Below are 54,881 nucleotides of genomic sequence, written 5' to 3'. Positions count from 1 at the left end.
GCCGGTGCTGGTGCACGGGGACGGGACGGCCCTCTGGACCCTGACGCACAGCAGGGACTTTGCCCTGGCCTTCGTGGGACTGCTCGGACGGTCGGCCGCACTGGGGGAAAGCTACACGGTCACCTCGGACGAATTCCTCCCCTGGGACGCCGTATACCGGACGCTCGGGGCGGCAGCGGGGGTTCCCGAACCGGTCCTGGTGCACGTGGCCTCCGAGACCATTGCCGCCCATGATCCGGTCCGCGGACCCGGACTGCTGGGAGACAAGAGCCACTCGGCCGTCTTCGACAACAGCAAGATCAAGTCCCTGGTGCCCGGCTACCGGGCGGAGATTCCCTTCTCCAAGGGGGCCCGCGAAATTGTCCGCTGGTACGACGCCCGCCCCCGGGAACAGGAACCGGACCCCGGCTGGATGGAACTCAGCGACCGCTTGGCTGCCTGGGCGCTCGAGTAACAGCGGGGTTCGGCGCGTGTGGCGCCCCGTTTCCGCCGCAGCGGGCTGTTAGAGTGCGACCATCGTCACAGCACCGGACCCGGTGCCGTGACGGAAGATTCCAGTCATCCTTCGGACAGGTCTGGGGGGAACTTTTTGAAAGGGCAGCATGTCGGAAAATAAGCAGTATCCCGGTAACGATCAGGGAGCCGAGACGGGGGCACCGGCAGCGGACGGGCAGTACAGCTACCCGCAGAGTGCCCCGGAGCCGGCTCAGCAGCCCCAGGCATCCGGACAGCAGTCCACTCCCGCCCCGGCCGGAGAGCCCAGCGCCCAGCAGTACCCGCCGTACGCCCAGCAGGGCAACGGGCAGGACCAGTTCGGGCAGGCTTCAAGCTACCCGCAGGGCCAGTACCCGCAGGCACAGTACGGGCAGGCACAGTACCCGCAGGGCCAGTACCCGCAGGCCCAACAGTATCCCCAGGGACAGTACCCGCAGGGGCAGCAGTATCCCCAGGGACAGTACCCGCAGGCACAGCAGTACCCGCAGGGCCAGTACCCCCAGGGCTACGACGAGCGGAAGTCACGCCTGGTGGCCGGCCTGCTGGGCATTTTCCTGGGCAGCCTGGGCATCCACCGTTTCTACCTGGGCCACACCGGGCTTGGCGTAGCGCAGATCGCCGTAACCCTCGTCACCTTCGGATTCGGCAGCCTGTGGGGCTTCATCGAGGGCATCATGATCCTCTGCAATGCCGCGTCGTTCCGCACGGATGCCAAGGGCGTACCGCTTAAGGAGTAGGCGGGAGCTGCTGCTGGGGCACCTCGGGCTGCATATTGCGGCGGTACCGGTGTTCCAGCAGCAGGCGCGCTCCGTTGACCACGAGCGTTTCCACCGGAACCCCCTGTTCCTCGGCCAGTTCCTCCAGTTCCCGTCCCAGCTTTTTCGGGATCTGCAGCTCAATGATCATGGCTTAAATCGTATAGCGGCTCCGGCGCCTCTTCTGACGCGCGGCCCGTCGGATGCGTCACCTGCCCTTCGGCCGTAGGTATTGCGGCTTCCTGCGGTGCTAGGCTGGGATTCGAAAGTTTGTTCTAGTTGATCACCTCAGAGGGGCGCAGGCATGGCGGTGTTTTCAGCAGACCGTTCCCGCAGGACAGCCCCGCCGCCGGAGGCCGACGCTGCCGCTGCCTCCGGCTTTCCGAGCCCGGCCCGTGACTACTTCGACGGCCGCATTGACCTCAACCGGCACCTGATCCGCGATCCCACCTCCACCTATGTGGTGCGGGTCGAGGGCGACTCCATGGCCGGCACCGGCATCTGCAACGGCGACGAATTGATCGTGGACCGCTCGCTCACTCCGCGGGACGGCGCCGTCGTGGTGGCCGTGGTCAACGGAGAACTGGCCGTGCGGCGCCTCCTGCTGGACGGGAACAAAATCCTCCTGCGGGCCGAAACGCCGGGTTACCCCGATATTGAAGTGTCGGAGCCGTCGGAGCTTTCGGTGTGGGGCGTTGTGACCCGGTGCCTGCACCATGTCTGATCTACCAGCCGCGGAGGGCCGGCCAACTCCTGCCAGCTCCGGCACCCGGATTGCCCTGGTGGACGTCAACAGCTTCTATGTTTCCTGCGAGCGCGCCTTCGATCCGAAGCTGGCCGGAGTGCCCGTGGTGGTGCTGTCCAACAACGACGGCTGCGTAGTGGCCCGCTCGGATGAGGCGAAGGCACTGGGCATCAAGACCGGCACCCCGTGGTTCAAGCTAGCCGAGTCCGCCCAGCAGGTGGGCCTGATCCAGCGCTCCAGCAACTACGAGCTGTACGGAGACCTCAGCTCACGGGTGATGGAACTGCTGGGCCGCTATGCGCTGTGGCAGGAGGTCTACTCCATTGACGAGTCCTTCCTGGGCCTGGCCGGCACCCCGGCCGAACTCAACGCCCAGGGCGCGACCATCCGCACCGCCGTCGCCCGGCACACCGGCCTGCCCGTCTGCGTAGGCATCGGCAGCACCAAGACCCTGGCGAAGTTCGCCAACCGGATCGCCAAGCAGAACCGGCACCTGCAGGGGGTCTGCAACCTGGACACCATGGACCCTGCGGTGGTGGACACCATCATGTCCCGGGTGCCGGTGACCGGGCTGTGGGGTGTGGGATCGCGGCTGGGGACCCGGCTGGCGGCGCTGGGCATCGAGTCCGTGGCGGATCTGCGGGCGGCGGACCCGGCGATGATCCGGCGGAAGTTCTCGGTCATCCTGCAGCGCACGGTGCTGGAGCTCAACGGCACCTCCTGCATTCCGCTCGACGACGAGCGCGCCGACCGCAAACAGCTGATCTATTCCCGCAGCTTCTCCACTCCCGTCACCACACATACCGAGATGCGGCAGGTTATGAGCATCTACGCCCAGCAGGCCGCAGCCCGGCTGGCACGGGAAGGCCAGCAGGCCAGCGTGCTCACCGCGTATGCGGGCACGTCCCACTTCAGCGAGCGCGCGTCGTCGTTCCCCTCGGCCACCGTGCGGCTGCCGGCGCCGACGGCGGACCCGGTGATCCTGAGTCGGGCGGCGGTAGGTGCCCTGGAGACCCAGGTCATTGAAGGCGTCTCCTACACCAAGGCCGGCGTGATGCTCAGCGGGCTCGAGGCCGCCGGGGCACAGCCGCTGTTCGATGAGTTCGTCTCCGACCAGGAGCGCCGCAATCTGGGTGACCTGCTGGGCCGGGTTACGGACAAATACGGGGCTGCGAGCATCGGCCTGGGCCTGGCCGGGATGGCGACGGCGAAACCCGAGTGGACCATGTCCCGCAAGTACTCCTCCCCGCGGTACACCACCGAGTGGAGCGAACTGCCGGTGGTTCGGGCACTATGAGCGGATACCCGGAATCGCAGGCAGCAACAGGTAGTTTTCCGCCGCTGACGCACGCTCCCCCGCCGGTTTACGCTCTATCCTGCAATTGTCTGTCCCGCAATCACCTGTCTCGTAGTCTCTTGTCGCATAGCCATCCCGGGGGGTTCGCATGGATGTTTTCTGGCCCGGCGCCGTCATCGGCCCGGTTCTCGTTGTACTGTGCCTGGTCGGTATACGGAAGCGGGAGGCGCTCGCCGAGGCCATGTTTTCCGGCCAGGAAGCGCTTTACGGGACAAAGTGGGCCAACCGGTCCATGGGCGATCCCAAGACACGGCCAGCCCTGCTGCTAGCGCCCCTCATCGGCGGCACCGTCATGGGGGCTGCGTTCTTTGTCCTCTCGCTCACGGGGGTCCTTGAGATAGACAGCACGGAGAACCCCCCTCCGCCGCCGGGCTTTGTGCTCATGGCACTCACCGGAGCCGGGTTCGGCTTAGCGGCGGCCGTCTACCTGTTCACCCGCAAGGGCCGGAAGCCCTCCCGGAAGCTGCTCTGGGCGCTGACCCTCACCGGAATGGCGTTTATGGCCGGTGCAGCCGTCTTCCTCCGCTGACTGTTCCACTGACTCCGGTGAGCCCGGCGTCGTCCTTTCGTGGGACGCTGGATATATGGACCTGGTCGTATCGCCCGCGCTGACGATTCCCGCAGCGGAGCTTAACTGGCGGTTTTCCCGTTCCTCCGGGCCCGGGGGCCAGCACGTTAATACCTCGGACAGCCGCGTTGAGCTGTGGTGGAATGTTGCCGAGTCGGCGGTGCTGACAGAAGAGCAGCGCGGGATGCTGCTCCGGCGCCTGAAGAACCGGCTGGTTGCCGGCGTACTGACCGTGACGGCGTCGGAACAGCGCTCGCAGCTGCGCAACCGCGAGACCGCCCTGGCCAAACTCGCCGCCCTCGTCGCAGACGGTCTGGCACCGCCGCCGCCCACGCGCCGCAAGACCAAGCCCACCCGGGGCTCGAATTACCGGCGCCTGGATGCCAAGAAACAGCGGTCAGCCACCAAGCAGCAGCGGCAGCGCCCGCCGCGGGACTAACGCAACGGCTGGTCCCAGGACAGGTCCGCGCTGCCGTAGGGCGGCGGGACCCAGGGATACTCGAGCTGGACACCGCGGATCAGCAGCGGCGGCGGAACATAGGTCAACTCACCGTATGAGCTGGCTCCGCGGCGCAGGGCCGGTTCGGGCAGCGCCGACGCTTTGGTCCCGGGCGGCGGGCCGGGCAGGCGCAGCAGTTCCTGGGCGGTCCGGGCCAGAGACAGGTGCGCCGCACCGGCAATGCCGCGCGGCCGTCCCGCGACCAGGGCGACGGCGGCGGCGGACATTCCCAGCCCGGTGGCGTAGTCCAGCGCCTGGACCGGCAGCGCGCCGGGCCGCCACGCGCCGTCGTTCCCCGTGCTGCCGTATAGGTGCGCAATGCCGGTGGCCGCCTGCACAATGCTGTCGAAGCCACGCCGCTCCGTCCACGGGCCCCGGCCGCCCCAGGCATCCAGGGAAACTACGGCCAGGTGCGGATAGTCCGTCAGCAGCGAGACCGGGTCCAGGCCCAGCCGGGCCAAAGAGCCGCCGCGGTAGGCGGTGAGCACGACGTCGGCCTCCGCGAGCAGGGCGCGCAGCCGCGGCTGGACGTCCGGGTCGGCGAGGTCGGCCACCGCGCTGCGCTTGGCGAACCCGGTGTCCACGTACTGGTCCTCCAACTCCGGGAGCGCCGGAGGATCCACGCGCAGCACGTCGGCACCGAGGGCGCCCAGGATGCGGCTGCCGGAAGGGCCGGCGATGACCCGGGTCAGATCCAGCACCCGGAGGCCCGACAACAACCCTCCGCCGGCAGGCTTCGGGGCGGATCCGGGACGGGCATCTCGCAACTCCAACCGCAGCCATGGTTCAGCTGCCACGGCCTGGCCGGCCGCGGACGCACCCCATTGCTCCGGCGTCCGCACCGCCGTCGCCAGCCCGCCGCGGGCCGTCACGGCTTCCTCCACCTCCGCCGAGGAACGCTGCCGCACGGCGTCGTCCACCTGTTCCGGCCGCTGCACGTCGAGGGCGGCACGCAGTGCGGCCTCATGGTGGGGATAATTCGCGTGCAGGCGGACCCAGCCGTCGGCGGTCCGCCGGAACCCGGACAGCGGCGCGAACCCCTGTATCGGCTTGTTATTGATCCGTAGATGCGCAAACGAGGCAAACGCCGCCGCGACGCTGTCAGAAGTGAAACCGATGCCGTCCCGGCGCCCGGTGGATTCCGAGTAGGAGGCGACTGCTGTGGCCAGCATCTGCATGGAGCCCAGTGCCAGCCCTTCAACATCCAGTGGCCCTGCCCACCACCAGCGCGGGCCGGTCCAGGGAGCGGTCCCCACGTTTTCGGCCAGCAACGGAGAAAGGCTTTGGACCAAGGGCGGGACGGGAATTTCCACAGAGGCGGCCATACCGGAATTATGCGCGTGGGAGCTGATTGCCGCCAGCAGTAGATATCCCGCGGGTATGGATCTCCATGGCTCGAATAATGCGGCCTCTTGCCATCAGGGCGGTATATCCCTATTCTCACTGAGTGTGCCGGAGGTAATCATTGCGGCCCGCTTTTAACGTTTAGTTCTGTGGGGGACAGAATGAGTGACGCAATTGAATATGACATAGATGTTGCGGGCGTCCGCGGCACGCTCCGCGTGGTGCAGGGCCAGTTGGCGGATATCTCCGTTGCGGATATTCGTGCACCTGCTAACGCGGTGGAAAATAGTCTTGGTGCCAGCAAGACCCTGTCAGCCTTCACCCGGTATGCCGATGAAGTATTGGTTGGAGACTCCGAGGCAACTATGACGCGAATTCGCAACGCCGTCGGTGGTGTGGACGCTGCGATGGCCGAATACGTCTCAGCCGACAACACCATGACTGATCAGGCCCGGCGGGCAGTCGTGGGCCTGCCGATGCGGGGCGCGGTTCAGCATGCCAAGCCGGGACGGTTGGTTGCACAATGATTCTTGACGTGGATTTGAGCGGCACCGAGGGCCTTCCCGATCCGGAGGCTGTGATGGCCGCAGCATCTGGATTGGCCGGCGCCGGGGACACCTTTGCCGCCGGAGTGGAGGATATCCATGGCGGCTGGTCCGGAGGCATGGCCCAGTATTACAAAGCGCCTGAACAGGAACAGGTCTGCACCCTGTTGGGGCACCCGAAAGACACGGCCAAAGCGCTGCGGGACAGCACGGCGTCGGCGGCCCAGGCACTCAAGTCCTTCGCCGAAGGTGCCCTGGATATCGTTGCCCGGAGGGCCGCGCTGGTTGCTGAGTTGGAGAGCTACGGACAAATCGGCGGGCCGGCGTTCGACCCGACCACCGACCGGCCGGTATTCCAGCACCGGGCCAATGTCCTGGCAGACGATTACAGGGCACTCGATGACCGCTGCGTCAACGCGCTCAACGCCCTTCACCGAAACACCACAAGCACCTTCGCCTCCTACGGCCCACCGGATCCTGCTGCCGCGGTTAACGCAGCGACCGCTGTTTACAACACGCTGACCCAAGGCAGAAGCACTGACCCCCAGCGGGATCTGACCCGGCTCTTGCGCAGCATGGACCTCATGACGCCCGAAGAGATTGCCGCTTTCAAAGCAGACAACCCACGCTGGGCACTGGTCGCCGCCCCGGTGGGCCTGGACCCGGCCGCGAATAAGGACCTGTGGGCGTCCCTCAGGCACCCGGAAATTGTGATCGCCGCTTTACCCCTGTTGGCGGGCAATCTGGAGGGCATCCCCTATTCGGACAGGGCTAAAGGCAACCAGTTGGCATTGCAGGCAGCTGCCGCGCAAGACGGCCTGACGCCGGAGCAGGAAAACACGTTTAAGAACATCGCTGAGTCACTCGGCGTATCGCAGCCTAAAACCAACGGCCAGCGCTACCTTCTCGCGTTTGACCCATCGGCCATACCGCCGCTGGCAATGGTTGCCATCGGCAACGTGGATGAGGCCGATTATGTGACCGTGAATGTTCCCGGCATGGACGCCACCACAGAGCGGATGACGGACTGGACCAACGCTGCCCAGAGCATTTATGACGCGCAGAACGATTTGGATCCTGGGTCAAGCCACGCAGTTATTGCGTGGATGAACTACACCACCCCGGACCTCTTTCCTTCTTCCGCGGAGGTCCTGCAGTCAGACCTGGCGAGGTCCGGCGGGGAACGCCTTGCTGCCAACCTAACCGGTATCCATACCGTTCTGGGTGACAATGCCTTCCTAACCGTCGCCGCACACTCCTATGGCACGCCAACAACCGGTGACGGACTTGCAAAAATCGACTTCCAAGTGGACGCGGTGGTTCTCTACGGTTCTGCGGGCATGGACACTGACGTCACCCGTGATGCCACCAGAATGCAGGTGGCGCACGATCAGAACGGAAACCCGCAAGTCTTTGCCACGCAGGCGCGCGGAGACTACGTCGCTGGCGGGGGCATCTTGGGCAGCCAGTTGACGGGCGACGGCCGGCTCGGTGCGACCAATCCGCTCTTTGGCGCGAAGGTCTTCAGTGCCGACGGCAACGAGCTGCTGGCGCCCACCGACGAGCACAGTGCTTACACCGGGCGGGATAACCGGCAAGACAGCCAAGGATATCTCGACAAGGGTACGCAGGCCCTCGATAGCCTTGCCAGGATTTCCCTGGGGCTAGGCGAGCAGGTAGACGTGATAGACCCAATGCCCCTCGAACCGCTTGAACATCACAAGTTAACGCATCCGCAGCTGTACGGGCCCCGTCTGTGAGAATTGCTGAAAGGTCCAACTTGAGCCGCCATTTCCGCACTGCCGCGGCATCCGCCTTAGTGGCCATCCTTATGGCGCTGTCAGCCTGTGCCGCTACTCCCAAGGAGCAACCAATGATTTCTACCCCGACCGGTGGTCCGGCACCCCAGACCGCTCCCTTGGATCTCCTCCGCCAGATGCTCGGGCTCACGGACGAGCTTGCCCGGTTCCACGGCGGCCAGTGGACCCACGAGAACGGCGTGGTTTTTGACCCCGCCAGCACCGCCGGGTACCGGGGCGTACTGTCCTGCGGCGACGACAGCAGCAGGCATTTTACTGTCCACATCTTCGGCCCGGGAGTATCCGACCCGGAGGCGGCCACCAGGGCAGCAGCCGAGCACTTTGCTGATCAAGGCTTCAGCGAGGCGAATAATTTCGAGAGCACTGCCAAAGACAACCGTTACTTCGTCCAGACCCTTACCCGCCCGGACGGCACGTCGGTGATCTATCATCCGGGCACCAAACACAGCTCCATAGACGTCGAGAGTGCCTGCTCCAGCCATCCCGGTATGGCAGAACGCACACCCTGATCCGATGCTGCGAAGGGTCCCTCATGCGCACTTAACCGCTCGGTGCGGGCTGTTAGTTCTGTGCCTTTCGCTGCCGGCTCTTTCAGCATGTGCCGTGACCACACCCCAGGAAAAACCAATGATTTCCACTCCGTCCGGCGGTCCGGCACCCCAGGCCGCTCCCATGGATCTGCTCAACCAGATGCTTGGCCTCACTGATGAGCTTGCCCGACTCCACGGCGGCCAGTGGACCTACGGGAACGATACGCTCTTCGACCCTACCGACACGTCCGGGTTCCGGGGCATGATGTCCTGCGGCGACAACAGCCGCCGGTTCAGCGTCCTGATCTTCGGCCCCGGCGTATCCAGCCCGGAGGACGCAACGACGGCGGCGGCGGAGCACTTTGCAGAGCAAGGCTTTACCGAGACCAACAAGTTCGAGAGCTCAGCCAAGGGCAACCGGTACCTGATGCAGACCCTCACCGATAGCGAGGGCAACTCCGTGGTGTACCAGGCAGGCACCAAACGTAGTTCCATAGACGTGCACAGTGCCTGCTCCAGCCATCCCGGCATGGCAGAAACCATCCCCTGATCCGATGCTGCGAAGGGTCCCCCATGCTCGCCTCACCGCTCGGTGCGGACTTTTAGTCCTGTGCCTATCGGTGCCGACTCTGTCGGCCTGTGCCGCTACTCCTCAGGAGAAACCGATGATTTCCACTCCGGCCGACGGTCCGGCACCCCAGACCGCTCCCCTGGATCTCCTCAACCAGATGCTTGGTTTCACAGACGAGCTGGCTAGGCTCCAAGGCGGCCAATGGACCTACGAGAACGGCGTGGTTTTTGACCCTGCCCGCACCACCGGCTATCGGGGCACGCTCTCCTGCGGTGAGGACAGCAGCCGCCGGTTCAGCGTTCACATCTTCGGTCCCGGCGTCCCCAGCCCGGAGGACGCCACGACGGACGCGGCGGAAAACTTTGCAGAGCAAGGGTTCGTCGAGACAAACAAATTCGATGATCAGATCGACGAAGACCATTACGTGATCCAGACGCTTACCCACCAGGACGGTACATCAGTGGTCTATAACGCCGGCACGGACAAGAGTTCCATCAATGTGCGCAGTGCCTGTTCAAGCCATCCCGGCATGGCAGAACGAACGCCCTGACATGCTGATGCTGAGGGCCCGCAGGACCGGCAGGTTCTTGGGGGCATGCGCCGCTGTTCTGTCCGGACTGCTGCTGGCCGGGTGCATCACAGCCACGGAAGGAAGCAACGTCGATACTCCCCAGGAGAAACCGATGATTTCCACTCCGTCCGGTGGTCCTGCACCCCGGACCGCTCCCCTGGATCTCCTCAACCAGATGCTCGGCCTCACGGACGAGCTTGCCCGGCTCCAAGGCGGCGATTGGACCTACGAGAACGGCGTGGTTTTTGACCCTGCCCGCACCACCGGCTACCGGGGCACGCTCTCCTGCGGCGAGGACAGCAGCCGCCGATTCAGCGTCCTCATCTTCGGCCCAGGCGTCACCACCCCCGAGGACGCCACGACGGCTGCTGCGGAGCACTTCGCAGCGCAAGGTTTCACCGAGACCAACAAGTTCGAGAGCTCAGCCAAGGGCAACCGGTATCTGATGCAGACCCTCTCCGATGGCGAGGGCAACTCCGTGGTGTATCAGGCGGGCACCAAACACAGCTCTATAGACGTCGAGAGTGCGTGCTCCAGCCATCCCGGCATGGCAGAACGCACGCCCTAGGGGTGCGGACGGACAGGGTCTACGCTAGGCAACGGGGGATCCCGCCCTCATCAGCAGCGGTTGCAGGCAGAGGAGCATCATGGCAGCGGACGTACTGGTAGTCATCGGCATGGGCGGCATGGGACAGGCCATCCTGCGGCGGATCGGCGCCGGAAAGAAGGTGCTGCTGGCCGACTTCAACGAGGACCTGCTCGAAAGCGTGATGATCAGCGCCGTCGGCGACGGGTACGACGTCGTGTCCGCCCAGGTGGATGTCTCGTCCCGCGAGTCGGTCCAGGCATTGGCCGCCACCGCCCGGGAGCTGGGCAGCGTCACCGGTGTGGTGCACACCGCCGGCCTTTCCCCGGTCCAGGCGCCGGTCGAGGCCATCTGGAAGGTGGACCTGTTCGGGGTGGCCGTGGTGCTGGAGGAATTCGAAAAAGTCATAGCCCCGGGCGGGGCCGGCGTCGTTATCGCCAGCATGGCCGCCTTCCTGGGCGGCGGCGGCATTCCCGCCGATGTGCTGGCCAGCCTGGCCGCCGTACCGGCCGATGACCTCCTGCTGATTCCCTACGTGGCCGGGATCGACCATCCCGGAGCCGCCTACAGTGTGGCCAAGCGCGCCAACCAGGTCCGGGTGCAGTCAGCCAGCCTGCGCTGGGGTGCCCGCGGCGCCCGGGTCAACAGCATCAGCCCCGGGGTGATTTCCACGCCCATGGGCCAGCAGGAACTGGCCGGGGAATCCGGCACGCAGATGCGGGCGATGATTGAGGGTTCGGGCACCAAGCGGGTGGGCACACCGGCGGACATCGCCAACGCCGCCGCGTTCCTGCTGGGCAGCGACTCCAGTTTCATCACCGGCACGGACCTGCTGGTCGACGGCGGCGTGGTGGCCGCCGTCGACACCCGTACCCGCAGCCGCGTGGCGGGCTGACGGGCCGTGGAGCCGTACTTGGTCCTGCTGCGCGGCATCAACGTGGGCGGCCGCAACAAGGTGCCCATGAAGGCACTGCGTGAGCATCTGACGGACCGGGGATACCAGGACGTCTCCACGTACATTGCCAGCGGGAACGTCCTGCTGCGCTCCGACGCTCCCCCGGAGACCATCGGCCCGGAGATGGAAGCCGTCCTCGTGGAGAATTTCGACCTCGACGATGAGCTGGTCCGGGTCCTGGTCCTGAGCCGCGCCCAGCTGCAGGACGTCATCGAGCAGAGACCGGAAAGCTTCGGGGAGCAGCCGGACACGTACCACTCCGACGCGATCTTCCTCATGGGCATCGACGCGGAAACGGCCCTGCCGGTGTTCCGCCCCCGGGAGGGCGTGGACACGGTGTGGCCGGGCCAGGGTGTCATCTACTCGCAGCGGCTCAGTGCCGAGCGCACCAAGAGCCGGCTAAGCGCCATCATGGCCTCCCCGTTGTACAAGTCCATGACCATCCGCAGCTGGAGCACCACCATGAACCTCTGGGACCGCTTCCCGGGCCGGGAGGAGCCCTAGCCCGCGTGTCCCGCGCCTATCCCGCCTGCCGCAGACGCACCACCAGCTTGTCCAGGAAGTCGTCCACCTCGTTCTGTGAATAGCCCTCGCGGAACTGCGTTGGGGCGAACTTCTGATTCACCACCTGCTCCGGAGTCAGCAGCGGTCCGGCAATCCCGGCAGGTCCGGCCTGCGAAAGCTGAAGGGGGTCGCCTTCAAGCCGCCTGAGTTCCTGGACGGCCCGGTCCAGGAACGCATCCACCTGGGTCTGGTCATACCCGGCCCGGAATTTTGTGGGCTGGAACCGTTTGAGCACAACGTCTTCGGCGGTGAGGACGGAATTCTCCGTTGAGACCGTTTTGAGCATTACCGGGGCACCGTTTGGTCCAGGTGCGGGAATCGTTCCGGACACACCAATTCCGCCGGGTGTCCCGGTTTTCCCGGGTGCGCCGGGTCGCGTGCCTTTCGACTTGAATACCCTTGTCAGCACAAAAATCAGCAGTGCGGCAATCAGTGCTCCGCCGATAACCAGCAATCCGCCGTTGTCATTGTTGTTTTCGGCCAACGCGGACATATTTTCAAAAGGCATGCGGCTCCGGCTTTCACTAGGGTATTTATCCGCCGCCATCGTAATGCCTGCAGGAATCCTTTCACGGATGGGACACAGGCCCCGGCGACGGATTCGGTTGTAGGCTTCCTGCCATGACCGGCCCCTTGCCTCCCGAGAACACCTTTGACCACCGCCGCTCGCACGACGGCGAGCACGTTGGATACATCCATCTGGCCGACGACGGCGGCTTCGTCCCGTTCGACCTGCTGCACCGCCAGTGCGGGGAAGCCATGGAACTGGACGAGGCAGAGAATTTGCTGGATGAACTGGGCCTGCGGATGTTCACGGAGGACTGGTGGCTCGACGTCGACGGCGGCCGGATGCCCGTCCTCATCCAGGAAGTGCGGCGCGGCTCGGTGCAGGTGGCCCCAACCACGGAAGGAGCCATTGCGAAGTCAGCGGACCTGCTGAGGTCCGTTGACCTCCCGCTGCCCACGGACCGGCTGCACACAACGGAGTTTCCCGGCCAGTAGCCCGGCGGGCGCTACATCAGGCTGAACCCGTGCCGCAGCTCCTCCACGTAAAGGGCAGGCACTTCGAGCATGGGGAAATGCCCGCCGTGTCCGGCCACCCGGTAAGACCGCAGGTCGGTGAAACGGTGTGCCACCCAGGGGCGCGGTATTTTTTCGATGTCGGCAGGGAAAACCGTCACGGCAGAGGGGACGTTGACCGGCCCTGAATCGTCCGGAGGAAAATTCTCCCAATAGAACCTGGCCGAGGACCCCGCCGTTGCCGATAACCAATAAAAGCTGACGGTATCCAGCATCCGGTTCCGGCTGATGGCGGTTGCCGGGTCGCCGCCGTGATCCGTCCAGGCCCAGAATTTGTCGAGCAGCCAGGCCAGCTGTCCCACCGGGGAGTCGGTCAGTGCGTAAGCCAAGGCCTGCGGGCGGGTGGATTGCTGGAGGGAGTAGCCGCTGCCGGTACGGCGGAACTCCCGCAGTTCGGCCACCCACTGCCGTTCCAGCGGACTGAGCCGTCCGTAGCCATCCGGTTCCGGCGGGTCCACCACATAGGGGGTAAAAGTGTGCAGCCCGGCAACCAGGTCCGGATAACGCCGGCCCAGCGAGGCGGTTACCCGGCCGCCCCAGTCTCCCCCGGCAGCCAGGAACCGGACATAACCCAGGCGGCTCATCAGTTCCACCCAGGCATCTGCTGTCCGGTCAACGTTCCACCCCGAAGACGCTGGCTTGCCGCCGAAACCATAGCCGGGCAGCGACGGCGCCACGACGTGGAACGCCGGCATGGCCGGGTCCGGCGGGTTTGCCAGTACATCCATCACCTCCAGCGGCTCAACCAGTGATCCGGGCCATCCGTGCGTGAGCACCAGCGGACGGGCGTCGGGACGGGACGAGCGTATGTGCAGAAAGTGGATGTCCAATCCGCCGACGGCGGCCAGTGACTGCCCGTGAGCGTTGAGCCGGTCCTCCAGTTGCCGCCAGTCGTGGTCCGGCCACGCCGACGCCAGCGCACGGACGTAGTCCAGCGGCGGTCCTTGCGGCCAGCCGGTGTGCCCGACGGACTTACCCGCTGCCTCCGGCTCCGGCCACCGTGTACGCCCCAACCTGTCCCGAAGGTCCGCCAGGGCTTCATCGGGCACCTGGAGTTTAAAGGCGCGCACCGCATCGGACATTGCTTTCTCCCTCGGCTGACCGGTCTCCGGAGGCACAGCTTAGTACCAAGGCTGTGTCCGCGGCGGGTTAGCGTGGAGGCATGACCTACGAGTACGACGTCGAGATCCTGCACCTGCTGGTCTCCGGCAGCCACGCCTACTTCGGCCGCGCCAAGGACGGGCCCGCCGACGTCGCCACCGCCGACGCCGGGCAAGTGGAAGTGGTGGCCGGGAAGGGAATCGTGGGAGACCGGTTTTTCGGCAAGGCCGCCCACATGGATGCCGCTGTGACGCTCTTCGCCGCCGAGTCGCTGGAGGCCATCGCTGCGGACCTCGGGGCCGGGCCCTTCGATCCGCTGCTGACACGGCGCAACGTGGTGCTGCGCGGTGCGGAGCTGGTGCCCCTCATCGGCCAGGATTTCACTCTTCAGACCGCCGGCGGCAGCGTGGAGTTCCACGGAGGCCGGCACGCCCACCCCTGCGCCTGGATGGACACCGTCCTGGCGCCCGGGGCGCACAAGGCCATGCGCGGCCGCGGCGGCCTGCGCTGCCGGCCCCTGACCAGCGGCGTACTGCAGCGCGGACCGGCGGTGCTGATCAGTCCGGTCCCGCTGGATCCAGCCCGGGCCGGGCAGCCCACGCTGCTGCGCCCCGGCCGCCTCCCCTGATCCCCCCTGCATGGGCAGTTCTCCCCAGGGATTCGGAACGAGGCATCCACTGTCGTCCATACGCAATCGGTGCGGTGCAGGAGCGGGAAACGGCCGTTAAACCAAAGCCGCCGCAACGGACCGTGTAGGTCCGCCGCGGCGGCAGTGCTGGTTCAGCTAAGGAACTAGAAGTCCCAGTCGTCGTCTTCCGTGTTCACGGCCTTGCCGATCACGTAGGAGGAACCGGACCCGGAGAAGAAGTCGTGGTTCTCGTCCGCATTCGGGGACAGGGCCGAGAGGATGGCCGGGTTCACGTCCGTCAGGGTGGACGGGAACATGGCTTCGTAGCCCAGGTTCATCAGCGCCTTGTTGGCGTTGTAGTGCAGGAACTTCTTGACGTCCTCGGCCAGGCCGACGCCGTCGTACAGGTCGTGCGTGTACTGGACTTCGTTTTCGTACAGCTCAAAGAGCAGCTCGTACGTGTAGTCCTTCAGCTCCTGGCGGCGTTCCTCCGGCAGGGTCTCCAGTCCGCGCTGGAACTTGTAGCCGATGTAGTAGCCGTGCACTGCCTCATCGCGGATGATCAGGCGGATGAGGTCGGCCGTGTTTGTCAGCTTGGCCCGGGAGGACCAGTACATCGGCAGGTAGAAGCCGGAGTAGAACAGGAAGGACTCCAGCAGGGTGGAGGCGATCTTGCGCTTCAGGGGATCATCGCCGCGGTAGTACTGGGTGACAATCTGCGCCTTCCGCTGCAGGTTCTCGTTCTCCGTGGACCAGCGGAACGCCTCGTCAATCTCCTTGGTGGAAGCCAGGGTGGAGAAAATCGAGGAGTAGCTCTTGGCGTGCACGGACTCCATGAACGCAATGTTCGTGTAGACCGCTTCCTCGTGCGGGGTTAGCGCATCGGGGATCAGCGAGACGGCACCAACGGTGGCCTGCATGGTGTCCAGCAGGGTCAGGCCCGTGAAAACGCGCATGGTCAGCTGCTGCTCTTCGGGTGTGAGCGTGGCCCAGGACTGGACGTCGTTGGACAGCGGCACCTTCTCCGGCAGCCAGAAGTTGTTGACCAGGCGGTTCCAGACTTCTACGTCCTTTTCGTCCTGGATGCGGTTCCAGTTGATCGCCTGCACGTGGTCGATCAGCTTCAGCTTCTCGGTCATGAATTAATCCTTGTCTTCAAAGTTCCGGGGAGGGTGTGCAGCGGGCAGAGCCTTACAGCATGCAGGAAACGCAGCCCTCAACCTCGGTGCCTTCCAGCGCGAGCTGGCGCAGGCGGATGTAGTAGATGGTCTTGATGCCCTTGCGCCAGGCGTAGATCTGCGCCTTGTTGATGTCACGGGTGGTGGCAGTGTCCTTGAAGAACAGCGTCAGGGACAGGCCCTGGTCCACGTGCTGCGTGGCAGCGGCGTAGGTGTCGATGATCTTCTCGTAGCCGATTTCGTACGCATCCTGGTAGTACTCCAGGTTGTCGTTGGTCAGGTACGGAGCCGGGTAGTAGACGCGCCCGAGCTTGCCTTCCTTGCGGATCTCAATCTTCGCGGCCACCGGGTGGATCGAGGAGGTGGAGTTGTTGATGTAGGAGATCGAGCCGGTGGGCGGGACAGCCTGCAGGTTCTGGTTGTAGATGCCGTGCTCCATCACCGACGCCTTCAGCGCCGCCCAGTCGGCCTGGGTGGGGATGTGCACGTTCGCAAACAGTTCACGTACACGCTCGGTCTGCGGCAGCCATTCCTGGTTGACGTATTTGTCGAAGTACTCCCCCGAGGCGTACTTGGAACGCTCGAAGCCGGCGAACTTGCGGCCGGTTTCAATGGCCAGCAGGTTCGACGCCCGCACGGCGTGGTAAACCACCGTGTAGAAGTAGATGTTCGTGAAGTCGATGCCCTCTTCAGAGCCGTAGTGGACCCGTTCGCGCGCCAGGTAGCCGTGCAGGTTCATCTGGCCCAGGCCGATGGCGTGCGACTGGTCATTGCCCTTGGCGATGGACGGCACGGAACCGATGTGGCTCATGTCCGATACAGCGGTCAGGGCGCGGATGGACGTTTCGATGGTCCGGCCGAAGTCGGGGGAATCCATGGTCTTGGCAATGTTCAGCGAGCCGAGGTTGCAGGAAATGTCCTTGCCGGTCTCGTCATAGGAGAGGTCATCGTTATACGTGGTGGGCTGGGAGACCTGGAGGATCTCGGAGCACAGGTTGGACATGATGATCTTGCCGTCGATCGGGTTGGCCCGGTTCACCGTGTCTTCGAACATGATGTACGGGTAGCCGGACTCGAACTGGATCTCGGCGAGGGTCTGGAAGAACTCGCGGGCACGGATCTTGGTCTTCTTGATCCGGGCGTCGTCCACCATCTCGTAGTACTTCTCGGTGACCGAGATGTCGGAGAAGGGCATGCCGTAAACCTTCTCGACGTCGTACGGGGAGAACAGGTACATGTCCTCGTCGCGCTTGGCCAGGTCGAAGGTGATGTCCGGAACCACGACGCCGAGCGAGAGGGTCTTGATGCGGATCTTCTCGTCCGCGTTTTCACGCTTGGTGTCCAGGAACTTGTTGATGTCCGGGTGGTGGGCGTGCAGGTACACGGCGCCGGCGCCCTGGCGGGCACCGAGCTGGTTCGCGTAGGAGAAGCTGTCTTCGAGGAGCTTCATTACGGGGATGACGCCGGAGGACTGGTTCTCGATCTGCTTGATCGGCGCGCCGACCTCGCGGATGTTGGTCAGTGCGAAGGCTACGCCGCCGCCGCGCTTGGAGAGCTGGAGTGCGGAGTTGATGGACCGGCCGATCGACTCCATGTTGTCTTCGATGCGCAGCAGGAAGCAGGAGACCAGCTCGCCGCGCTGGGCCTTGCCGGCGTTGAGGAAGGTGGGGGTGGCCGGCTGGAAGCGGCCCTCGATGATTTCATCCACCATCTGGATGGCCAGCTGCTCGTCGCCGCGGGCCAGGTGCAGGGCAACCATGCACACGCGGTCTTCGTAGCGCTCCAGGTACCGCTTGCCGTCGAAGGTCTTCAGCGTGTACGAGGTGTAGAACTTGAAGGCGCCAAGGAAGGTCTCGAAGCGGAACTTCTTCTTGTAGGCCCGCTGGTACAGGTCCTTGATGAAGTTCATGGAGTACTGGTCGAGGGTTTCCCGCTCGTAGTAGTCGTTCTTCACCAGGTATTCGAGCTTCTCTTCCAGGTCATGGAAGAACACCGTGTTGTTGTTAACGTGTTCAAGGAAGTACTGGCGCGCAGCAGCGCGGTCGGCGTCGAACTGGATCTCGCCGTTCTTGCCGTACAGGTTCAGCATGGCGTTGAGCTCGTGATAGCCCAACCCCTTATAAGCCTCCGGGAGCTCCTTGGAGTCCGTCATGCCGGCTTCTGCGACTGATGTGTCCAAAACTTTTCCAATCCTTCGTTAACCTTGGCAACGTCCTCGGACGTGCCCATGAGTTCAAATCGATACAGCACAGGGACCTTGCACTTCACGGCGATGATGTCCGCCGCGAGGCAGTAGGAGTCCCCGAAGTTGGTGTTGCCGGCCCCGATCACGCCCCGAATCAGGGACCGGTTGTCTTCGTTGTTCAAGAACTTGATGACCTGTTTGGGAACCGCACCCTTTGCCGCGGCCCCGGGCTGGGCTGCGGTTCCTCCGTAAGTGGGGAGCAGCAGCACATAGGGACGGCGGGCCAGCAGGGTGGGCTGGCCGGTGTGGAGCGGGAGCTGGGCCGCAGGGATCCCGAGCTTTTGCACAAAGCGGCGGGTGTACCCGGAAGCCGAAGAGAAATAGATCAGGGACGCATCCGTTTCCGGTTGCCTCTCCCCTGCGGATGCCGATGCCGGATAGCCGGCCTGGTCTGCCATCCCCAGTGTCATGGTTGCTGCGCTCCTGACGGTTCTGCGCGGGTGGTGCGTGGCCGGAAGCGGTGCGCGAAAACCGCACCCCTGTCCTGCCCGGGGGGCAGTCCTAGGCGACGGAGGAAACCTGCGCCTGGGCCAGCTCTTCGATCTTGTCGGGCCGGAAGCCGGACCAGGAGTCCTGCTCGGTGACGACAACGGGTGCCTGCATGTAGCCCATGGCACGGACGCGCTCGAGGGCCTCGGGGTCCTGCGACATGTCCACGCTCTGGTACACAATGCCTTTCTTGTCCAAGGCACGGTAAGTGGCGTTGCACTGTACGCAGGCGGGCTTGGTGTAAACCGTAACGGTCATGGCGTGGTCTCCCCTAGTGAAGCGTGAAGTCTGTTTACTGAAGCGTGTTTGCAGGCTCTGCGAAAGCTTGCTGTGAAGCTGTGTTGAAGCTTTGGTGAAGCTCGAAGTCTGTTCCTAGATACTACATCCAGTCACATGCCCAGACACTACATCTAGTGCGCCCCCTGAGGCGGAACCCCTACATGATGTATTACAAGTATGTCATTACGGAGGGTCTCCGTCCACAGTTTTTGCACAGGGAACAGCGCAGTAATTCCGGGGATTTCCGCGCCCGGGAGCCGGTTCTCCACAGCCTGTGCAGAACCTGCCCGGGCGTGTGACGAGACAGGCAAGATTCATGCGTGTCGCGTACCGTGGGCGTGTCGGGCCTAGTACCCCCGGACACTAGATATTGTGGTCGACGCCCCCGGGCTGAGAAGGAGGACGCTGAGATGGTGAATCCGGTCCATTTAAAGACCCTGCTGGAGGTCATCCGCACCGGGTCCTTCGCTGCCGCCGCACTGCGGCTGGGATACACGGCATCTGCGGTATCGCAGCAGATGTCCGCTCTCGAAAAGGACACCGGCGCACTGCTCTTCGAGCGTTCGGCGCGGACCGCCTCCCCCACGGAAGCCGCCGTCGTTATGGCCCGCCATGCCGTGAAGGTGCTGACGGACATGGACGCCCTCATTGCCGCCGCGGCACGGACCGGCAGCACCCGGGGGCACGAACTGCGCTTGGGTATCTTCCCCAGCCTGGCCACGTTCGCCCTGCCCGAGATGATGGCCTCGCCCGAATGGCAGAACCTGGGCATCGACCTGAAACTGTCCGTGGCGGAACCCGCACAGACCATCCAGGGGCTGCGCAGCGGCGGGGACCTCGACGTCGCGCTGGTTTACCAGGTGGGCCAGGGCGGGCTGGCCTGGCCCTCCACCGTCAGCCGGCGCTGGCTGGGCGACGACGACTTCCGGGTGGTGCTGCCCGAATCCTGGGGCATCCGCAGCGGTTCGGAGGTCACCGCGGAGCAGCTGGCCGGCATGCCGTGGATCATGCACCACCCGGGCACCCCGGATGCGCTGGTGATCGAGCGGCTCTTTGCCAGCTGCAGCCTGCACCCGCAGGTGGCGGCCTGGTGCGATGACTTCAACGCGAGCCTGGCCATGGCCGCCGCGGGCCTGGGCGCGGCGCTGGTGCCGGAGCTGGCCATGCTGAACCGGCCGGCCGGCACGGTGGTGCTGGACGTTCCCGAAATCCGCCTTGCACGCAGCATCTTCGCGCTGCTGATCCACGAGCAGAACGTCCAGGTCCGGCTTTTCCTGGACCGGCTGGCGGACATACTGGGCCGGCGGAGCATTGTGCCGATGCCCACATCCGGGCCGCAGCAGGCCTGAAAAATCGTCGTCCGGGCCGTGCCCGCGCAATACTGGCGGAATGACCACCGGTGAAAAAATCCTCCCCAAACGGTCACTGACTGCCGTTACCAACCGTGTGACCGGAGTCCTGCGCTACACCCGCTTCCAGCTTGCCTTCAAGGCGACGCTCGCTGTCGGCATTGCCTGGACTATTGCCCCCCACGTCCCAGGGGTAGCTTCGCAGTACCCGTACTACGCGCCCCTCGGCGCCATCATCAGCATGTACCCCACCGTGTCCGGGTCATTCCGCACCGGCATGGAGACGCTGGCGGGTCTGGTGACCGGAATGCTCCTGGCACTCGGAGCCCTATTGATCGGCACACCGAACGTGTGGACCATCTCCGTGATTGTCGGCATCGGCGTGCTCCTTGGCGGATTGTCGTTCCTCGGTGCCTCCGGGCGCGAATACGTGCCGATGGCCGCACTGTTTGTCCTGGTCCTGGGCGGTGATGATCCCGACGGGTACTCCTTCGGCTACGGCGTGCAGATGCTGGTGGGGGTGGTGGTTGGACTGGCGGTCAACGCCCTGATTTTCCCGCCGCTGCACCTGAACGGCGCCGTTAACGGGCTGGTGACCCTAAGAAAATCGCTGGCGCGCCAGCTTCGGGACATGGGCCGGGCGCTGGAGGAGACCTGGCCGCCCGAACATGATGACTGGGCGCAGCGGGAAAACGAGCTCGATGCCCTGACCCGGGAGGTCCGTGAGGCCGTGGAGCTCGCCGACAACAGCAGGCACGGGAATATCCGCCGCCGCAAATACCGGCGTGACATCAGCGCTGACTACCGTGCCCTGCGGGCCATGGAACGTGCCACCAGGCATGTGAAGGACATGACCGAAGTGCTCACCGACGCCATCTGGCGCAACCCGGAGCATGTCGCCGTCCCTGCATCCCTGATCGCTCCTTTGGCCGACGCCGTGAATGCGTGCGGCGAGGCGGTGGAGGTCTGGGATCCGCAGAGCGAGGAGCACTCGGCGGCAACGGAGGCTCTGGTGGACCTGGTACGCCTGGTCAACACCACTGCCTCAGCCGATAGCCCCGTGGACTCGACAGCGGCGCTGGCCATGGACCTGCGCCGCATCCTGCGGATCATCACCGCGGAGACGGACGACGCCTGACTTGCCCGAACGGGGCAGGGACAGCACGCATTGCGTCCATGAGCCGAAACAGATCCTCGTACAGGCCCCGGTTCGGGCTAGCGCACTGCGCCCGGGCAAACGCACACTCGAAGAGACGCACCGCGCCCCATAGATTTCCTTCGTGATCGCGGAGGACTGTAAAGCAAGCGGGAACCACGTGGTGTTATTCCCGCATCCATCTTTTAACGGCCCCGCGAGCCCGGGCCAAACCCTCAGAGGCGGAGTCCTGGAGTCCGCAGCGCTGGTCCTGCCAACGCGGCACGAACGAAAACACCAACAGGCTCCTACGACGACGCCGATATGCTCGTCGAACTCGGCTAACAACCCCGCCACCCCGTGCAGGCGGACGGGCAAACCTTCTCTGCTGCCCTTCATGTGTCTGGGACTGCGGTCGTGTTGTAAGCGCCCAGATTGGCCGGATGAACAGGGGAACCGCGCTGCGGGCCGTGCGTCCTCTTTTGCGCGAACGTACGGTTGAAGTGTCATTGACAAGGCGGGCGCGGATTCTGAGATGGGTCACTAATGGAACAAGTCAGCCGGATCGCCGTGGTGGTCGGCAGCACACGACCGAACCGGATCTGCGGTGTTGTCGCATCCTGGGTTCGAGACTCGCTGCAAGACGGAAGTCCGCTTCAGTATGAGCTGCTTGACCTTGCTGAGGTCGGCCTTCCTCTTCTTGATGAACCGTTGAAGCCCGCCCTGCAGCAGTACCAGCACGAACACACCCACCAGTGGAGCCGACGGATAACCGGTTTGGACGGGTTCCTGTTCGTCTTTCCGCAATATAACTGGGGCTACCCTGCAGCCCTAAAGAATGCTCTGGACTATCTGTATGTCGAGTGGTGGGACAAACCGGCCAGCGTTTTCACGTATGGCACCCGGGGCGGAGGCAAGGGCGCCAAGCAGCTGCAGACTGTTCTGCACGGCCTTCACATGAATGTCCTGGACGTTCATGTTGAGGCAATCATCACTGACGATGACGTCGACGACCGCTGGCAGCTTACAGAGCCGAATTCAACGCTGAGTCCCACGCTGACCCGGCTGCACGATATCGACAAGGCGTTTATCGAAACACTCCTCGATGGTCAGTGACCGCAGTCCTGCATTTTCACGTTGGACCGGATCAGGCTGAACTAGGGCACCCCACGAGTAGGCCGGTCACTCACCGTGCACTTATGCACTCCAGCAAAGCTTCATATCCAGAGTGGCACACGCAAGGGCGTATCACTGAGCCTGGCTCCCAGCGTCTACGGTCCCACGGATCCCGTTGGGCGCCTTTTCTTCTACGTCCTCGGCATGGTCGCTGAATTTGGGGCCGATCTCATTGGCATGAGGACCTGCGAGGGTATGGCCGTCGCCAAAGCCAAGGGGCAGTTGCGAGGGAAGACGCCCAAGCAATCTGCTTCCCTAGCCTGCGTCGGGCAGCAGGCCCAGTTCGGCTAGCTGCCGGGACATCCCGGCGCCGTCCGGAGCATAGATCCACGGCACCTCCACCGGGGTTTCCCCCGGCTTGCCGGTCCGGCCGCCGGCGAGCACCGCTTCGCCTGCCGAGAGCTGGCGGATCGCGATGGCCCGGACGTTCTCCGGGTGGCGCTGGGCGAAGTCTGCATAGATCTCTTCGTCGTGCTGGCCGTTATCGCCGATCAGCAGCCACTTGATGTCCGGGAATTCCTGCGCCAGCCGCTCCAGCTGGGTGCGTTTGTGCGCCTGCCCGCTGCGGAACCAGCGGTCAGTGGTGGGGCCCCAGTCGGTGAGCAGCAGCGGACCGGCCGGATACAGGTTGCGGGTGATGAACCGCGTCAGGGTGGCGGCCACGTTCCAGGCACCGGTCGAAAGATAAAGCACCGGGCCCACGGGGTTTTCCCTGGCCAGCCGGTCCATCATCACGGCCATTCCGGGGGTGGGCGTGCGGGCATGCTCGTCGAGGACAAAGGTGTTCCACGCCGCCAGCATTGGACGGGGCAGGGCAGTGACCATGATGGTGTCGTCAATGTCGGAGACCACGCCCAGCTCAGCGGCAGGGTCCACCACGTAGATCGGTGCCGTGGTTTCTTCGCCGTCTTCGGAACGAAGCAGGACGGTGGTCCAGCCGGGCGCAAGATCCGCCGGAAGGATGGCATCCACCACTCCCCCGCGGTCTGCGGTGACCACATGCTTCTGGCCGCCCACAATGACGGTGACCGTCGCCTTGTTGACGGGCGGGCTCATGAAGTTCCGCCAGCCGCGGATGCCGTCGGCGATCGCCTTGGACGCCATCGACTTTTCTGCACCGTCAAAGTAACCGGGCTTGGCCAGGATGACCCGGCCCAGGACCCGTACCCATTCGGTGGAGCCGTAGCCGGTGAACGGCAGGACGGTCTGCACGTCGCCCCGTTTGCGGGCGCGTTCATCGCGCCAGGCATGGATGGAATCCTCCATGCGCATGCCGAGGTGTGCCACCTGCGTTGTGTCCGCCGGGCGGGCTGCGGGGTTTTTTGTCATGTTCCCAGTCTGTCAGAAGCTTTGAACGCGGCTATTCGCTGCGGCCCGGCTAGATGCGGTACTTGGACCGCATCGGGCAATCGAACGGGTCCCGGGCGGAGAGGCCCACTTCGTTGAGGTACCGAACCACTATGGCGTAGGACTGCACCAGGGTGGTCTCTGTGTAGGGAATGGAATGCTTGGCGCAGTGTTCTTTCACCAGTTGGCTGGCCCGGGCCAGGTGCGGCCGGGGCATGCTCGGGAACAGGTGGTGTTCCACCTGGTAGTTCAGTCCGCCCATCAGGGTGTTCATCCCGCGGCCCACGATATTGCGGGAGGTCAGTACCTGACGGCCCAGGAAGTCGACTTTGGAGTCCCTCGGGAGGATCGGCATGCCCTTGTGGTTCGGCGCAAAGGATGCGCCCATGTAGACGCCGAACACCGCAAGCTGAACGCCGATAAAGGCGAAGGCCATTCCCACCGGAAGGAAGAAGAACACGGCAGCCAAGTACAGGCCCAGGCGCGTGAACACCATCACCAGTTCGGAGATACGGCCCTTGACCTCCTTGTTTGCAAAGAGGTGCTTGATGGAGGTCGCGTGCAGATTGATGCCCTCGAGCATCAGCAGGGGGAAGAACAGCCAGCCCTGGCGGCGGGCGAACCACGCCATGAACCCCTTTTGGCGTGCCGCCTGTTCCGGCAGGAAGGAGATGGTGTCCATATCAATGTCCGGGTCCTTGCCCACCGTGTTGGGGTTGGCGTGGTGCCGGCTGTGCTTGTTCATCCACCACTGGTAGCTGATGCCGACGACGGCGTTCGCTACGAACTTTCCGGCACGGTCATTCGCGGGTCCTGATTCGAAGACCTGGCGGTGCGAGGCCTCGTGCGCAATGAAGGCCAGCTGGGTCAGGAGGATGCCCAGCGCGGCCGCGATAAGCAGCTGGAACCAGCTTTCCCCGATGAAGAAGGAGCCTGTCGCAGCAGCCACCAGGCCGGCGCACAGGAAAATGAAGGTGCTGATGTAGAAGGACCGCCGGCGTTTCAGCAGCCCCTCGTCACGGACCGCTTTGAGGAGTCCGGAGTAGGTGCTGGTGATGTTGCGGCGGGGCTTCTTTTCCCCCGGGGTCCCAGCCGGAACTGCGGCGGAGGATGCGGTGGAGGGTGCGGTTGTGCTCATGCGGCCTTCTGGTGGTCTCTACGACTTCCCAGCCGCCCTAACGAGCGGATTCGCTCTACAGATGTGACTAGCCTAACCCGGAAGGCTGGTGTTTGTCTGTGACCGTACCGTTACCGTGGCCGCGGTTGACTGTCGTTCGCCTGCGCGCCTAGGCTCTCCGGCTGCGGAATCCCCGCCTATGGTGTTGCCAAACAAAGGAGCACACCATGGCAGAGCACGTCGACGGCGGGCCTCGGGACGCCGGACTGCGGCTGGTCCCGCATGCCGGCCCGGACGGGACGGCGGCGTACGGCACCGCCGTTCCGCAGCCATGGCTGGACACCGGGGAGTACTGGCCGGGCCTTTCCAGTGCGACGGCGGCACTGCCGGCACCCGTGGCGGTTCTGGGCCTGGAGGCGCTGCGCTGGAATGCGGCGGACCTCCTGCGGCGGGCCGCCGGGATACCGCTGCGGGTCGCCAGCAAGTCGCTGCGGGTCCGCTCAGTCATGGAGGAGCTGCTGCAGCATCCGGGTTTCCGCGGGGTTTTCGCCTACACCCTGGCAGAAGCCTTATGGCTGGCCGAGCGCTGTGATGATGTATTGGTGGGCTATCCGAGCACCGACCGCCCCGCGCTGGAACGCCTGCTGGCGGACGAACTCCTTGCTTCCCGGGTCACGCTAATGGTTGACGACGAGGCCCAGCTTGACCTGGTGGACGCCGTGCTCCCGCCCTCCCGGCGTCCCGAACTGCGGATCTGCTTGGATGCGGACGCCTCATGGCGTGCGCCGGTCCTGGGCTTCATCGGCACCCGCCGCTCTCCCCTGCACCGCCCTGCCGACGCAGTGCGGATGGGTGCCCGTATTGCCGACCGCCCCGGATTCCGGCTGGTGGGGCTGATGATGTACGAAGCCCAAATAGCCGGGATCGGAGACGCGGTTCCGGGTGCCGGTCCCATGAATGCCATGATGCGCCGGATCCAGCCCCGGTCCATGACCGAGCTCCGCGAACGCCGCGGCCGGATTACGGCCAGGCTGCACGGCGTCGCGGATCTTGAATTCGTCAACGGCGGCGGCACCGGTTCGCTCGAGGCTACCCGTGCCGACCCTGTGGTCAGCGAGATGACCGCCGGATCCGGCCTGTTCGCCGGTCGTCTCTTTGACGGTTACCGCGCCTTTACTCCCGCTCCCGCGGCGGCCTATGCGTTCGACGTCGTACGGCGCCCCGCACCGCAGATCGCCACGGTCCTCGGCGGGGGCTGGATTGCCTCCGGTCCGCCGGGGCCGGGCCGCAGTCCGCAGCCGGTGTGGCCGCAGGGCCTGCGCCTGCTGCCCCGCGAAGGCGCCGGAGAAGTCCAGACGCCCCTGCGCGGAGCCGGCGCTGCCGCCCTGCGCGCCGGGGACCGCGTCTGGTTCCGGCACGCAAAAAGCGGCGAACCCGCCGAACACGTCACGAGATACCACGTGGTGGAAGCCGGGCGCATCGTCGCCGAATTGCCTACTTACCGCGGCGAGGGAAAGGCGTTCCTGTGAGCATCTCCGGAGGAAAGACTGCCCGCCCGTGGCGGAACTGGGGCCGCAGCGTATCGGCCGTTCCCCTGCAGATGGAGCAGCCGGACAGCGCCGCCGCCCTGCAGCGGTCGGTCGCCGCGGCCGCAGCCGCGGGCAGCCGGGTCAAGGCAGTGGGGGCAGGGCACAGCTTTACCGCTATTGCCGCCACGGATGGAGTCCTGCTGGACCTGAAGCGCCTGCAGGGACTGATCGGGGTGGAGCCGGGAACTGGGCGCGTGCGGCTGCACGCGGGCACCCGGCTGCACCGGATACCGGACCTGCTGGCGCCCTACGGGCTGGCCATGCCGAACCTGGGCGACATTGACCGGCAGTCCATTGCCGGTGCGGTGTCCACGGGTACGCACGGGACGGGGGCCGGTTTCGGCGGTCTCAGCACCCAAGTGGCGGGGCTGACGCTGATCCAGCCCGACGGCGGCGTGCTCACCCTTGCCGACGGCGATCCCCTGCTGCCCGCCGCTGCCCTCGGGCTGGGGGCACTTGGCGTCATCGCCGACATCACCCTGCAGTGCGTGCCCGCGTTTGTCCTGCATGCCGAGGAACGCTCCGAGCCGCTGGCCGAGGTACTTCAGGGGCTGCCGGACCGGGTGAAGGCGGCGGACCATTTCGAGTTCTACTGGTTTCCCCACACGGACCGCGCGGCTACGAAAACCAACACCCGGCTGCCGGAAACCGCGCAGCGCAGGCCGCTGGGCCCCGCCGACCGCTGGATCAACGAAACACTGCTTTCCAACACCGTTTTCCGTGCCGCCTGTGCTGCCGGTGTGGCGGTGCCGGCAGTGATACCCGCCGTGAATAAAACCGCTGCACGGCTCCTTGGCGGGCGTGAGTACTCCGATGCCTCGCCCCGGGTCTTTACCCAGCGGCGCACCGTCCGGTTCCGGGAAATGGAGTACGCGGTGCCCGCAGACCGGCTGCCTGCGGTATTCGATGCCCTGCGGCAGGTAATTGACCGGCACCGGTGGCGGATTTCCTTTCCAGTGGAGGTGCGCTGGGCGGCAGCGGATGACCGCTGGTTGTCCACGGCTTACGGCCGGGACACCGCCTACCTGGCAGTGCACCGCTATTACCGTGAGGACTGCCGGGAGTATTTCGCGGCAGTGGAGGCAGTGATGCTCGCCCACGGGGGCCGTCCGCACTGGGGCAAGATGCATTCGCTGGACGCATCTGCCCTGGCGGAGCGGTATCCGCGTTTTGCTGATTTCCTTGCCGTCCGGGACCAGTTGGACCCGGACCGGGTCTTCGGGAACGCTTATCTGGAGCGGGTGCTGGGTCCGTAAAGAGAACGCACCGGCCTGCCGGAAAAGACGGCGCACACCCCGTAGCATGGGCCCCAGACGACCCGAAGGAGTGCCGTGCCCACCGCGCCGGAACATCAGAAGAGAGCCCTGTCCCCCTCCCGGTGGTGGGGGTTTGTACCGTTTGCCGTGCTCTCGGCGATCCATGTCGGAGCCCGCGCCGCGGGTGCCGACGATCTCGCCGGCCCCACCAAGCTGGCCCTGATGCCACTGCTCGCGGTCGCCGCAGTATGGGCTTTGCGCAGTGCCGGCACCTCCGAGCAGCAGCAGACCGGCGAGCCATCCGCCGAAACTGCGCGCCCCGCCGAAGCTGCGCGCCCCGCCCTGTTGCCCGCAGCCTTGCTGTTCGGGGCGCTGCTGTTTTCCTGGCTGGGCGACGGCGCCGCCACCTTCGTCCCGTTTGCACCTGAGCTGCCGGTCATGCTGGGCTCCTTTGGCATCGCTCACCTTTGCTACATCTGGCTCATGGCCCGGTACGCAGCCGGCCGCCGGTTCCCGCGCTGGGCGCTGGTGTATCCGCTCTGGTGGGTGCTGATGCTGGTGGTGCTGTGGCCGGTCCTCGGTTCGCTGTCCCTCGCAGTGGCCGCTTACGGGATTGTCCTGGCCGGAACCGCAGCAACGGCGTCGCGCTGCGGGCCGGTGGTGGCCGCCGGCGGCGTGCTGTTCCTGGCATCGGACACCATCTTGTCCTTCCGGATTTTCATGCCCGATGCCATGCCCGGCTGGACCAGTGCCATGGTGATGCTGACTTACTGCGCGGGGCAGGGACTCATTGTTGCCGGGGTCCTGCACCGCCTGCGCCCCGGCCGTGCGGCTACGCTGCCGGGCGGATCAGCGGCGGACTTAAGTACTCGTCCTTGACAGTGAACACCGACGCGGGGGCGCCCTTTCCCCGGGTGACTTTTCGGCCGGTGTCCTGCAGCGCGCCGGTCATTTTCCGGGTGAAGTTCCCGGCGTCGAGCTTATTCGTGTTCCATACCGCCTGATAAGCGCGGCGGAGCTGGTTGAGCGTGAATTCCTCCGGCAGGAGCCTGGCGGCAGTGAGCGTGTATTCGATCTTGCCCGCCAGGCGGTCCAGCGCGGCGGTAAGGATCTCCCGGTGGTCAAAGGCCAGGCTTTCCCGGGCCAGGACGTCGTATACGGGCAGCCATTGCGCCGATGCGGCGTCGCTCCCGGTCTCCAGGTCCGGCAGTGCCCGGCCGTCGGTTGCCAGCAGCGCCAGATGGGCAACGGAAACCACCCGCATCCGGGGGTCACGCGCCGGTGCGCTGAAGGTAGCCAGCTGCTCAACGTGGGCGCGGTGCGCCCCCAGCTCCAGCCCGGTTTCCTCCTGAAGCTCCCGCCAGGCGGCGGTCAAGGCGTCCTCGTCCGGTGAAACAAATCCGCCGGGCAAGGCCAGGGAGCCCTTGAAGGGATGTGCGCCGCGGCGCACGAAGGCGGCATTCAAGGTACCCCCGGTGACGGCGAAGACCACCAGGTCCACGGCCAGGGCAACGGAGGGATACTCCCGGGGGATGTAGTCCTTGAGGAACCGTTCTTCTTCAGTGTCCATCAGCGTCCTGCCAGTACGGTGCGGGTTGCCCAGGGCGGGGAGGTGAAGTGGTTCCGCCGGGCGATGATCAAGTCAATGATCTCAGTTGCCGTGGCCAGGCGCTCTTCCCGGGTGCCGGAAACGAGGATCCAGGACGCGCCTGCCGCGGTGAGTTCCTCCTTGAACCATTCGGTCATCTCAGCCCGCGGATGCTCTGCCTCACGCCAGCCGTCGTCCTCGAACGGCACTCCCTCGTGGTCGGTGATGAGGTAGAGGTCACGGCGTGGAATACGCTCAACGGCAAGGTAGGAGCCGTAGCTCTGTTCGCCGATGTATACCCGTTCGAAGAGCGCGGTAGTGATCACATCCGTGTCGGCTATAACCAGCGGACACCGGTCGGCTGCATCGTTTTCCATTTGGTTCTGCCGCTCGCCGATGTGTGCGAAGTCCGCGGCGGTCCATACCATGTCGGTGAGGACGGCGTCGGGGTCCGCCGCCTGCGCCGCAGCGAACTTGTCGTACGTGAACTGGCGGCCGTATTCCGGCACGTCGGCCAGATCCGGGTAGCTCTTCCGATAGTGCCCGGTCAGGGCCGCGGCAAGGGTGGTGGTCCCGGTGGACTCGGCGCCAACCACGATGATCCGCACGGCCAGGTCCTGCCGGGCAGGCCCGATGACGTCGGCCCAGGCAGCGCGGAGGTCATCACGGCAGAGGGTTCCGCTGACCGGATGGTCCATCCGCTCCCGGTCCACCATCACGTGGGCCGCACCGAAATCCCCTGCCAGTTGCCGGCCGTAATCCTCGGAACTGAACACGGCGTCTACGGCCGTGATGCCCTTCATCTTGAGGGCCAGGCGCAGCACCTCGTTGTGCGCCTTCCAGATGGCCCGGGAGCCGTAGTCCACGGGGCAGTCATCGGGCATGCCGATGACCGTGACGTTTGAACCCTCGAACTCCGCCGCCAGCCACTTCACCCGGTTCTCCATGCTGATGCTTTCGAACCGGCTGGCCAGGACAACGACGGCGAGACCGGTGCATTGCCCGGCGGCGGCGGCTATGAGGTGACGGTGGCCTGCATGCGGCGGATAGAACTTGCCGATGACTACTCCCTGCCCGAAGCGGTTCATGCCGCGACCTTCCCCATGCCGGTGCTCGTCTCCGCTGCCTTGCGGGTACGCGTCCAGCCCGCGAGACCGTAGACGCAGAGGGCGGTAAAGCCGATGTAGAGGATGGCGGTGAGGTTAAGTCCGCGGGAGAAGTAGAGCGGGATGCTGACCAGGTCGATCACAATCCACACGTACCAGTGCTGGAAGATCTTCTTGGCCTGCCAGAAGGTAGCCAGCAGCGAAGCTGCCAGGACGAAGGCGTCCGGCCAGGGAACCTGGGAATCAGTGCCGTGCAGGAGGATCTGGGCAATGCCCACGGTAGCCAGCACCACGGCGCCGAGGCCGCCGGCAATCTCAGCCCTGCGGCCGTCACGGATGGGTAGGTCACCCTTTCCGTCCGTGCTTTTGGCGCCCCGCACCCAGTTGTACCAGCCGTAGACCGATACAGCGGCGAACACAGCCTGCAGCAGTGTCTCCCCGTACAGTCCGGCACCGAAGAACAGCACAATGAACGCCACGTTGTTCACGATGCCGACCGGCCAGTTCCAGGACTTTTGCCGGGCAACGCCGTAGACGCAGGCTGCACCGGTAACGAACCCGATGACTTCGATCCAGCTGACCGGTGCTCCAAGCAGCGTTGCTGCCGGGGAGTTCATCCAATCCAGTACTGCGTTCATGTCGTCCTCCATATTTATTGTCACTCTGACAATAAACACCCTAGGGCAGCAGAGCTGATCGGGGAAGGGCCATGTCCGGGGGAATATGTGATCTGCATCACCGGCTCACTGCAAAAACCTATGGCGCCGGACCGGCGGCATAGAATCGCGGACACAAAAAAGCCCCGCCGGCCGGCGAGGCTAATTTCCTGGAAATGTCTGTTGACGCTTATTTAGTTTTTGACACTTATGGAGTTTTGCTTGGTGGAGCTGAGGGGACTCGAACCCCTGACCCCCTGCATGCCATGCAGGTGCGCTACCAGCTGCGCCACAGCCCCAAACTTTCAGTGTTTCCACCGCAAATCCTTCGGTGTCCCGAAGGTTTTGGTGGAGCTGAGGGGACTCGAACCCCTGACCCCCTGCATGCCATGCAGGTGCGCTACCAGCTGCGCCACAGCCCCAAAACTATTGGTTGTTTACCCCGTTTTTCCCCTCATTGGGGCGAAGCAACTCCTCTACCTTAGTACAAATCCGCAGGAGCGCAAAATCGCTTCTCAGCCCTCCACCGGTCCGGTGGGAAGCGAGTCCAGCCCAACGTTGTGCTGGGTCAGATGCCACGCGGGCTGCCCGCGCCGGTCGGGAACTTCCTGCAGTACGGACCAGTGGCAGTTGGAAACCCCGGAAATTACGGCCCAGGACTCAGCGGGCAGTCCCAGCAGTGCGCAGATGCCGGCACGGATGGCTCCCCCGTGGCTGACCACCACCAGCGTGCCGCCGGGCTCCACGCCCTGAACGGCGTCGTTCACGGCTGCGGCCACGCGCGTGCCGACGTCGACACGCGTTTCACCGCCGCCGGCCCGGACACTGCCCACGCCGGCTGACCATGCAGCCAGCAGCGGGGCGTCCTGCTCGCCGATCTGCGCAAAGGTGCGGCCCTCCCACGTCCCGGCGAAGGTCTCCCGCAGGCGCTTGTCCTGGGCGACCTCGAGGCCGAGGAGCGCACCGAGGGACCTGCCCGTGTTCAGTGCACGGCCCAGATCGGACGAGACGATCGCAGCAGGTTCCAGGAAACGGAGCACGGCGGCCGCCTCGGCTGCCTGCCGCACACCGGAGGGATCAAGGGCAATGTCCTGCTGCCCCTGAAAGCGCCCCACCCGGTTCCATTCGGTGCGGCCGTGGCGCCAAAACACCACGCGCCGCGACGCAGAACCGGGATCCCAGGGGGCTGGAGCGCTCACGGGCAGGCTTACTCTGACTCGGCCGCGGCGGAGGCGTCTTCGAGCTGGAGATCCACCACAGGGCAGTCCTTCCACAGGCGCTCAAGGGCGTAGAAGACGCGGTCTTCTTCGTGCTGGACGTGTACCACTACGTTGGCGTAGTCCAGCAGCACCCAGCGGCCTTCGCTGCGTCCTTCGCGGCGGACGGGCTTGAGGCCCTTCTTGGACAGCTCCTCCTCAATGCCGTCAACAATGGCGTTGACCTGGCGCTCGTTCGAGGCCGATGCAATGAGGAAGACATCCGTGATGGCCAGGCGTTCGCTTACGTCAATGGCGACAATGTCATCGGCAATCTTGTCCGACGCCGCTTTGGCCGCCGCCCGTGCAATGTCAATGGAAGATTCGGTGGCGCTCAAAGTGTGTCTCCTTGGGGAAATCGGTCAGCCGCCAAGGCCGCCGACGATCATTAGTACTCCGACGATCAGGGCAAGCGTGCCCAGACCTGCAACACCGAAGACTGCAAAGCGCAGCCTCCGGGTACGGCCGAGTCCGGCCGTCATAACATCGAGGGGGTCGAGCCCGAAGGCGCTGCGGGCGCCTACAGGACGCGCCGCTTCTTCGGATTCGAGGGGTGCATTGACCAGCGCGTCGGCGCGGGCCAAGATGCGCGAGTGCCGCACATCCGAGGCGTCCGCCGAACTGCGGCGGGGCGCGGCCGGGCGCTGGGTCGGACCGTTCGCCGGGACTGCGGGCATGGAACGGGCGGCCGGGCCCGCGGGACCGACCTGGGGCGTGGCGGAAGTAACAATCGGCACATGCGACGTGGGCGGCGCCTTCATGACCGGGTGTTCCATCCCCGGAACCTTCACGAATTCCAGCGGTGTCACCATCGCCAGGTTGTGGGCGGTGGTGGGATCGCTGGAGGAGGGCTTGCGCCGCTCGTTCTCCTGCGAGAGTTTCCGGATGGCTTCGGTCCGGCGGTTGAGGACCTTCGCGCGCTCCGCCAAAGCCTTCTGCTGGGCCAGCAGTTCCTGGTCGACGGCGTCCGGGTCATCTGCGGCCATGGCCTCCATGGCCGCAACGTGGTTGCGGGCCTGGCCTTCCAGCGCCTGGCGGGCAGCCAGTGCCTGTTCAACGCTCATGCCCGCAACGTCGGCATTAGGGTCCGCGCCGCGGGCCGGTCCGGTTTCGGCGGCCTTGGTGTCCGCCGGCTTGGTGTCCGCCGGCTGGGCATCGGCAGGCTTGGTTTCGGCGGACTTGGTGTCGCCAGGCTTGGCTTCCGGGCGGTTCCCGGCCTCAGAAGCTGCACCCTCCCGGGTAACTGCGTCCCGGGCAACTGCCTCCGGGGAAGCAGCCTTGCGGGCGCTGCGCCGCGAGGGCGGCGTGGAGGGGGCCGGTGCGGGGACATCCGGTGCGGAGGTTTCGGGCGCGCGGCGCCGTTCGCGCCGCAGGGGCTCGACGGGAGCAGGTGCAGGGTCTGCGGCGGCAACGGATCCACGCACGGCGGCGGTCCCGGCCTCTGCAGCGCGCTGCTGCTGAAGCCTGAGCTGCCGGCGGGTAGGCGGAGCCGTTCCGGTGTCGCGTCCGTTGTCCCGGCGCTCCTGCGTCTCGGCCAGGGCCTTGGACGCACGCAACGCTTCCCGGTCGCGGGCGCGCTGCTGGGACTCCCGTTCCCGCGGCCCCGCCGGGGAATCGACCGGTACGTCAGCCGCCCGGCGGCTGCGCCGCGGCGCGGACTCTGGACCGTTAGTCATTTCCTACCCATCCGGTATTTGTTTACGCTACTGTTTCGGTTTCCGCCGGGTCCGGAGTATTCCGGCCGGCGGCGTAGAGGCGGTGCTTGGCGATGTACTGCACCACTCCGTCCGGCACCAGGTACCAGACGGGCTTGCCCTCAACCACTCGGCGGCGGCAGTCCGTGGAAGAGATTGCCATGGCCGGCACCTCCATCAGGGATACGTCCTCCCGCCCCATGTTTTCCAGGACGTGCCCGGGCCGGGTGACCCCCACAAAGTGGGCGAGGGACCACAGCTCCTGGATGTCCTTCCAGGAAAGGATCTGGGCCATGGCATCCGCTCCGGTAATGAAGAACAGATCGGCCTCGGGCCGTGCCGCCTTCAGGTCCCGCAGTGTATCAATGGTGTACGTGGGCCCGGGCCGGTCAATGTCCACCCTGCTGACAGTAAACCGGGGATTCGAAGCCGTCGCGATGACGGTCATCAGGTACCGGTGTTCCGCCGGGCTTACCTGCTGCGCCGCCGGCTTGTGCCACGGTTCGCCGGTGGGTACGAAAACCACCTCGTCCAGGTCGAACCGGTCTGCCACTTCGCTTGCCGCCACCAGGTGGCCGTGGTGGATGGGATCAAACGTGCCGCCCATGACTCCCAGACGGAACCTTCGTTTTCCGTTGACGTCTGTCCGCTGCGGCTCACCCATGGGGATAAATGCCTCCGCTGACTGCACCGGGTACGTCAGTCCTGGATTGCCTGGCCGTGGTCATGCTTGTTCGCGAACTGGCGCTGGGGATCCACATGCTCCGCTTCGGCCTCGTGCCGGTTGCCGACGTTGGTGAAGGACACGGTGACGAGCATCAGGAGCAGCAGCAGCGCCATGATGACCCCGCCGTAGACGTACGGGGACACCGGAAGCTCGACGTGGTGTTCTTCGGCCATCTCCGCAGCATGAAGCACGGCGCCCGTAAGCTGGATCAGCATGTATCTCCCCTAGGGATCTGTAGGTTCCGCCGGGTGGCCGGCGTTCGGTTTCTAAGTCAATGGTACGCGTAACGGGATGCACATCGCAGCCGGGCCGCTCCCGGCCGCGGTTGGCTGCCGCTAGCCGCGGATCTGTCCGTCGCCTTGGATGATCCATTTGGTGGTGGTCAGTTCCTTCAGTCCCATGGGCCCGCGGGCGTGCATCTTCTGGGTCGAAATGCCCACTTCGGCGCCCAGTCCCAGCTCTCCCCCGTCCGTGAAGCGGGTAGAGGCGTTCACAATCACTGCCGCCGAGTCGATCTCGGCTATGAAGCGTTCCGCGTTGGCCAAGTCATTGGTGATGATCGCCTCGGTATGGCCGGTGGTCCAGCGCCGGATATGGTCCACAGCTTCGTCCAGGCTGTCCACCACCGCCACAGCCAGGTCAAGATCCATGTACTCGCGCCCCCAGTCGGCGTCGTCGGCAGGTGCCGCAGTGACGCCGTCTGGCAGCAGAGTCATGGCCCGGGCATCGGCGTGCAGGCGCACCCCGGCCGCCGCGAGGGCAGCCAAGACGTCGGGAGCGGCCGGAGCTGCCTCATGGATCAGCAGGGTTTCCACCGTGTTGCAGACACTGGGCCGCTGGGTTTTGGCGTTCAGCAGGATCTCGACGGCCATTTCCACGGGTGCGGTGCGGTCCAGATAAATGTGCACGTTCCCCTCCCCCGTTTCGATCACCGGAACGGTGGCATTGGTAACCACGGACTGGATCAGCGAGCGGCCGCCGCGGGGAATCAGCACATCCACCCGGCCGCGGGCTTTCATCAGGACAGCGGCGCCTTCGCGGCCGTACCGGTCCACGCTCTGCACGGCGTCCGCGGGCAGCCCGGCATCCTCGAGTGAATCCCGGATGATCTGCACCAGCACCTCGTTGGTGGCCGCGGCGGCACTGCCGCCCCGCAGGATCACCGCATTTCCGCTCTTCAGCGCCAGACCGGCAATGTCCAGGGTGACGTTGGGCCGGGCTTCGTAAATGGCCGCGACCACGCCCATGGGCACATGCACCTGGCGCAGCCGCAAGCCGTTGGGGAGCGTCTGGCCGCGGGCTACGGAGCCCACCGGGTCCGGCAGGCCGGCCAGGTTCTCCAGTGCCGCCGCGAGGGAGGCAATGCGTTCAGCCGTTAGGGCGAGCCGGTCCAGCATGGCTGCAGAGGTGCCGTTTTCGCGGCCGGCGGCCAGGTCCCGGGCATTGGCCGCAAGGATCACTTCCCGTCCGGCCCTGACGTTGTCCGCAATCCGCAGCAGGGCGCGGTCTTTCCAGGCCCGGTTGGCGCGCGCGAGCCGCCGCGCGGCAGCCCTGGAACGGTCGGCCACGGCGTGGACCTGCGCTTCGACGTTCTCCGCGGAGACCGCACCGGCTTCGGGCTCCGGCGCTGCGGCTGTCCCGTCAGTGCCGGTGCCGACGCTTGCCTCGCTTGTGTTCACGGAATTCATGCCTCCAGTGTAGGACCGGCACCGGTTTCAGGGGCGGGTACGGCGGTTTGGGCCTGGTGCAGCAGAACCAGGTCATTCACGTGCACCACGGCGCGTTCGTAGCCGCGGCCGAGCTCACGGGACAGTTCCCGGGTGGAACGGCCCAGCATGGAGGGCAGTTCATCGGACCCGTAGTTGCTAAGCCCGTGGGCAATCACCCGGCCGGCGGTATCGGCCAGGGCAACCGCGTCTCCGGGTTCGAAGCGTCCTTCCACCGAGGCGATCCCTGCCGGCAGCAGCGAACGGTGCCGCTCCCCCACAGCGCGCGCGGCGCCGTCGTCCAGCACCAGGGTGCCTTGGATCCGGGCCAGGTGCGCCAGCCATAGCAGGCGGATGGACTGGCGGCGCCCGCGGGTGGTGAACCAGGTGCCGACGTCCTCACCGGCCAGCGCGGCCGCGGCGTTGGCCGTGGAGGTCACCAATGCGGGAATGCCGGATTCTGCGGCAATGGTGGCCGCTTCCACCTTGGTGGCCATCCCGCCGGTGCCCACCCCTGCCTTGCCGACCTTGCCGATGCGTACATCGGCAAGGTCCTTCGGGCCGGTGACCTCGGGAATGCGGCGCGCACCCTCGCCGGGCGGACCGTCGTAGAGGGCGTCGACGTCGGAAAGAAGAATGAGCGCGTCGGCCTTGACCAGGTGCGCCACGAGGGCGGCGAGCCGGTCATTGTCGCCGAAGCGGATTTCGTGGCTGGCGACGGCGTCGTTTTCGTTGACGATCGGCAGTACACCGAAGTTCAGGAGCCGTTCCATGGCGCGGTGCGCGTTGGCGTGGTGGGTACGCCGCATGAGGTCCTCGATGGTCAACAGGACCTGGCTCACGGTGACGCCGTGGGCCCCGAACGCAGCCGTGTACCGGGCCATCAGCAGGCCCTGCCCCACACTGGCGGCCGCCTGCTGGGAGGAAAGCTGCGCGGGGCGCCGTGCCAGGCCCAGCGGGGCCAGCCCGGCGCTGATGGCACCGGAGGAGACCAGGATGATCTCGGTGCCTTGCGCGTGCCGTGCGGACAGCACGTCCGCCAGGGACCGCAGCGCCGCATCGGAGATGCCGCCGGCCACGGAAGTCAGCGACGAGGAGCCTACTTTCACCACCACGCGCCGGGCGCGCGCCAATCCGGAACGGGAGGTCAGCGCACGGCGGGCAGGCGGGGGTGATTCGGTCAGTTCACTCATAACCTGCCCAGCCTAAGCGCTGAGCCTCCTCCGTGGCCGGACTGTGAAGGGGTTACTCCCCTTCGTTACCCTCTGCCGCTTCATCGGCCGTTGCGGGGCGCGAGTTGTGCTTGTAGTTCACGGACTCGGTCCAGATGCCGGCACGGCGCTCGGATTCGAGTTCCGCGCGGGCCGCCGCACGGGCATCCTTGCGCTTCTGGTGGTCTTCGCGTTTCTCTTCGCGGGTGGGGCGGGAGAAGTCCTCCACGCGGATGTCGCTGCCGCGCGGGGAGGCAGCGAGCAGTTCCGCGCCGCCGATCATGGTCGGCTCCCAGTCGAAGACGACGCCGTCGCCCTCGCCGATCACCACGGCGTCGCCGGGCTTCGCGCCTTCCTTGAACAGCTTCTCCTCCACGCCCAGCTTGGCGAGGCGGTCGGCCAGGTAGCCCACGGCTTCATCGTTGGTGAAGTCGGTCTGCTGGACCCAGCGCACCGGCTTCTCGCCCAGCACGCGGAAGAGCGGCTCAAGGTTGCGTTCCTCGCGGCGGATCATGAAGCCGCCCTTGTAGTTGACGCCGCGCGGTTTCAGGACCGGCGGCTGGATGCGCGGCGGAGCCTGCTCGACGGCGTCGCGGGCGTCCTTGACGATCCCTGCCATGGCGAACCCGAGTTCACGAAGGCCCTCGTGGCTGGAGGCGGAGACCTCAAACACGCGGTAGCCGCGTTTTTCCAGTTCCGGACGGACGAATTCGGCCATGTCGCGGCCGTCGGGGACGTCCACCTTGTTCAGTGCGACCAGGCGCGGGCGGCGGTTCAACGGCACGACGTCGCCGTCGGTGCCGGCGTAGCTCATGTCCACTTCGTACTTCTCGAGTTCGCGCTCGATGATTTCCAGGTCGCCGATGGGGTCGCGGTCCGTCTCCAGGGCGGCGCAGTCAAGCACATGCACCAGGGCGGCGCAGCGTTCGACGTGGCGCAGGAAGTTGTGGCCGAGGCCCTTGCCTTCGGAGGCGCCCTCGATCAGGCCGGGCACATCCGCCACGGTGAAGCGCACATCGCCGGACTGGACGACGCCGAGGTTCGGGATCAGCGTGGTGAAGGGGTAGTCGGCAATCTTCGGGCGGGCCGCGGACATGGCCGCAATCAGCGAGGACTTGCCGGCGGACGGGAAGCCCACCAGTGCAATGTCGGCGATGGACTTCAGCTCCAGGACAATGTCCGCTTCCTCGCCGGGAATACCCAGCAGCGCGAACCCGGGGGCCTTGCGCTTCTGCGAGGAAAGGGAGGAGTTGCCGAGGCCGCCCTGGCCACCGGCGGCAGCGATGTATTCGAAGCCCTCCCCGACCATGTCCGCCAGCACTTCGCCGTCCTTGTTCTTCACGACGGTGCCGTCCGGAACCGGGAGGATCAGCGTCTCGCCGGTCTTGCCGGCGCGCCAGTCGCCCATGCCGTTGCCGCCGTTGGTGGCATGGCGGTGGGGGGCGTGGTGGTAATCGAGCAGGGTGGTGGTTTGGGAGTCAACACGCAGGATGACGTCGCCGCCGTCGCCGCCGTTGCCGCCGTCGGGCCCGCCCAGCGGCTTGAACTTTTCACGCTTGACGGACACGCAACCATGGCCGCCTGTACCGCCCGAAACGTGCAGCACTACGCGGTCTACAAAGCTGGCCATGGTTCTCCTTCAAAGGAACTTCTTGATCATGCCAATTCTACTTGGCTTAAAAAACGACGGGGCGGGCCATCAAGGCCCGCCCCGTCGGAAAAGCTAATTGCCGGTGATTACTCGGCGGCTGCAGGAGCCACGATGTTCACGACGCGGCGGCCGCGACGGCTGCCGAATTCAACTGCACCTGCTGCCAGGGCGAACAGGGTGTCGTCGCCTCCGCGGCCAACGCCCTCACCCGGGTGGAAGTGGGTGCCGCGCTGGCGAACGATGATTTCGCCTGCCTTGACAACCTGGCCGCCGAAACGCTTCACGCCGAGGTACTGGGCGTTGGAGTCGCGACCGTTGCGAGTGGAACTCGCACCTTTCTTATGTGCCATTTCTTTGCCTGCCTTTGCTAACTGATATTGAAACCCACAGGCGGGATCACTCCCGCGTTCCCGGCCGTGAAGCCGGGGCGGAGGATCAGGAGTTGATGGACGTAACCTTGACCTTGGTCAGCGAGGAGCGGTAGCCCTGACGCTTCTTGTAGCCGGTCTTGTTCTTGAACTTCTGGATGACGATCTTCGGACCCCGGAAGTTCTCGATGATTTCTGCCGTCACGGTAACCTTGGCCAGGTCCTGTGCAGCAGAGGTGACCTTGTCGCCATCAACCAAAAGCAGGGCAGGCAGCTCAAAGGTGCTACCGGCTCCACCGGGGACGCGGTCCAGGGTTACGAGGTCTCCGACGGAAACCTTTTCTTGGCGGCCGCCAGCGCGGACAATCGCGTACACCACTTGGGAACTCACTTCTCTCGACGTTTAATACTTGGATGCGCATTTGGCGGGGCCAGAATTGTGCCCGCCTTGCGCCATGCAGTTCCGCCTGAACCGATAAACGGTTGGAAGGCGTTCGCACCGAAGTTCAAGGCTACGCTAACGGGACCATAACCCGCAAATGCGTTCTGCATATGCACGTTGGACCTGCGCGCCACCGACTGCCAGTGCCACTGCTCGGCTCCTACTTTATCCTATCCGGGCGCTGTTCCCGGCATCGGCCCCTTCCGGCCCTCCGGGCCGTGTCGGACAGCCGCGCCGGATTAAATGCCAAGGGCGGCAGGGTCCATATGGACCCCGCCGCCCAACAGGCACCGGCACTGCCGGCACCTCGCGGTACTACAGCTCGGACGCGGGCACGCCTACGCCCAGGATGACCGGGGCGCCGGCCTTCTCTTCGCGGGGCGCCGGTGCCGCAGGCTCGGCCGTGACCGTATGCCGGGACGGTTCAGCAGAGGCATAGTGCCGGGGTGCGGTGACCTCCGCTGCGCCCTGCGGGCTGCTGGCAGCCCTGCGGCGACGGGCCGGGCGGGCCGGCGCGGGTGCGGCAGCACTCTGCGGAGCGTCCTGATCCTCACTGCGCTGTTCCGGAGCCGCCGGAGCGGCCGGTTCGTGGGCAACGGCGGAAGCCACCTCGTTGAAGGCCTCCGTGAGGCTCTCCAGCGTGAGGGCAGGCTCTTCCTTCACCGGGCGGCGGCGCTGCCGGCGCGGCACCACCACGGTCTCACCCTGAATGTTCAGGACGGCACCGGGCTCGGTGTCGCCTCCGTCTGCCTGGGCTTCGTCTGCCCTGGCTGCGGCGGCATCTGATACCCCGTTGCCGTTGGCGGCAGCTTCGACCACCTCGTGGGCGGCCGCGGTTGCTGCGGCAATGCTGGCCAGGGCTGCACGGGCCGCCTCTGCCTTTGCCTGGCGCTCGGCGTCCCCATGGTCCGGCTCCTCCGCAGCGGGCTGCTGCTCAGCGGGCTGGACCGGCTGCACACGGTCCCGATCCCGGCTGCGGTTGCGCTTCCGGTCTCCGCGGGACTGCTTCTCCTGCTTGAGGTGCTGCTGGTGGTTGTCCTCGCCAACGGCATGCGCCGGGGCGGCAGCGGGCGTGTGGCTGGTACTGCGGCGGTGTTCCACCGGGACATCCTGCGTGATGACGCCGCGGCCTTCGCAGTGTTCACAGGTCTCGCCGAAGACTTCCAGCAGGCCCGTGCCCATCCGCTTGCGGGTCATCTGGACCAGGCCCAGCGAGGTCACTTCGGCTACCTGGTGCTTGGTCCGGTCGCGGCCCAGGCATTCCACCAGGCGCCGGAGCACCAGGTCGCGGTTGGCTTCAAGGACCATGTCGATGAAGTCGATGACGATGATGCCGCCGATGTCGCGCAGCCGCAGCTGGCGGACCACTTCCTCGGCTGCCTCCAGGTTGTTCTTGGTGACGGTTTCTTCCAGGTTGCCGCCGCTGCCGGTGAACTTGCCGGTGTTCACGTCTACCACGGTCATGGCTTCGGTGCGGTCAATCACCAGCGAGCCGCCGGAGGGGAGGAAGACCTTGCGGTCCAGTGCCTTGGCAATCTGCTCGTCGATGCGGTGCGCGGCGAAGATGTCTTCGTCCTTGGTCCACTTCTCCAGGCGTCCCACCAGGTCCGGGGCCACGTAGGTCACGTAGGCCTCGATGGTGTCCCAGGCTTCCTCGCCGGAAACCACCAGCTTGGAGAAATCCTCGTTGAAGACATCGCGGACCACCTTGATGGTCAGGTCCGGTTCGCCGTAGAGCAGTTCAGGGGGCAGCGTCTTGGTGGACTTGGCCTTGGCATCGATGGTTTCCCACTGGGCACGCAGGCGGTTGATGTCATTCATCAACTCTTCCTCGCTGGCACCTTCGGCAGCCGTGCGGACAATAACGCCCGCGTTCTCCGGCAGGTGGTCCTTGAGGATTTTCTTCAGCCGGTTGCGTTCCACGTCCGGCAGCTTGCGGGAAATGCCGGTCATGGAGCCGCCCGGCACGTACACCAGGTAGCGTCCGGGCAGGGAGATCTGGCTGGTCAGCCGGGCGCCCTTGTGGCCTACGGGATCCTTGGTGACCTGCACCAGTACGGAATCGCCGGACTTCAGCGCCAGCTCGATGCGGCGCGGCTGGCCGTCCAGGCCGGCGGCGTCCCAATTGACCTCGCCGGCGTACAGCACGGCGTTGCGGCCGCGGCCGATGTCCACAAAGGCGGCTTCCATGCTGGGCAGCACGTTCTGGACCTTGCCCACGTACACGTTGCCAATCAGGGAGTCCTGCTGGGTGTTGGATACAAAGTGTTCCGCCAGCACGCCGTCTTCAAGCACGCCGATCTGGATCCGCTCGTCGCGCTGGCGGACAATCATCTGCCGGTCAACGGATTCGCGGCGCGCCAGGAACTCGGCCTCGGTGATCACGTGGCGGCGGCGGCCGGACTCGCGGGACTCGCGGCGGCGCTGCTTCTTGGCTTCCAGACGCGTGGAACCCTTGACGCTGGTCACGCGGTCCGACGCCGGTGCGTCGGCATGGGCGCGCGGGGCGCGGACCCGGGTAACCGTGTTGGGCGGATCGTCGTCCGCTCCCCCGGTCAGTTCCAGATCTGCATCTCCACGCCGGCGACGGCGGCGGCGGCGGGAGGTCACGCCGCCGGCCTCGCTGTCCTCCGGTCCGGTTGAAGCGTTCTCCTCACCGGTGCCTGCCTCGGCCCCGGCACGGCTGCGGCTGCGCCGGCTGCGGCGCGAGCGGGACCGGGTGGAATCGGCAGACTCTTCGTCGTCTTCTGCGGCCGGGTCGGTGTCCGCAGCCTTGACCACGGGCAGGGAGCGGACGGCGGAAAGGTCCGGGGCATGGAAGAGCACCGAGGTGGGTGATTCGGGAACCGCAAACGGATCCAGTGCCGATGCGGGGCCTGCGGGTGCAGCCGCTTCGGTCGCGGCCGACTCAGCTGCGTCCGGGAGTACGGGCTCCGCGGCGGTTTCGGCGGACGGAGCTGCTGCTTCCGCAGAGCGGGCCGGACCGGCGGGCGTGCCGGCACGGCGGCGGGTCCGGGTCTTCGGCGCCGGGGCTTCGGCTTCCGCCTCGGGGCGGGCGGCCAGTGTCACTTCATCTGATGCAGGCACTTCATCTGCTGCAGTCACTTCATCTGCTGCGGGTACCGCGGCATGCACCGGCTCAGCTGCGGCAGCGGAGGTCTCGGCTTCAAGTGCTTCCGCTGGCTTCTTCTTGGCGGGGGCACGGCGGCGGCGCACAGCCTTGGCGGGGGCATCCGCTTCCGCGGCAGCCGGCTCGACGACGCCGCCTGCTGCATGCTCCTGCGTTACCGCTGCGGGGACGGCCTCCGGACCCGCAGCCGGTTCGGCTGCTACAGATTCAACCGGTGCAGACACGGCAGTTGTGGATACGGCCTTTTTGCGGGGGGCGCGGACACGCTTGGGCTTTTCGGCAACGGCGGCAGCCGAGTCTTCGGCGTCAGGAACGGCGGCAGCTTCCGGCAACTGTTCCTGCGCCGGTTCCTGCGTCTTTGCCGGCGAGGTGACCGGCGATGATGACTTGCGGCGGGTGCGGGTGGCTTTCTTGACGGCCGGCTGGGCCTGCGAAGCCCCTTCCCCTGCGGCGGTACCTTCTGCAACTAGTTCATTGGTCAAGTCGTTCTGGTTATTCATTTAGGCCTATGCTCCGGCCCTGCGGCACTGGCCACATTCCAATGCCGAAGGGCAATGTGTCGGCCGTGCGGTGGCATCGCAGCCTGCCCGCCGGCCGGAAGTCGTCTGGATGTCATCCGAGGTCGCGCCGACTGTGGGGCGCGGGATCACTCGAAGACCAGCGGCACGGCTATGGGTCGGTCTGATCGGCGGATTCCCTGGTTCCCACCCGGATTGATGGGCGAACTGCATGGGAAGCGTCACCGGCAGAACCGGAAGCCTGTCGCTGGACCGATGGCGGAATGTGGTTCCGTCACCAGCCAAAGACATTATCTCACATGGCCGCCTTTTTGGCCCGTATGAACCCTTAGACTCGACGCAGACAACTACTCGGTAAAAGGAGCTTCCGTGCCCTCCAGCGCAGCCCGTCAAACTTCCGGCGTCCGGCCGGCTGACCCCGCCCCGTCCCGGGCGGCATCGGCACAGGCCGGTGGGCCGGAACGGCGGCCCTTTATCTGGACCCTGCTCGCCACGTCCGTAATTGGCTGGCTTGCCTCGGGCATCCTGGTCATCGAACGGCTGCATGTGTACGCCGACGCAAACTACATCACCAGCTGTGACATCAGCCCCTGGGTCTCCTGCGGAACGGTCTTCCAGACCTGGCAGGCCTCGCTCTTCGGCTTCCCCAACCCGCTGATCGGCATTGTGGCCTTCGCCGTCACCATCACCACCGCCGTGGGCCTGCTGGCCCGCGCACAGTTTGCCCGCTGGTACTGGGTGGGCCTGCAGGCAGGCGTCACCCTGGGCATGGTCTTCGTTGTGTGGCTGTGGAGCCAGGCCCTGTTCGATATCTACGTACTGTGCATCTACTGCATCGTGGTGTGGGCGGCAATGATTCCTTTGTTCGTGTTCACCACCATCCGCAACCTTGCAGCGGGCGTCATTCCGGCACCGGCGGGGCTGGTGCGGTTCCTCACGGAGTGGGCCTGGGCCATCGTTGTCCTGCTCTGGGTGGCCACGGCGGCGTCCATCTTCTTCCGCTTTATGAATTCCTTCGTCGGAAGCTAACGGCGTAGCGGCCGGCGGCGGTGCCCGGCACTCCCTGCCTAGCCCGCGTTCGGCATTCCCCATGCCAGCACCACGGGGAAATCCTGGCCTTCCCAGGTCGCCTGGAGCGATGGGTCCGGCGCCGTGCGTCCGTCCAGGTCAAGCAGCCGGACCACTGAGAGCTCCCAGCCGCTCTGCTCCAGCACGGACACGGTCCAGTCCTGCGGTTCTTGCGCCGGCGCGTCCGCCAGTTCGGCGCCGTCGGGCATCCCGCTGGTGAAGACCCGCATGGACTCGGGCAGCAGTTCGCGCACGCCGTCGCGCTCGGTGTATTGGGGTGCCTGGCCCTGCCGAGAGAAGAGCGCCGCTTCCAGCGCGGCCGCGTACACCGGGTCCCCGGCCGCGTCGTAGACCCAGCGGCGGCCCAGCACCGAGTGGTCCATCTCGGTGATCAGGAACCGTTCCGCACCGGCCAGCGGTGCATCCCGGTAGGTCAGCGGTACCTGAACCACCAGTGAACCGGCGGCAACAATAAGGGTTTCAATCCCCACTGCGCCTTCCGGGTCCTCAAAGCGGAAGGCCCCGAGTTTCCGTGCCGTGACCGGTTCCGTCGAGGGAAACCACCGCGCCCTCGGCAGCCAGTCGGAGATCAGTTCCAGTTTTCCCGGATGCAGCTCTGCGTCATAGATGAGTGCCATGCGGACAGCATAGGCATGATCAGCGCGTGCGGGTGGAATATCCCCGCTGCAATTCCGGTTGCCGCAAAGGAAGGCGCAGGCACTTTCTGCCGCCGGAAACCGTAAGGAGATCCATGCTTAGGACAACATCCGCAGGCCCAAACACACCGGGCACAGCGCTCGTGGCCGGTGCCACCGGAATCGCAGGCGCGGCGCTGGTCGAACTGCTCACCCGGGAGGGCTGGCAAGTGCTGGCCCTCTCACGCAAGGGCGGCAGCCCCGATCCGTCCCGGCCCGGGGTCGTCCCCGTAGCCGCTGACCTGACCTCGCCGGCGTCGCTCGCAGCAGCGCTGAAGGATGCGCGTCCCACGCACGTCTTCTTCACCTCCTGGTCCCGACAGGAAACCGAAGTCGAAAACATCGCGGTGAATGCCGGCATGGTCCGGAACCTCCTGGCAGCACTGGAAGACGCGCCGCTGGAACACGTGGCGCTGATGACCGGCCTCAAGCACTATATGGGCCCCTTCGAAGCGTACGGCGAAGGCCCCATGCCGGATACGCCGTTCTCGGAAGAGGAACCGCGGCTGCCCGTGGACAACTTCTACTACGCGCAGGAAGACGAACTGATGGCCGCGGCGCAGCGGCAGGGCTTCGCCTGGTCCGTGCACCGCTCCCACACGGTGATCGGCTTCGCCGTGGGCAACGCCATGAACATGGGCCAGACCCTCGCTGTGCAGGCCACCCTCTGCAAGGAACTGGGCCTGCCCTTTATTTTCCCGGGCTCGGAAACCCAGTGGAACTCGATCACGGACATGACCGACGCCGGGCTGCTTGCCGAGCACATGCTCTGGGCGGCCACGGACCCGAACACCGCCAATGAGGCCTACAACGTGGTCAACGGAGACGTTTTCCGCTGGCGTTCACTCTGGCCGCGGCTGGCTGCCGAATTCGGCGTTACGCCCGAAGGCTTCGACACCGTTCCCCGTCCGCTCGAGGAGCAGATGGCCGGCATGGAGGAGGCCTGGAAGGAGCTGGCCGTCCGGCACGGGCTCGCCGAAACCGACATCACCAGGCTGGCGTCCTGGTGGCACACCGACGCCGACCTGGGCCGGAACGTGGAGGTGCTGACCGACATGAGCAAGAGCCGGTTGGCAGGCTTCACCGGCTACCGCCGCACCGAAGACGCCTTCAAGGAACTCTTCGCACGGCTGCGGGACGAAAAGCTCATTCCGTAGCAGTGCCCCTCCCCCGGGCAGAGGAAGGGCCGGCACCCCGCTGGGTGCCGGCCCTTTTTCCTGCCTGACGGGTTACTTGAACCAGATGCCGATTTCCCGGGAGGCTGATTCGGGCGAATCGGAACCGTGGACCAGGTTCTGCTGCACGGCTGTACCCCAGTCACGGCCGAAGTCGCCGCGGATGGTGCCCGGGGCCGCCGTCGTCGGATCCGTGGTGCCGGCCAGCGATCGGAAGCCCTCGATGACGCGTTCGCCTTCCAGGACCATCGCTACAACCGGACCGCTGAGCATGAACTCAACGAGCGGCTCGTAGAACGGCTTGCCCTGATGCTCCTCGTAGTGCTCTTCGAGGATGGCCCGGGTGGCTGCGGTCTTCTTCAGTTCAGCCACGGTGTAGCCTTTGGCCTCGATCCGGGCCAGGATGGCGCCGGTGAGGCGGCGCTCGACGCCGTCGGGCTTAACCAGGACAAGTGTGCGCTCAATGCTCACGATGTATCTCCTTGGAAGTTCGGGTAACTGGTTCTAAGCCTAGTCGGTGCCCGGTGCCGTTGAAGGCCCGGCCTCTTCCGGATGGGCCTGCTCCCACTCGGCCTGCATTCGGTCCCGTTCCCGGTTCTCCCGGTCCAGCCGCATCCCGGCCCGCAGGCCGTACCACCAGGTCAGCGCAAACAGCACGCCGACGAAGAACATGGTCGGCTCCAGGAAGCCGGTGGCAATGATGACCAGCTGCAGGATCCAGCCGATCAGCGGTCCGGCCGGCTTGGACAGCACGGCGCAGGTGCCAACCAGCGCCGCCGCCAGCAGGATGCCGCCGCCCAGCAGCAGCACGGGCGAAAGGGTCCCGCGGTTCAGGCCGAAAACGGCGAGGGTCCCGAAGAGCACTACGAACGCTTCGAGTGTCAGCACCGTGGATGCGAACATTACCTTCACCGAACGGCGCTTCTTGGGCATGCCCGGACGCCATTCGCGCTGCGCCTTGGTCAGTTTTGCCATATCTGCGAACCTACTTTCCGAGGAGGGTGCGCGCTTCGGCGACCAGGGTAATGGAACCGACCACCAGGACACCGCCGGCAAGGTCGTTGTTCTCTTCGGCCTTGGCCACGGCCAGTTCCAGTGCGTTGTCCAGTCCTGCTTCGACCCGGATGTCCTCGTCCGCGAAACCGGCGTCCACTGCGTCCTGGACCAGTTCCTCGGCGGGGATTGCCCGCGGGGAATTGGACTGGGTCAGCACAACGCTGCTGACCAGGTCCCCAAGCTGCTCACGCAGCTCGCTGAGGATCCCGACGGCGTCCTTCTCCGCCAGGATCCCCACCACCAGCACCAAAGTGGTGAAGTTGAAGGACTCACGCAGCGCCTCGGCCGAGGCGCGGGCGCCCGCCGGGTTGTGCGCGGCGTCGACTACGATGGTGGGCGCGGTGCGGACCACTTCCAGGCGGCCGGGCGAGGTGACGGTGGAGAACCCGGTACGGAGCAGTTCGACGTCGAGCTCCTTGGAACCGCCGCCGATAAACGCTTCCAGGGCCGCGACGGCAACTGCCGCGTTCTGCGCCTGGTGCGCGCCGTGCAGGGGAACCAGCAGCTCCTCGTAGCGCCCGGCCAGGCCGTTGACGGTGACCATCTGTCCGCCCACGGCCATCACGCGGGATTCGACGCCGAACTCCACGCCTTCGAACCGGAACGGTACGCCCGTCTCGCGTGCCTTCTCCAGCAGCACCGTCGCGGCCTCCATGGGCTGCGCGGCGCTGATCAGGAAACCGCCCTCCTTGATGATGCCCGCCTTCTCATAGGCGATGTCGGCGACGTCGTCACCGAGCAGTTCGGTGTGGTCCAGCGAGATGGGCGTAATGACGGAAACGGTGCCGTCGCCCACGTTCGTGGCATCGGTGATGCCGCCCAGTCCCACCTCAATGACTGCCGCGTCCACGGGCTCGTCCGCGAAGACGGCGAACGCCAGGATGGTCAGGGCCTCGAAGTAGGTCAGCCGCGGCTCCCCCGCTGCTTCCAGCTCGCCGTCGACAATGTCCAGGTAGGGGCGGATTTCATCCCAGATCCGGACAAACGTTTCGTCACTGACGGGCTCGCCGTCAATGCTGATCCGCTCCGTCACCCGGGTCAGGTGCGGGCTGGTGTAGCGGCCGGTCCGCAGTCCGTAGGCGCGCAGCCCGCCTTCAATCAGGCGGGCCGTGGACGTTTTGCCGTTGGTGCCGGTGATGTGGATGATCGGGAACGCCTTGTTGGGTTCCCCCAGCACTTCCATGGCCCGGAAGAGCGGAGCCAGGCGCGGCTCCATCTTGTTTTCCGGGGCACGGCTGAGCATCTCGGCGTACACGCTCTCCACCGAGAAACCGTCAATCGAACCGGACGGACGGTCTGCTGCGCTCATTAGATCTTCTCCACTGTGACGATGAATTTCCCGCTGTCCTTCTCGTCGTCCGTGACCGTGAGGTCACCGACAACAATCAGGTCCGCGGTGAGGGTTTCAGCCTTGATCAGGCTGATGTTGGCCTCGAGGGCTGCTGCTTCCGCTTCGCCGGTGCTGATCCGGGTGCGGATGCGGTCGCTGATGTGCAGGTCGGCGTCGCGGCGGGCCTGCTGGATGGCGCGGATGCCGTCGCGGGCGGTGCCCTCGGCGGCCAGTTCGGGGGTGACCTCGGTGTTCAGCACCAGGAAGCCGCCGCCCGGCAGCACGGCAACGGCCTTGGCCGATTCACCTTCGCCGGACTCCACGACGGTTTCGAGCGTGTACTCGTGCTCTTCAAGGGCGAGCCCGCCCGCGGTGACCGTGCCGGCGTCGTCCACTGACCAGTCGCCCGATTTGGCGGCCTTGATGGCCGTCTGCACGTTCTTGCCCAGCCGGGGGCCGGCAGCGCGGGCGTTAACCACGAGCTTCTGGCTGATGCCGAACTCGGCCGGGTCCGCGGACGCGGCGTCTACCAGGCGCACGTTCTTCAGGTTCAGTTCGTCGGCGATGATCGCGGCGAACTGGCCCGTAAGGGACTGTGCGTCAGGCGCGACGACGGTCATTTCGGACAGCGGCAGGCGGACCCGCAGGTTCGCGCCCTTGCGCAGGGAGGAACCCACCGAGGCAATGCGGCGGGTCAGGTCCATCCGTGCCACCAGGTCCGGATCCTTCGGGAACAGGTCCGCATCCGGCCAATCCGTCAGGTGCACCGAGCGTCCGCCGGTCAGGCCCCGCCAGATTTCCTCACCGATCAGCGGCAGCAGCGGGGCAGCCACGCGGCACACCGTTTCCAGGCACGTGTACAGCACGTCGAACGCCTGCGGATCTTCGTCGAAGAACCGGGTGCGGCTGCGGCGGATGTACCAGTTGGTAAGCGTGTCCATGTAGGCGCGCAGGATCTCGCACCCCACGGACACGTCGTAGGTGTCCAGGGCCGTGGTCATTTCCCGCACCAGGTCGCCGGTGGCGGCGAGCAGGTAGCGGTCCAGCGGCTCGGTGGAGTCGTAGCGGGCCTTCGCCTCGTAGCCGTTGCCGTTGTTCGCGGCGTTGGTGTACAGGCTGAAGAAGTGCCAGACGTTCCACAGCGGCAGGATGGCCTGGCGGACGCCGTCGCGGATGCCCTGTTCGGTGACAATCAGGTTGCCGCCGCGCAGGATGGGCGAGGCCATCAGGAACCAGCGCATGGCATCGGAGCCGTCGCGGTCCAGGACCTCGGACACGTCGGGGTAGTTGCGCAGCGACTTGGACATCTTCTGCCCGTCGGAGCCCAGGACAATGCCGTGGCTGCTGACGTTGCGGAACGCCGGCCGGTCAAACAGTGCGGTGGCGAGCACGTGCAGCGTGTAGAACCAGCCGCGGGTCTGGCCGATGTACTCCACGATGAAGTCGCCCGGGTTGTGGTGCTCGAACCAGTCGGCGTTCTCCATCGGGTAGTGGACCTGGGCGTACGGCATGGATCCGGAGTCGAACCAGACGTCCAGCACGTCCTCCACGCGGCGCATGGTGGACTGGCCCTCTTCCGGGGTGCGGGGGTCGTCCGGGTTGGGCCGGGTCAGCTCGTCGATAAACGGGCGGTGCAGGTCCGGCTTGCCCTCCTTGTTCAGCGGCAGGCGGCCGAAGTCGGCTTCCATTTCGGCCAGCGAACCGTAAACGTCGGTACGCGGGTAGTTGGGGTCATCCGAAACCCAGACCGGGATGGGGCTGCCCCAGTAGCGGTTGCGGCTGATGGACCAGTCGCGGGCGTTTTCCAGCCACTTGCCGAACTGGCCGTCCTTGACGTTCTCCGGGATCCAGTTGATCTGCTGGTTCAGTTCGACCATGCGGTCCTTGATCTTGGTGACCTCCACGAACCAGGAGGAGACAGCCTTGTAGATCAGCGGGTTCCGGCACCGCCAGCAGTGCGGGTAGCTGTGCTCGTAGCTGGCCTGGCGAAGCAGCCGGCCTTCGGCCTTCAGCACCTTGGTGATGGGTTTGTTGGCATCGAAGACCTGCAGGGCGGCGATGTCCTCCAGCGCGGTCTGGGCGAACATGGGCAGGAACTTGCCGCCCTCGTCCACGGACAGGATCACGGGGATGCCGTTCTCCTCGCAGACCTTCTGGTCATCTTCACCATAGGCCGGAGCCTGGTGGACAACACCGGTGCCGTCGGTAGTGGTGACGTAGTCCGCCGTGACTATCCGCCAGGCGTTTTCGGTGCCCCACTTTTCGGTGTCGGTGTAGATGTTCCACAGCGGTTCGTACCGCAGCCCGGCAAGGTCCTTGCCCAGGTGCACGGCGCTGACGGAGGCGCGGGCGGCCTCGGCGTCGTCGTACCCCAGGTCCTTGGCGTAGGAACCGACGAGGTCCTCGGCCAGGAGGAACCGGCCCTCCCCTGCCTGCGTGCCGTTCGGGCCAGCGGGCACGACGGCGTAGCGGACCTCGGGTCCGACGGCGAGGGCCATGTTGGTGGGCAGGGTCCACGGCGTGGTGGTCCACGCGATGGCTTTGACGCCCTCGAGTTCGGCGGAGAGTACGTTGTCTCCGGCGACCAGCGGGAACGTGACAGTGACCGTCTGGTCCTGGCGCATCTTGTAGACGTCGTCGTCCATGCGCAGCTCATGGTTGGACAGCGGCGTCTCGTCCTTCCAGCAGTACGGAAGCACGCGGAAACCGCTGTAGGTCAGGCCCTTTTCATGCAGGGTCTTGAACGCCCAGATGACCGACTCCATGTACTCGACGTTGAGCGTCTTGTAGTCGTTTTCGAAGTCCACCCAGCGGGCCTGGCGGGTGACGTAGTCCTGCCACTCGCCGGAGTACTTCATCACCGAGGCACGGCAGGCATCGTTGAACTTGTCGATGCCCATCTTCTCGATCTGGACTTTGTCGCTCATGCCCAGCTGCTTCATGGCTTCGAGCTCGGCGGGCAGTCCGTGGGTGTCCCAGCCGAAGCGGCGCTCCACGCGGCGGCCGCGCTGCGTCTGGTAGCGGGCAACCAGGTCCTTGACGTAGCCGGTCAGCAGGTGGCCGTAGTGCGGCAGGCCGTTGGCGAAGGGCGGGCCGTCGTAGAAGACAAACTCGTTGTCGCCGTCGCGGCCGGCGGGGCGGGCATCGATGGAGGCCTGGAAAGTGCCGTCCTGGTCCCAGTACTTCAGAACGCGTTCTTCGAGTTCGGGGAACCGGGGCGAGGAGGGGACGGCAGCGCCGTCGCCGGTGCTGGCTTTGGGGTATACAGAAGGCATTTTCGACATCCTGGTAGCGGCAAGTAAATCTGGCTGTGGAATTCAGGATGCGAGGGCGGCGTTTCCGGACCGCCCCGAAGGACGGCGGTAAACCGCGGTACCACCTCGCTTGCCGCCGTGTGCACACCGGCCGTGGCCGGGATACGCGCGACTGCCGCTCGTTGACTGCTGTGACGGGCTTACCCGTCCGGTTCTACTGGGCCTGCCGCCGTACGTTTGGCTGCCTGCTGTTCTTCCGGAAGCTCACCGGTGATGGCCGGGTCAGTGCTGCTTCGCACAAGTTTAGGCCACGCCCGCGCCGGTTGTCGAAGCACTGCCCCTGGCAGGCGAACCGGGCGCGGCGAAAGCCTGCCCACCGAGTCTGCCGCGGGGGCAGGCCTTCGCCCGGTTACTGCCCGGTTATTGCCCGCTTACTGCCCGGTGCGGATGACTTTGTGCTGGGCCGCCTGGGCCAGCGGGCGCAGCACAACCTGGTCCAGGTTCACGTGGTGCGGCAGGTTCAGGGAAAAGGCCATCACTTCGGCGACGTCCTCGGCGGTGAGGGGCTTCTTCACTCCGGCGTACACCTTGTCGGCCGCGGCCGGATCGCCCAGCCGGTTCAGGGAGAACTCCTCGGTCCGCACCATGCCGGGGGCAATCTCGATGACGCGCACGTTGTGCTCGGCTTCCTCCAGCCGCAGGGTCCGGGCGAGCATTTCCTCGCCCGACTTGGCCGCGCAGTAGCCGGCGCCACCCTCGTAGGCAGTGGACGCCGCCGTCGAGGTCAGCAGCAGCACGGAGCCGCGTCCGCTGTCCCGCAGGGCGGGGAGGAAGGCCTGGGTCATCCGCAGGGCCCCGAGGACGTTGACGTTGTACATCCGCTGCCAGTCACTGATGCTTCCGGTGGCCACCGGGTCCAGTCCGAAGGCTCCGCCTGCGTTGTTGATCAGGGCATCCACTCCCCCGTCCGCCAGGACCTCGCTGGCCAGCCGGGCCACGGAGGCGTCATCGGTGACGTCGGCTGCCATGGCGACGGCGCCGGTCTCCTCTGCGAGCGCCTGCAGCCGGTCTGCGCGGCGGGCCACCGCCACCACGTCCCAGCCCGATGCACGCAGCGCCCGCACTGCGGCGGCTCCAATGCCTGAACTTGCTCCGGTTACTACGGCCCGCTTGGGTGTGATCTCAGTCATGGGAGCTACTTTAGCCAGCGTTTGCCTCTTCCCCGTGTTCGTTACGGACCGGTTCGTGGGCCCAGACCGCCGGCGCCTGCCGCATCCGGTCCCAGACGGGGGTAGAGCGGATTCCAGGTCCGGCACGTGCGATGTACCAGTTCGATGAAGCTGACCGGACTGTGCAGGATCATCTCGGCAGTAACCCGTAAGGTGACCAATCCGCCGGAGGTCGAGCAGTTCCAGCGCTGCCGGTCTTTCCGGTATTCCGTCCGCCCGCTGTGGAAGGCGTAGCCGTCAATCTCAACGATCAGCCATCCGTCAATGAGGAAGTCCACGCGGCCTACTCCGGGCAGCAGCACCTCCTCCTGCGGGCGGAAACCGGCGGCAAGGAGGTGGAACCGGGCACAGACCTCCAGAGGGGAGGCAGTCGTCCGGCGCACGGTTTCAAGCAGTCGGGCGATTCGCCAGTCCCTCGGTCCTGAAAATTCCTGTTTCAGGGTTTCCAGCCCCACGGCGTTGCAGACCACGGCGGACTCAGCGATCGCCAGGGCTTCCACGCTGGGAAGACAGCGGAACGCGTCGCGGACAATCTCCCGGGGTGCTGCTATCAGCCGGTGGCCCGAGCGGCGCCCACGATGCAGCACTGCGTCCGGGAGGGTGAGTGCCCTGTCGCACCGGAGATGAACCGGGCCGGCCGGTGCCAGCACCCACCAGCCCAAGAGGGAGGCCGCGGAAACGCAGGACAGCGATGCCCCGTTGCAGGCCGCCCCAATCAGGGCCGGATCGGCACCTTCCAATGCCAGGAGGCCCCGACCAACATGCCGAAGCAGCCCGGAACGCACGGCCGCATCCACCTGCCGCTGGGAAAACCCGTTTGCTATGAGGGTGTGTTGCCTGGCCAGACAGTGCCTGGACCTGAGGAATGCCTCGAGTTCCTGCATTCCCCCACCCTCGCAGTTGCACTCATCTTCCGGTCGAGCAGTGAACTGTCAGGTGAGGGAACGGACTGCATCGTGGCCTATTCCTCTGCTCTGGAGGGACAGTGACCAACCCGGCCGGCATCGAAACTGAGCTCTTTCCCGTCCGCCGGCTCAGTCCGCAATTGCGCTCTTCCCCACTCCGGCGGCTTTCCAAACCCCCAGCTGCAGCCGCACCTGCTCACTTTTCCCCGCACCTGGCAGCTTCCCTACCTGAACTTCCCACG

At 65.7% G+C, this 54,881-nt stretch carries 55 protein-coding genes, 2 tRNA genes and 1 pseudogene (1 of these 58 only partly in view); 25 read left to right on the top strand and 33 right to left on the bottom strand.

The genetic code is table 11. The features are described 5' to 3' along the window. Both LJ754_RS07900 and LJ754_RS07895 read left to right on the top strand, forming a co-directional pair. Nucleotides 1–454 carry the 3' end of an NAD-dependent epimerase/dehydratase family protein gene (locus LJ754_RS07900; protein WP_227926165.1) on the top strand. 536 nt of this gene lie to the left of the window's left edge, so only the last 454 of its 990 coding nucleotides appear in the window; the start codon falls outside the window, past its left edge; its stop codon occupies nucleotides 452–454. 148 nt (nucleotides 455–602) lie between these two features. Next, nucleotides 603–1,232: a TM2 domain-containing protein gene (locus LJ754_RS07895; protein ID WP_227926164.1), complete on the top strand. Its 630-nt coding sequence runs from the start codon at nucleotides 603–605 to the stop codon at nucleotides 1,230–1,232. Here the strand turns inward: LJ754_RS07895 and LJ754_RS07890 are convergent. Beyond that, a complete protein-coding gene (locus LJ754_RS07890) occupies nucleotides 1,222–1,401 on the bottom strand; it encodes a hypothetical protein (protein WP_227911563.1) in 180 nt (59 codons plus the stop codon). The two genes, LJ754_RS07895 and LJ754_RS07890, sit on opposite strands and share 11 nt — an antisense overlap. Before the next feature lie 153 nt (nucleotides 1,402–1,554). Here LJ754_RS07890 and LJ754_RS07885 point away from each other — a divergent pair, with 153 nt between their 5' ends. The 4 genes from LJ754_RS07885 to arfB all read left to right on the top strand — a co-directional run bounded on the left by LJ754_RS07885 (nucleotide 1,555) and on the right by arfB (nucleotide 4,359). Next, complete coding sequence (locus LJ754_RS07885; protein ID WP_227926163.1) at nucleotides 1,555–1,974, top strand: LexA family protein; 420 nt, start codon at nucleotides 1,555–1,557, stop codon at nucleotides 1,972–1,974. Then, nucleotides 1,967–3,292: a Y-family DNA polymerase gene (locus LJ754_RS07880; RefSeq protein ID WP_227926162.1), complete on the top strand. Its 1,326-nt coding sequence runs from the start codon at nucleotides 1,967–1,969 to the stop codon at nucleotides 3,290–3,292. Before LJ754_RS07885 ends, LJ754_RS07880 begins: the two co-directional genes overlap by 8 nt. Nucleotides 3,293–3,440: 148 nt before the next feature. After that, nucleotides 3,441–3,881, top strand: coding sequence for a hypothetical protein (locus LJ754_RS07875; RefSeq protein ID WP_227926161.1), 441 nt, complete (start codon nucleotides 3,441–3,443; stop codon nucleotides 3,879–3,881). Between the two features lie 55 nt (nucleotides 3,882–3,936). After that, entirely contained in the window at nucleotides 3,937–4,359 is a 423-nt protein-coding gene (gene arfB, locus LJ754_RS07870; RefSeq protein ID WP_227926160.1) for an alternative ribosome rescue aminoacyl-tRNA hydrolase ArfB, read from the top strand. Here the strand turns inward: arfB and LJ754_RS07865 are convergent. After that, nucleotides 4,356–5,744 (bottom strand): CoA transferase, encoded by a 1,389-nt coding sequence (locus LJ754_RS07865; protein ID WP_227926159.1) that lies wholly within the window; start codon nucleotides 5,742–5,744, stop codon nucleotides 4,356–4,358. The genes arfB and LJ754_RS07865 overlap by 4 nt on opposite strands. Before the next feature lie 180 nt (nucleotides 5,745–5,924). Here LJ754_RS07865 and LJ754_RS07860 point away from each other — a divergent pair, with 180 nt between their 5' ends. The 8 genes from LJ754_RS07860 (at nucleotide 5,925) to LJ754_RS07825 (ending at nucleotide 11,845) form a co-directional block, all read left to right on the top strand. Further along, nucleotides 5,925–6,290, top strand: a complete 366-nt coding sequence (locus tag LJ754_RS07860) for a DUF6507 family protein (protein ID WP_227926158.1) — start codon at nucleotides 5,925–5,927, stop codon at nucleotides 6,288–6,290. Beyond that, on the top strand, nucleotides 6,287–8,068 hold the full coding sequence (locus LJ754_RS07855; protein WP_227926157.1) for an alpha/beta hydrolase: 1,782 nt from the start codon (nucleotides 6,287–6,289) through the stop codon (nucleotides 8,066–8,068). Before LJ754_RS07860 ends, LJ754_RS07855 begins: the two co-directional genes overlap by 4 nt. Nucleotides 8,069–8,181: 113 nt before the next feature. Then, entirely contained in the window at nucleotides 8,182–8,637 is a 456-nt protein-coding gene (locus tag LJ754_RS07850) for a hypothetical protein (protein ID WP_227926156.1), read from the top strand. 118 nt (nucleotides 8,638–8,755) lie between these two features. After that, complete coding sequence (locus LJ754_RS07845; RefSeq protein ID WP_227926155.1) at nucleotides 8,756–9,208, top strand: hypothetical protein; 453 nt, start codon at nucleotides 8,756–8,758, stop codon at nucleotides 9,206–9,208. A 115-nt stretch (nucleotides 9,209–9,323) separates the two neighbouring features. Further along, entirely contained in the window at nucleotides 9,324–9,779 is a 456-nt protein-coding gene (locus LJ754_RS07840; protein ID WP_227926154.1) for a hypothetical protein, read from the top strand. A gap of 133 nt (nucleotides 9,780–9,912) precedes the next feature. Next, nucleotides 9,913–10,368 carry a hypothetical protein gene (locus tag LJ754_RS07835; RefSeq protein ID WP_227926153.1) on the top strand — a complete coding sequence of 152 codons (456 nt, stop codon included), beginning with the start codon at nucleotides 9,913–9,915 and terminating at the stop codon, nucleotides 10,366–10,368. Nucleotides 10,369–10,447: 79 nt separating this feature from the next. Further along, nucleotides 10,448–11,281 carry an SDR family oxidoreductase gene (locus tag LJ754_RS07830; RefSeq protein ID WP_227926152.1) on the top strand — a complete coding sequence of 278 codons (834 nt, stop codon included), beginning with the start codon at nucleotides 10,448–10,450 and terminating at the stop codon, nucleotides 11,279–11,281. Between the two features lie 6 nt (nucleotides 11,282–11,287). Then, a complete protein-coding gene (locus tag LJ754_RS07825; protein WP_227926151.1) occupies nucleotides 11,288–11,845 on the top strand; it encodes a DUF1697 domain-containing protein in 558 nt (185 codons plus the stop codon). Nucleotides 11,846–11,861: 16 nt separating this feature from the next. On the opposite strand, the gene LJ754_RS17035 is transcribed toward LJ754_RS07825, so the two are convergent. Continuing rightward, the gene (locus tag LJ754_RS17035) at nucleotides 11,862–12,191 is read right to left on the bottom strand and encodes a DivIVA domain-containing protein (protein WP_442860322.1); all 330 of its coding nucleotides are present in this window, start codon (nucleotides 12,189–12,191) and stop codon (nucleotides 11,862–11,864) included. Between the two features lie 335 nt (nucleotides 12,192–12,526). Between LJ754_RS17035 and LJ754_RS07810 the strand changes: the two genes are divergently transcribed. Further along, nucleotides 12,527–12,907, top strand: a complete 381-nt coding sequence (locus LJ754_RS07810) for a serine/threonine protein phosphatase (RefSeq protein ID WP_227926150.1) — start codon at nucleotides 12,527–12,529, stop codon at nucleotides 12,905–12,907. 11 nt (nucleotides 12,908–12,918) lie between these two features. Here the strand turns inward: LJ754_RS07810 and LJ754_RS07805 are convergent, their stop codons facing one another. Then, nucleotides 12,919–14,067 (bottom strand): epoxide hydrolase family protein, encoded by a 1,149-nt coding sequence (locus tag LJ754_RS07805; protein ID WP_227926149.1) that lies wholly within the window; start codon nucleotides 14,065–14,067, stop codon nucleotides 12,919–12,921. An 80-nt stretch (nucleotides 14,068–14,147) separates the two neighbouring features. Between LJ754_RS07805 and LJ754_RS07800 the strand changes: the two genes are divergently transcribed. Continuing rightward, nucleotides 14,148–14,714 carry an MOSC domain-containing protein gene (locus tag LJ754_RS07800; RefSeq protein ID WP_227926148.1) on the top strand — a complete coding sequence of 189 codons (567 nt, stop codon included), beginning with the start codon at nucleotides 14,148–14,150 and terminating at the stop codon, nucleotides 14,712–14,714. Nucleotides 14,715–14,878: 164 nt separating this feature from the next. Here LJ754_RS07800 and nrdF read toward each other — a convergent pair whose 3' ends face one another. From nrdF to nrdH, 4 genes are all read right to left on the bottom strand, one after another. Then, the gene (nrdF, locus tag LJ754_RS07795; protein WP_227911600.1) at nucleotides 14,879–15,853 is read right to left on the bottom strand and encodes a class 1b ribonucleoside-diphosphate reductase subunit beta; all 975 of its coding nucleotides are present in this window, start codon (nucleotides 15,851–15,853) and stop codon (nucleotides 14,879–14,881) included. Between the two features lie 52 nt (nucleotides 15,854–15,905). Next, complete coding sequence (nrdE, locus tag LJ754_RS07790; RefSeq protein ID WP_227911635.1) at nucleotides 15,906–18,044, bottom strand: class 1b ribonucleoside-diphosphate reductase subunit alpha; 2,139 nt, start codon at nucleotides 18,042–18,044, stop codon at nucleotides 15,906–15,908. After that, a complete protein-coding gene (gene nrdI / locus LJ754_RS07785; RefSeq protein ID WP_227911636.1) occupies nucleotides 18,041–18,535 on the bottom strand; it encodes a class Ib ribonucleoside-diphosphate reductase assembly flavoprotein NrdI in 495 nt (164 codons plus the stop codon). Before nrdI ends, nrdE begins: the two co-directional genes overlap by 4 nt. Before the next feature lie 103 nt (nucleotides 18,536–18,638). Continuing rightward, on the bottom strand, nucleotides 18,639–18,884 hold the full coding sequence (nrdH, locus tag LJ754_RS07780) for a glutaredoxin-like protein NrdH (protein WP_146361766.1): 246 nt from the start codon (nucleotides 18,882–18,884) through the stop codon (nucleotides 18,639–18,641). A 431-nt stretch (nucleotides 18,885–19,315) separates the two neighbouring features. Between nrdH and LJ754_RS07775 the strand changes: the two genes are divergently transcribed. The 4 genes and pseudogenes from LJ754_RS07775 to LJ754_RS07760 form a co-directional block, all read left to right on the top strand. Next, nucleotides 19,316–20,254: a LysR family transcriptional regulator gene (locus LJ754_RS07775; protein WP_227926147.1), complete on the top strand. Its 939-nt coding sequence runs from the start codon at nucleotides 19,316–19,318 to the stop codon at nucleotides 20,252–20,254. Between the two features lie 40 nt (nucleotides 20,255–20,294). Further along, nucleotides 20,295–21,392, top strand: a complete 1,098-nt coding sequence (locus LJ754_RS07770; RefSeq protein WP_227911602.1) for an FUSC family protein — start codon at nucleotides 20,295–20,297, stop codon at nucleotides 21,390–21,392. A 543-nt stretch (nucleotides 21,393–21,935) separates the two neighbouring features. Further along, a complete protein-coding gene (locus LJ754_RS07765) occupies nucleotides 21,936–22,505 on the top strand; it encodes an NADPH-dependent FMN reductase (protein WP_227926146.1) in 570 nt (189 codons plus the stop codon). Between the two features lie 117 nt (nucleotides 22,506–22,622). Beyond that, nucleotides 22,623–22,820, top strand: a pseudogene (locus LJ754_RS07760) (recombinase family protein); the annotation flags it as partial. Here the strand turns inward: LJ754_RS07760 and LJ754_RS07755 are convergent. Both LJ754_RS07755 and LJ754_RS07750 read right to left on the bottom strand, forming a co-directional pair. After that, nucleotides 22,821–23,894, bottom strand: a complete 1,074-nt coding sequence (locus LJ754_RS07755) for an App1 family protein (protein ID WP_227911605.1) — start codon at nucleotides 23,892–23,894, stop codon at nucleotides 22,821–22,823. 49 nt (nucleotides 23,895–23,943) lie between these two features. After that, nucleotides 23,944–25,050, bottom strand: a complete 1,107-nt coding sequence (locus LJ754_RS07750) for a fatty acid desaturase family protein (protein WP_227926145.1) — start codon at nucleotides 25,048–25,050, stop codon at nucleotides 23,944–23,946. 206 nt (nucleotides 25,051–25,256) lie between these two features. On the opposite strand from LJ754_RS07750, the gene LJ754_RS07745 reads away from it, so the two are divergent. From LJ754_RS07745 to LJ754_RS07735, 3 genes are all read left to right on the top strand, one after another. Further along, nucleotides 25,257–26,558: an alanine racemase gene (locus LJ754_RS07745; RefSeq protein WP_227926144.1), complete on the top strand. Its 1,302-nt coding sequence runs from the start codon at nucleotides 25,257–25,259 to the stop codon at nucleotides 26,556–26,558. Continuing rightward, nucleotides 26,555–27,874: a D-arabinono-1,4-lactone oxidase gene (locus LJ754_RS07740; protein WP_227926143.1), complete on the top strand. Its 1,320-nt coding sequence runs from the start codon at nucleotides 26,555–26,557 to the stop codon at nucleotides 27,872–27,874. The genes LJ754_RS07745 and LJ754_RS07740 overlap by 4 nt, the downstream gene beginning before the upstream one ends. A 75-nt stretch (nucleotides 27,875–27,949) precedes the next feature. Continuing rightward, nucleotides 27,950–28,753 carry a lysoplasmalogenase family protein gene (locus LJ754_RS07735; protein WP_227926142.1) on the top strand — a complete coding sequence of 268 codons (804 nt, stop codon included), beginning with the start codon at nucleotides 27,950–27,952 and terminating at the stop codon, nucleotides 28,751–28,753. On the opposite strand, the gene LJ754_RS07730 is transcribed toward LJ754_RS07735, so the two are convergent. From LJ754_RS07730 to LJ754_RS07655, 16 genes are all read right to left on the bottom strand, one after another. Then, entirely contained in the window at nucleotides 28,707–29,444 is a 738-nt protein-coding gene (locus LJ754_RS07730) for an NUDIX hydrolase (protein WP_227926141.1), read from the bottom strand. The genes LJ754_RS07735 and LJ754_RS07730 overlap by 47 nt on opposite strands. Next, entirely contained in the window at nucleotides 29,444–30,550 is a 1,107-nt protein-coding gene (locus LJ754_RS07725; RefSeq protein ID WP_227911611.1) for an AAA family ATPase, read from the bottom strand. Before LJ754_RS07725 ends, LJ754_RS07730 begins: the two co-directional genes overlap by 1 nt. Next, nucleotides 30,547–31,206 (bottom strand): nicotinamide riboside transporter PnuC, encoded by a 660-nt coding sequence (pnuC, locus tag LJ754_RS07720; protein ID WP_227911612.1) that lies wholly within the window; start codon nucleotides 31,204–31,206, stop codon nucleotides 30,547–30,549. The genes LJ754_RS07725 and pnuC overlap by 4 nt, the downstream gene beginning before the upstream one ends. A gap of 241 nt (nucleotides 31,207–31,447) precedes the next feature. Next, a tRNA-Ala gene (locus LJ754_RS07715) sits at nucleotides 31,448–31,523 on the bottom strand. 47 nt (nucleotides 31,524–31,570) lie between these two features. Next, a tRNA-Ala gene (locus tag LJ754_RS07710) sits at nucleotides 31,571–31,646 on the bottom strand. Nucleotides 31,647–31,739: 93 nt separating this feature from the next. After that, nucleotides 31,740–32,423 (bottom strand): histidine phosphatase family protein, encoded by a 684-nt coding sequence (locus LJ754_RS07705; RefSeq protein WP_227911613.1) that lies wholly within the window; start codon nucleotides 32,421–32,423, stop codon nucleotides 31,740–31,742. A gap of 8 nt (nucleotides 32,424–32,431) precedes the next feature. Then, nucleotides 32,432–32,818: a ribosome silencing factor gene (gene rsfS / locus LJ754_RS07700; protein WP_227911614.1), complete on the bottom strand. Its 387-nt coding sequence runs from the start codon at nucleotides 32,816–32,818 to the stop codon at nucleotides 32,432–32,434. A gap of 24 nt (nucleotides 32,819–32,842) precedes the next feature. Beyond that, the gene (locus tag LJ754_RS07695) at nucleotides 32,843–34,156 is read right to left on the bottom strand and encodes a hypothetical protein (RefSeq protein WP_227926140.1); all 1,314 of its coding nucleotides are present in this window, start codon (nucleotides 34,154–34,156) and stop codon (nucleotides 32,843–32,845) included. Between the two features lie 22 nt (nucleotides 34,157–34,178). Next, complete coding sequence (nadD, locus tag LJ754_RS07690) at nucleotides 34,179–34,838, bottom strand: nicotinate-nucleotide adenylyltransferase (RefSeq protein WP_227911616.1); 660 nt, start codon at nucleotides 34,836–34,838, stop codon at nucleotides 34,179–34,181. Between the two features lie 35 nt (nucleotides 34,839–34,873). After that, a complete protein-coding gene (locus tag LJ754_RS07685) occupies nucleotides 34,874–35,116 on the bottom strand; it encodes a hypothetical protein (protein WP_227911617.1) in 243 nt (80 codons plus the stop codon). A gap of 120 nt (nucleotides 35,117–35,236) precedes the next feature. Then, a complete protein-coding gene (locus LJ754_RS07680) occupies nucleotides 35,237–36,589 on the bottom strand; it encodes a glutamate-5-semialdehyde dehydrogenase (protein ID WP_227926139.1) in 1,353 nt (450 codons plus the stop codon). Next, entirely contained in the window at nucleotides 36,586–37,800 is a 1,215-nt protein-coding gene (proB, locus tag LJ754_RS07675) for a glutamate 5-kinase (protein WP_227911619.1), read from the bottom strand. Before proB ends, LJ754_RS07680 begins: the two co-directional genes overlap by 4 nt. Nucleotides 37,801–37,852: 52 nt before the next feature. Further along, a complete protein-coding gene (gene obgE / locus LJ754_RS07670; RefSeq protein ID WP_227926138.1) occupies nucleotides 37,853–39,448 on the bottom strand; it encodes a GTPase ObgE in 1,596 nt (531 codons plus the stop codon). 107 nt (nucleotides 39,449–39,555) lie between these two features. Continuing rightward, nucleotides 39,556–39,819: a 50S ribosomal protein L27 gene (rpmA, locus tag LJ754_RS07665; protein ID WP_227911621.1), complete on the bottom strand. Its 264-nt coding sequence runs from the start codon at nucleotides 39,817–39,819 to the stop codon at nucleotides 39,556–39,558. 85 nt (nucleotides 39,820–39,904) lie between these two features. Beyond that, a complete protein-coding gene (gene rplU, locus LJ754_RS07660; RefSeq protein WP_227911637.1) occupies nucleotides 39,905–40,216 on the bottom strand; it encodes a 50S ribosomal protein L21 in 312 nt (103 codons plus the stop codon). Between the two features lie 378 nt (nucleotides 40,217–40,594). Further along, complete coding sequence (locus LJ754_RS07655) at nucleotides 40,595–43,909, bottom strand: Rne/Rng family ribonuclease (protein ID WP_227926137.1); 3,315 nt, start codon at nucleotides 43,907–43,909, stop codon at nucleotides 40,595–40,597. 387 nt (nucleotides 43,910–44,296) lie between these two features. Here LJ754_RS07655 and LJ754_RS07650 point away from each other — a divergent pair, with 387 nt between their 5' ends. Further along, nucleotides 44,297–44,956: a vitamin K epoxide reductase family protein gene (locus LJ754_RS07650; RefSeq protein WP_442860317.1), complete on the top strand. Its 660-nt coding sequence runs from the start codon at nucleotides 44,297–44,299 to the stop codon at nucleotides 44,954–44,956. Nucleotides 44,957–44,994: 38 nt separating this feature from the next. Here LJ754_RS07650 and LJ754_RS07645 read toward each other — a convergent pair whose 3' ends face one another. Then, nucleotides 44,995–45,633 carry a maltokinase N-terminal cap-like domain-containing protein gene (locus tag LJ754_RS07645; protein WP_227926136.1) on the bottom strand — a complete coding sequence of 213 codons (639 nt, stop codon included), beginning with the start codon at nucleotides 45,631–45,633 and terminating at the stop codon, nucleotides 44,995–44,997. 113 nt (nucleotides 45,634–45,746) lie between these two features. Between LJ754_RS07645 and LJ754_RS07640 the strand changes: the two genes are divergently transcribed. Beyond that, entirely contained in the window at nucleotides 45,747–46,847 is a 1,101-nt protein-coding gene (locus LJ754_RS07640) for an SDR family oxidoreductase (RefSeq protein ID WP_227926135.1), read from the top strand. 72 nt (nucleotides 46,848–46,919) lie between these two features. On the opposite strand, the gene ndk is transcribed toward LJ754_RS07640, so the two are convergent. The 6 genes from ndk to LJ754_RS07610 form a co-directional block, all read right to left on the bottom strand. Then, nucleotides 46,920–47,336 (bottom strand): nucleoside-diphosphate kinase, encoded by a 417-nt coding sequence (gene ndk / locus LJ754_RS07635; protein ID WP_227911625.1) that lies wholly within the window; start codon nucleotides 47,334–47,336, stop codon nucleotides 46,920–46,922. A 39-nt stretch (nucleotides 47,337–47,375) separates the two neighbouring features. After that, complete coding sequence (locus tag LJ754_RS07630; RefSeq protein ID WP_227926134.1) at nucleotides 47,376–47,840, bottom strand: DUF4233 domain-containing protein; 465 nt, start codon at nucleotides 47,838–47,840, stop codon at nucleotides 47,376–47,378. A gap of 10 nt (nucleotides 47,841–47,850) precedes the next feature. Next, nucleotides 47,851–49,230, bottom strand: coding sequence for a bifunctional folylpolyglutamate synthase/dihydrofolate synthase (locus LJ754_RS07625; protein ID WP_227926133.1), 1,380 nt, complete (start codon nucleotides 49,228–49,230; stop codon nucleotides 47,851–47,853). Beyond that, nucleotides 49,230–52,535, bottom strand: a complete 3,306-nt coding sequence (ileS, locus tag LJ754_RS07620) for an isoleucine--tRNA ligase (protein WP_227926132.1) — start codon at nucleotides 52,533–52,535, stop codon at nucleotides 49,230–49,232. Before ileS ends, LJ754_RS07625 begins: the two co-directional genes overlap by 1 nt. A 401-nt stretch (nucleotides 52,536–52,936) precedes the next feature. Next, a complete protein-coding gene (locus LJ754_RS07615) occupies nucleotides 52,937–53,695 on the bottom strand; it encodes an SDR family oxidoreductase (protein WP_227926131.1) in 759 nt (252 codons plus the stop codon). 41 nt (nucleotides 53,696–53,736) lie between these two features. Continuing rightward, on the bottom strand, nucleotides 53,737–54,519 hold the full coding sequence (locus LJ754_RS07610) for an endonuclease domain-containing protein (protein WP_227926130.1): 783 nt from the start codon (nucleotides 54,517–54,519) through the stop codon (nucleotides 53,737–53,739). Nucleotides 54,520–54,881: the final 362 nt, after the last annotated feature.

It is taken from the genome of Arthrobacter sp. zg-Y40 (assembly GCF_020731535.1).
GTDB lineage: Bacteria > Actinomycetota > Actinomycetes > Actinomycetales > Micrococcaceae > Arthrobacter_B.
Note: the sequence above shows the minus strand (reverse complement) of the source record. Positions and strands in the feature narration are given on the sequence as shown.

What these genes read in the sequence shown, in the direction of transcription:
- LJ754_RS07895 (WP_227926164.1), top strand. Translation starts at nt 603, where the DNA reads ATGTCGGAAAATAAGCAGTATCCCGGTAACGATCAGGGAGCCGAGACG.
- LJ754_RS07890 (WP_227911563.1), bottom strand. Translation starts at nt 1,401, where the DNA reads ATGATCATTGAGCTGCAGATCCCGAAAAAGCTGGGACGGGAACTGGAG.
- LJ754_RS07885 (WP_227926163.1), top strand. Translation starts at nt 1,555, where the DNA reads ATGGCGGTGTTTTCAGCAGACCGTTCCCGCAGGACAGCCCCGCCGCCG.
- LJ754_RS07880 (WP_227926162.1), top strand. Translation starts at nt 1,967, where the DNA reads ATGTCTGATCTACCAGCCGCGGAGGGCCGGCCAACTCCTGCCAGCTCC.
- LJ754_RS07875 (WP_227926161.1), top strand. Translation starts at nt 3,441, where the DNA reads ATGGATGTTTTCTGGCCCGGCGCCGTCATCGGCCCGGTTCTCGTTGTA.
- arfB (WP_227926160.1), top strand. Translation starts at nt 3,937, where the DNA reads ATGGACCTGGTCGTATCGCCCGCGCTGACGATTCCCGCAGCGGAGCTT.
- LJ754_RS07865 (WP_227926159.1), bottom strand. Translation starts at nt 5,744, where the DNA reads ATGGCCGCCTCTGTGGAAATTCCCGTCCCGCCCTTGGTCCAAAGCCTT.
- LJ754_RS07860 (WP_227926158.1), top strand. Translation starts at nt 5,925, where the DNA reads ATGAGTGACGCAATTGAATATGACATAGATGTTGCGGGCGTCCGCGGC.
- LJ754_RS07855 (WP_227926157.1), top strand. Translation starts at nt 6,287, where the DNA reads ATGATTCTTGACGTGGATTTGAGCGGCACCGAGGGCCTTCCCGATCCG.
- LJ754_RS07850 (WP_227926156.1), top strand. Translation starts at nt 8,182, where the DNA reads ATGATTTCTACCCCGACCGGTGGTCCGGCACCCCAGACCGCTCCCTTG.
- LJ754_RS07845 (WP_227926155.1), top strand. Translation starts at nt 8,756, where the DNA reads ATGATTTCCACTCCGTCCGGCGGTCCGGCACCCCAGGCCGCTCCCATG.
- LJ754_RS07840 (WP_227926154.1), top strand. Translation starts at nt 9,324, where the DNA reads ATGATTTCCACTCCGGCCGACGGTCCGGCACCCCAGACCGCTCCCCTG.
- LJ754_RS07835 (WP_227926153.1), top strand. Translation starts at nt 9,913, where the DNA reads ATGATTTCCACTCCGTCCGGTGGTCCTGCACCCCGGACCGCTCCCCTG.
- LJ754_RS07830 (WP_227926152.1), top strand. Translation starts at nt 10,448, where the DNA reads ATGGCAGCGGACGTACTGGTAGTCATCGGCATGGGCGGCATGGGACAG.
- LJ754_RS17035 (WP_442860322.1), bottom strand. Translation starts at nt 12,191, where the DNA reads ATGCTCAAAACGGTCTCAACGGAGAATTCCGTCCTCACCGCCGAAGAC.
- LJ754_RS07810 (WP_227926150.1), top strand. Translation starts at nt 12,527, where the DNA reads ATGACCGGCCCCTTGCCTCCCGAGAACACCTTTGACCACCGCCGCTCG.
- LJ754_RS07805 (WP_227926149.1), bottom strand. Translation starts at nt 14,067, where the DNA reads ATGTCCGATGCGGTGCGCGCCTTTAAACTCCAGGTGCCCGATGAAGCC.
- LJ754_RS07800 (WP_227926148.1), top strand. Translation starts at nt 14,148, where the DNA reads ATGACCTACGAGTACGACGTCGAGATCCTGCACCTGCTGGTCTCCGGC.
- nrdF (WP_227911600.1), bottom strand. Translation starts at nt 15,853, where the DNA reads ATGACCGAGAAGCTGAAGCTGATCGACCACGTGCAGGCGATCAACTGG.
- nrdE (WP_227911635.1), bottom strand. Translation starts at nt 18,044, where the DNA reads ATGACGGACTCCAAGGAGCTCCCGGAGGCTTATAAGGGGTTGGGCTAT.
- nrdI (WP_227911636.1), bottom strand. Translation starts at nt 18,535, where the DNA reads ATGGCAGACCAGGCCGGCTATCCGGCATCGGCATCCGCAGGGGAGAGG.
- nrdH (WP_146361766.1), bottom strand. Translation starts at nt 18,884, where the DNA reads ATGACCGTTACGGTTTACACCAAGCCCGCCTGCGTACAGTGCAACGCC.
- LJ754_RS07775 (WP_227926147.1), top strand. Translation starts at nt 19,316, where the DNA reads ATGGTGAATCCGGTCCATTTAAAGACCCTGCTGGAGGTCATCCGCACC.
- LJ754_RS07770 (WP_227911602.1), top strand. Translation starts at nt 20,295, where the DNA reads ATGACCACCGGTGAAAAAATCCTCCCCAAACGGTCACTGACTGCCGTT.
- LJ754_RS07765 (WP_227926146.1), top strand. Translation starts at nt 21,936, where the DNA reads ATGGAACAAGTCAGCCGGATCGCCGTGGTGGTCGGCAGCACACGACCG.
- LJ754_RS07755 (WP_227911605.1), bottom strand. Translation starts at nt 23,894, where the DNA reads ATGACAAAAAACCCCGCAGCCCGCCCGGCGGACACAACGCAGGTGGCA.
- LJ754_RS07750 (WP_227926145.1), bottom strand. Translation starts at nt 25,050, where the DNA reads ATGAGCACAACCGCACCCTCCACCGCATCCTCCGCCGCAGTTCCGGCT.
- LJ754_RS07745 (WP_227926144.1), top strand. Translation starts at nt 25,257, where the DNA reads ATGGCAGAGCACGTCGACGGCGGGCCTCGGGACGCCGGACTGCGGCTG.
- LJ754_RS07730 (WP_227926141.1), bottom strand. Translation starts at nt 29,444, where the DNA reads ATGGACACTGAAGAAGAACGGTTCCTCAAGGACTACATCCCCCGGGAG.
- LJ754_RS07725 (WP_227911611.1), bottom strand. Translation starts at nt 30,550, where the DNA reads ATGAACCGCTTCGGGCAGGGAGTAGTCATCGGCAAGTTCTATCCGCCG.
- pnuC (WP_227911612.1), bottom strand. Translation starts at nt 31,206, where the DNA reads ATGAACGCAGTACTGGATTGGATGAACTCCCCGGCAGCAACGCTGCTT.
- LJ754_RS07695 (WP_227926140.1), bottom strand. Translation starts at nt 34,156, where the DNA reads ATGACTAACGGTCCAGAGTCCGCGCCGCGGCGCAGCCGCCGGGCGGCT.
- nadD (WP_227911616.1), bottom strand. Translation starts at nt 34,838, where the DNA reads ATGGGTGAGCCGCAGCGGACAGACGTCAACGGAAAACGAAGGTTCCGT.
- LJ754_RS07685 (WP_227911617.1), bottom strand. Translation starts at nt 35,116, where the DNA reads ATGCTGATCCAGCTTACGGGCGCCGTGCTTCATGCTGCGGAGATGGCC.
- LJ754_RS07680 (WP_227926139.1), bottom strand. Translation starts at nt 36,589, where the DNA reads ATGAATTCCGTGAACACAAGCGAGGCAAGCGTCGGCACCGGCACTGAC.
- proB (WP_227911619.1), bottom strand. Translation starts at nt 37,800, where the DNA reads ATGAGTGAACTGACCGAATCACCCCCGCCTGCCCGCCGTGCGCTGACC.
- obgE (WP_227926138.1), bottom strand. Translation starts at nt 39,448, where the DNA reads ATGGCCAGCTTTGTAGACCGCGTAGTGCTGCACGTTTCGGGCGGTACA.
- rpmA (WP_227911621.1), bottom strand. Translation starts at nt 39,819, where the DNA reads ATGGCACATAAGAAAGGTGCGAGTTCCACTCGCAACGGTCGCGACTCC.
- LJ754_RS07655 (WP_227926137.1), bottom strand. Translation starts at nt 43,909, where the DNA reads ATGAATAACCAGAACGACTTGACCAATGAACTAGTTGCAGAAGGTACC.
- LJ754_RS07645 (WP_227926136.1), bottom strand. Translation starts at nt 45,633, where the DNA reads ATGGCACTCATCTATGACGCAGAGCTGCATCCGGGAAAACTGGAACTG.
- LJ754_RS07640 (WP_227926135.1), top strand. Translation starts at nt 45,747, where the DNA reads ATGCTTAGGACAACATCCGCAGGCCCAAACACACCGGGCACAGCGCTC.
- LJ754_RS07630 (WP_227926134.1), bottom strand. Translation starts at nt 47,840, where the DNA reads ATGGCAAAACTGACCAAGGCGCAGCGCGAATGGCGTCCGGGCATGCCC.
- LJ754_RS07625 (WP_227926133.1), bottom strand. Translation starts at nt 49,230, where the DNA reads ATGAGCGCAGCAGACCGTCCGTCCGGTTCGATTGACGGTTTCTCGGTG.
- ileS (WP_227926132.1), bottom strand. Translation starts at nt 52,535, where the DNA reads ATGTCGAAAATGCCTTCTGTATACCCCAAAGCCAGCACCGGCGACGGC.
- LJ754_RS07615 (WP_227926131.1), bottom strand. Translation starts at nt 53,695, where the DNA reads ATGACTGAGATCACACCCAAGCGGGCCGTAGTAACCGGAGCAAGTTCA.